General features: G+C 71.5%; 48 protein-coding genes and 6 pseudogenes (2 of these 54 running past the window's edge). 24 read left to right on the top strand and 30 right to left on the bottom strand.

What is annotated here, in order from left to right:
* The 4 genes in view from sbnB to ACFY3J_RS13905 are tightly spaced (at most 53 nt apart) and all read right to left on the bottom strand, a layout consistent with a single transcriptional unit that may run on beyond the window.
* Positions 1–566, bottom strand: the 5' portion of a protein-coding gene (gene sbnB, locus ACFY3J_RS13920; RefSeq protein ID WP_384179710.1) for a 2,3-diaminopropionate biosynthesis protein SbnB. It extends 514 nt beyond the left edge of the window; the window shows 566 of its 1,080 coding nt (coding positions 1–566); it begins with the start codon at positions 564–566; the stop codon falls past the left edge of the window.
* Entirely contained in the window at positions 563–1,567 is a 1,005-nt protein-coding gene (locus tag ACFY3J_RS13915) for a TauD/TfdA family dioxygenase (protein ID WP_384179712.1), read from the bottom strand. The genes sbnB and ACFY3J_RS13915 overlap by 4 nt, the downstream gene beginning before the upstream one ends.
* A 53-nt stretch (positions 1,568–1,620) precedes the next feature.
* A complete protein-coding gene (locus ACFY3J_RS13910; protein ID WP_390840909.1) occupies positions 1,621–4,890 on the bottom strand; it encodes an amino acid adenylation domain-containing protein in 3,270 nt (1,089 codons plus the stop codon).
* A 14-nt stretch (positions 4,891–4,904) separates the two neighbouring features.
* Entirely contained in the window at positions 4,905–7,433 is a 2,529-nt protein-coding gene (locus ACFY3J_RS13905; protein ID WP_384179716.1) for a Pls/PosA family non-ribosomal peptide synthetase, read from the bottom strand.
* Between the two features lie 537 nt (positions 7,434–7,970).
* On the opposite strand from ACFY3J_RS13905, the gene ACFY3J_RS13900 reads away from it, so the two are divergent.
* The gene (locus ACFY3J_RS13900; RefSeq protein ID WP_384179718.1) at positions 7,971–8,915 is read left to right on the top strand and encodes an MIP/aquaporin family protein; all 945 of its coding nucleotides are present in this window, start codon (positions 7,971–7,973) and stop codon (positions 8,913–8,915) included.
* A gap of 62 nt (positions 8,916–8,977) precedes the next feature.
* Here ACFY3J_RS13900 and ACFY3J_RS13895 read toward each other — a convergent pair.
* Both ACFY3J_RS13895 and ACFY3J_RS13890 read right to left on the bottom strand, forming a co-directional pair.
* Positions 8,978–9,426 (bottom strand): annotated as a pseudogene (locus ACFY3J_RS13895) (hypothetical protein).
* A gap of 116 nt (positions 9,427–9,542) precedes the next feature.
* Positions 9,543–10,037, bottom strand: a complete 495-nt coding sequence (locus ACFY3J_RS13890; protein WP_384179722.1) for a lamin tail domain-containing protein — start codon at positions 10,035–10,037, stop codon at positions 9,543–9,545.
* 195 nt (positions 10,038–10,232) lie between these two features.
* Here ACFY3J_RS13890 and ACFY3J_RS13885 point away from each other — a divergent pair, with 195 nt between their 5' ends.
* Positions 10,233–10,457 carry a hypothetical protein gene (locus ACFY3J_RS13885; protein ID WP_390840908.1) on the top strand — a complete coding sequence of 75 codons (225 nt, stop codon included), beginning with the start codon at positions 10,233–10,235 and terminating at the stop codon, positions 10,455–10,457.
* An 86-nt stretch (positions 10,458–10,543) separates the two neighbouring features.
* On the opposite strand, the gene ACFY3J_RS13880 is transcribed toward ACFY3J_RS13885, so the two are convergent.
* Both ACFY3J_RS13880 and ACFY3J_RS13875 read right to left on the bottom strand, forming a co-directional pair.
* On the bottom strand, positions 10,544–11,569 hold the full coding sequence (locus tag ACFY3J_RS13880; RefSeq protein WP_384179726.1) for an alcohol dehydrogenase: 1,026 nt from the start codon (positions 11,567–11,569) through the stop codon (positions 10,544–10,546).
* Positions 11,570–11,682: 113 nt separating this feature from the next.
* Positions 11,683–12,489, bottom strand: a complete 807-nt coding sequence (locus tag ACFY3J_RS13875) for a thioesterase family protein (protein ID WP_384179728.1) — start codon at positions 12,487–12,489, stop codon at positions 11,683–11,685.
* A 131-nt stretch (positions 12,490–12,620) separates the two neighbouring features.
* On the opposite strand from ACFY3J_RS13875, the gene ACFY3J_RS13870 reads away from it, so the two are divergent.
* Positions 12,621–13,136, top strand: a complete 516-nt coding sequence (locus tag ACFY3J_RS13870; RefSeq protein ID WP_390840907.1) for a GNAT family N-acetyltransferase — start codon at positions 12,621–12,623, stop codon at positions 13,134–13,136.
* An 11-nt stretch (positions 13,137–13,147) separates the two neighbouring features.
* Here the strand turns inward: ACFY3J_RS13870 and ACFY3J_RS13865 are convergent, their stop codons facing one another.
* A complete protein-coding gene (locus tag ACFY3J_RS13865) occupies positions 13,148–14,302 on the bottom strand; it encodes a Gfo/Idh/MocA family protein (RefSeq protein WP_384179732.1) in 1,155 nt (384 codons plus the stop codon).
* A 182-nt stretch (positions 14,303–14,484) separates the two neighbouring features.
* Here ACFY3J_RS13865 and ACFY3J_RS13860 point away from each other — a divergent pair, with 182 nt between their 5' ends.
* The 3 genes from ACFY3J_RS13860 (at position 14,485) to ACFY3J_RS13850 (ending at position 17,550) form a co-directional block, all read left to right on the top strand.
* On the top strand, positions 14,485–15,492 hold the full coding sequence (locus ACFY3J_RS13860) for a LacI family DNA-binding transcriptional regulator (protein WP_384179734.1): 1,008 nt from the start codon (positions 14,485–14,487) through the stop codon (positions 15,490–15,492).
* 448 nt (positions 15,493–15,940) lie between these two features.
* Positions 15,941–16,954, top strand: coding sequence for a PP2C family protein-serine/threonine phosphatase (locus tag ACFY3J_RS13855; RefSeq protein ID WP_390840906.1), 1,014 nt, complete (start codon positions 15,941–15,943; stop codon positions 16,952–16,954).
* A gap of 188 nt (positions 16,955–17,142) precedes the next feature.
* On the top strand, positions 17,143–17,550 hold the full coding sequence (locus ACFY3J_RS13850) for an SseB family protein (protein ID WP_141364137.1): 408 nt from the start codon (positions 17,143–17,145) through the stop codon (positions 17,548–17,550).
* A 57-nt stretch (positions 17,551–17,607) separates the two neighbouring features.
* On the opposite strand, the gene ACFY3J_RS13845 is transcribed toward ACFY3J_RS13850, so the two are convergent.
* Positions 17,608–17,952, bottom strand: coding sequence for a VOC family protein (locus tag ACFY3J_RS13845; protein WP_225077712.1), 345 nt, complete (start codon positions 17,950–17,952; stop codon positions 17,608–17,610).
* 348 nt (positions 17,953–18,300) lie between these two features.
* Here ACFY3J_RS13845 and crcB (ACFY3J_RS13840) point away from each other — a divergent pair, with 348 nt between their 5' ends.
* The 5 genes from crcB (ACFY3J_RS13840) to ACFY3J_RS13820 all read left to right on the top strand — a co-directional run bounded on the left by crcB (ACFY3J_RS13840) (position 18,301) and on the right by ACFY3J_RS13820 (position 21,442).
* Positions 18,301–18,762 (top strand): fluoride efflux transporter CrcB, encoded by a 462-nt coding sequence (gene crcB, locus ACFY3J_RS13840; protein ID WP_384179736.1) that lies wholly within the window; start codon positions 18,301–18,303, stop codon positions 18,760–18,762.
* On the top strand, positions 18,759–19,139 hold the full coding sequence (locus ACFY3J_RS13835) for a DUF190 domain-containing protein (protein ID WP_384179738.1): 381 nt from the start codon (positions 18,759–18,761) through the stop codon (positions 19,137–19,139). Before crcB (ACFY3J_RS13840) ends, ACFY3J_RS13835 begins: the two co-directional genes overlap by 4 nt.
* Positions 19,136–19,504: a fluoride efflux transporter CrcB gene (gene crcB, locus ACFY3J_RS13830; RefSeq protein ID WP_384179740.1), complete on the top strand. Its 369-nt coding sequence runs from the start codon at positions 19,136–19,138 to the stop codon at positions 19,502–19,504. Before ACFY3J_RS13835 ends, crcB (ACFY3J_RS13830) begins: the two co-directional genes overlap by 4 nt.
* Before the next feature lie 98 nt (positions 19,505–19,602).
* Positions 19,603–20,439, top strand: a complete 837-nt coding sequence (locus tag ACFY3J_RS13825) for an undecaprenyl-diphosphate phosphatase (RefSeq protein ID WP_384179742.1) — start codon at positions 19,603–19,605, stop codon at positions 20,437–20,439.
* Positions 20,440–20,509: 70 nt separating this feature from the next.
* Positions 20,510–21,442 (top strand): glutaminase, encoded by a 933-nt coding sequence (locus tag ACFY3J_RS13820; protein WP_141364147.1) that lies wholly within the window; start codon positions 20,510–20,512, stop codon positions 21,440–21,442.
* Positions 21,443–21,490: 48 nt separating this feature from the next.
* Here ACFY3J_RS13820 and ACFY3J_RS13815 read toward each other — a convergent pair whose 3' ends face one another.
* The 3 genes and pseudogenes from ACFY3J_RS13815 to ACFY3J_RS13805 form a co-directional block, all read right to left on the bottom strand.
* The gene (locus ACFY3J_RS13815) at positions 21,491–22,693 is read right to left on the bottom strand and encodes a D-alanyl-D-alanine carboxypeptidase family protein (RefSeq protein WP_384179744.1); all 1,203 of its coding nucleotides are present in this window, start codon (positions 22,691–22,693) and stop codon (positions 21,491–21,493) included.
* 200 nt (positions 22,694–22,893) lie between these two features.
* On the bottom strand, positions 22,894–24,042 hold the full coding sequence (gene rho, locus ACFY3J_RS13810; RefSeq protein WP_390840905.1) for a transcription termination factor Rho: 1,149 nt from the start codon (positions 24,040–24,042) through the stop codon (positions 22,894–22,896).
* Between the two features lie 707 nt (positions 24,043–24,749).
* Positions 24,750–24,932 (bottom strand): annotated as a pseudogene (locus tag ACFY3J_RS13805) (hypothetical protein); the annotation flags it as partial.
* 38 nt (positions 24,933–24,970) lie between these two features.
* Between ACFY3J_RS13805 and ACFY3J_RS13800 the strand changes: the two are divergent.
* A complete protein-coding gene (locus ACFY3J_RS13800; protein ID WP_384180059.1) occupies positions 24,971–26,665 on the top strand; it encodes a peptidoglycan recognition protein in 1,695 nt (564 codons plus the stop codon).
* Positions 26,666–26,762: 97 nt separating this feature from the next.
* Here ACFY3J_RS13800 and ACFY3J_RS13795 read toward each other — a convergent pair whose 3' ends face one another.
* Both ACFY3J_RS13795 and ACFY3J_RS13790 read right to left on the bottom strand, forming a co-directional pair.
* Positions 26,763–27,731 (bottom strand): acetylxylan esterase, encoded by a 969-nt coding sequence (locus ACFY3J_RS13795; protein ID WP_390840904.1) that lies wholly within the window; start codon positions 27,729–27,731, stop codon positions 26,763–26,765.
* Between the two features lie 116 nt (positions 27,732–27,847).
* Positions 27,848–28,336: a MarR family winged helix-turn-helix transcriptional regulator gene (locus tag ACFY3J_RS13790; protein ID WP_384179750.1), complete on the bottom strand. Its 489-nt coding sequence runs from the start codon at positions 28,334–28,336 to the stop codon at positions 27,848–27,850.
* A 268-nt stretch (positions 28,337–28,604) separates the two neighbouring features.
* On the opposite strand from ACFY3J_RS13790, the gene ACFY3J_RS13785 reads away from it, so the two are divergent.
* On the top strand, positions 28,605–29,441 hold the full coding sequence (locus ACFY3J_RS13785; RefSeq protein ID WP_390840903.1) for a putative protein N(5)-glutamine methyltransferase: 837 nt from the start codon (positions 28,605–28,607) through the stop codon (positions 29,439–29,441).
* A 754-nt stretch (positions 29,442–30,195) separates the two neighbouring features.
* Here ACFY3J_RS13785 and ACFY3J_RS13780 read toward each other — a convergent pair.
* Positions 30,196–32,274: a SpoIIE family protein phosphatase gene (locus ACFY3J_RS13780; protein WP_390840902.1), complete on the bottom strand. Its 2,079-nt coding sequence runs from the start codon at positions 32,272–32,274 to the stop codon at positions 30,196–30,198.
* Positions 32,275–32,584: 310 nt separating this feature from the next.
* Here ACFY3J_RS13780 and ACFY3J_RS13775 point away from each other — a divergent pair, with 310 nt between their 5' ends.
* From ACFY3J_RS13775 to ACFY3J_RS13765, 3 genes are all read left to right on the top strand, one after another.
* Positions 32,585–32,956, top strand: coding sequence for a hypothetical protein (locus tag ACFY3J_RS13775; protein ID WP_384179754.1), 372 nt, complete (start codon positions 32,585–32,587; stop codon positions 32,954–32,956).
* Positions 32,957–33,034: 78 nt separating this feature from the next.
* Complete coding sequence (locus ACFY3J_RS13770) at positions 33,035–35,050, top strand: FAD-dependent oxidoreductase (RefSeq protein WP_390840901.1); 2,016 nt, start codon at positions 33,035–33,037, stop codon at positions 35,048–35,050.
* Between the two features lie 64 nt (positions 35,051–35,114).
* Positions 35,115–35,666, top strand: a complete 552-nt coding sequence (locus tag ACFY3J_RS13765; RefSeq protein ID WP_384179758.1) for a PadR family transcriptional regulator — start codon at positions 35,115–35,117, stop codon at positions 35,664–35,666.
* Positions 35,667–35,717: 51 nt separating this feature from the next.
* Here ACFY3J_RS13765 and ACFY3J_RS13760 read toward each other — a convergent pair whose 3' ends face one another.
* Together ACFY3J_RS13760 and ACFY3J_RS13755 are read right to left on the bottom strand one after the other, a co-directional pair.
* Positions 35,718–36,338, bottom strand: a complete 621-nt coding sequence (locus ACFY3J_RS13760) for a hypothetical protein (protein WP_390840900.1) — start codon at positions 36,336–36,338, stop codon at positions 35,718–35,720.
* A gap of 345 nt (positions 36,339–36,683) precedes the next feature.
* Positions 36,684–37,694: a fibronectin type III domain-containing protein gene (locus tag ACFY3J_RS13755; protein WP_390840899.1), complete on the bottom strand. Its 1,011-nt coding sequence runs from the start codon at positions 37,692–37,694 to the stop codon at positions 36,684–36,686.
* A gap of 401 nt (positions 37,695–38,095) precedes the next feature.
* Between ACFY3J_RS13755 and ACFY3J_RS13750 the strand changes: the two genes are divergently transcribed.
* Positions 38,096–38,911 (top strand): glycoside hydrolase family 75 protein, encoded by an 816-nt coding sequence (locus ACFY3J_RS13750; RefSeq protein WP_390840928.1) that lies wholly within the window; start codon positions 38,096–38,098, stop codon positions 38,909–38,911.
* On the opposite strand, the gene ACFY3J_RS13745 is transcribed toward ACFY3J_RS13750, so the two are convergent.
* Genes ACFY3J_RS13745 through dhaK form a run of 3 tightly spaced genes read right to left on the bottom strand, consistent with a single transcriptional unit; the run spans position 38,896 to position 40,950 of the window.
* A complete protein-coding gene (locus tag ACFY3J_RS13745) occupies positions 38,896–39,306 on the bottom strand; it encodes a PTS-dependent dihydroxyacetone kinase phosphotransferase subunit DhaM (RefSeq protein ID WP_225077551.1) in 411 nt (136 codons plus the stop codon). The genes ACFY3J_RS13750 and ACFY3J_RS13745 overlap by 16 nt on opposite strands.
* Position 39,307: 1 nt before the next feature.
* The gene (dhaL, locus tag ACFY3J_RS13740; RefSeq protein ID WP_384179766.1) at positions 39,308–39,913 is read right to left on the bottom strand and encodes a dihydroxyacetone kinase subunit DhaL; all 606 of its coding nucleotides are present in this window, start codon (positions 39,911–39,913) and stop codon (positions 39,308–39,310) included.
* A gap of 44 nt (positions 39,914–39,957) precedes the next feature.
* Positions 39,958–40,950, bottom strand: coding sequence for a dihydroxyacetone kinase subunit DhaK (dhaK, locus tag ACFY3J_RS13735; RefSeq protein WP_384179768.1), 993 nt, complete (start codon positions 40,948–40,950; stop codon positions 39,958–39,960).
* Positions 40,951–41,389: 439 nt separating this feature from the next.
* Here dhaK and ACFY3J_RS13730 point away from each other — a divergent pair.
* The 3 genes and pseudogenes from ACFY3J_RS13730 to ACFY3J_RS13720 all read left to right on the top strand — a co-directional run.
* A pseudogene (locus ACFY3J_RS13730) lies at positions 41,390–41,580 on the top strand (peptide synthetase); the annotation flags it as partial.
* 103 nt (positions 41,581–41,683) lie between these two features.
* Positions 41,684–42,232 carry a GNAT family N-acetyltransferase gene (locus tag ACFY3J_RS13725; protein ID WP_384179770.1) on the top strand — a complete coding sequence of 183 codons (549 nt, stop codon included), beginning with the start codon at positions 41,684–41,686 and terminating at the stop codon, positions 42,230–42,232.
* Between the two features lie 247 nt (positions 42,233–42,479).
* A pseudogene (locus ACFY3J_RS13720) lies at positions 42,480–42,761 on the top strand (DUF664 domain-containing protein); the annotation flags it as partial.
* A gap of 52 nt (positions 42,762–42,813) precedes the next feature.
* On the opposite strand, the gene ACFY3J_RS13715 reads toward ACFY3J_RS13720, so the two are convergent.
* The 7 genes and pseudogenes from ACFY3J_RS13715 to ACFY3J_RS13685 form a co-directional block, all read right to left on the bottom strand.
* Entirely contained in the window at positions 42,814–43,116 is a 303-nt protein-coding gene (locus tag ACFY3J_RS13715) for a hypothetical protein (RefSeq protein ID WP_384180088.1), read from the bottom strand.
* Positions 43,040–43,294 (bottom strand): annotated as a pseudogene (locus ACFY3J_RS13710) (IS701 family transposase); the annotation flags it as partial. The pseudogene ACFY3J_RS13710 and the gene ACFY3J_RS13715, both read right to left, overlap by 77 nt.
* 66 nt (positions 43,295–43,360) lie before the next feature.
* Complete coding sequence (locus tag ACFY3J_RS13705) at positions 43,361–43,588, bottom strand: hypothetical protein (RefSeq protein WP_384179772.1); 228 nt, start codon at positions 43,586–43,588, stop codon at positions 43,361–43,363.
* Between the two features lie 494 nt (positions 43,589–44,082).
* Entirely contained in the window at positions 44,083–46,425 is a 2,343-nt protein-coding gene (locus ACFY3J_RS13700) for a SpoIIE family protein phosphatase (RefSeq protein WP_384179774.1), read from the bottom strand.
* A 284-nt stretch (positions 46,426–46,709) separates the two neighbouring features.
* Complete coding sequence (locus ACFY3J_RS13695; protein WP_384179776.1) at positions 46,710–48,005, bottom strand: mercuric reductase; 1,296 nt, start codon at positions 48,003–48,005, stop codon at positions 46,710–46,712.
* 303 nt (positions 48,006–48,308) lie between these two features.
* The gene (locus tag ACFY3J_RS13690) at positions 48,309–48,713 is read right to left on the bottom strand and encodes a hypothetical protein (protein WP_390840898.1); all 405 of its coding nucleotides are present in this window, start codon (positions 48,711–48,713) and stop codon (positions 48,309–48,311) included.
* 301 nt (positions 48,714–49,014) lie between these two features.
* Complete coding sequence (locus ACFY3J_RS13685; protein ID WP_384179778.1) at positions 49,015–49,167, bottom strand: hypothetical protein; 153 nt, start codon at positions 49,165–49,167, stop codon at positions 49,015–49,017.
* 77 nt (positions 49,168–49,244) lie between these two features.
* On the opposite strand from ACFY3J_RS13685, the pseudogene ACFY3J_RS13680 reads away from it, so the two are divergent.
* A pseudogene (locus tag ACFY3J_RS13680) lies at positions 49,245–50,117 on the top strand (IS5 family transposase).
* 9 nt (positions 50,118–50,126) lie between these two features.
* Here the strand turns inward: ACFY3J_RS13680 and ACFY3J_RS13675 are convergent.
* Positions 50,127–50,588, bottom strand: a complete 462-nt coding sequence (locus tag ACFY3J_RS13675; RefSeq protein WP_384180061.1) for a GNAT family N-acetyltransferase — start codon at positions 50,586–50,588, stop codon at positions 50,127–50,129.
* Positions 50,589–51,073: 485 nt separating this feature from the next.
* Between ACFY3J_RS13675 and ACFY3J_RS13670 the strand changes: the two genes are divergently transcribed.
* On the top strand, positions 51,074–52,732 hold the full coding sequence (locus tag ACFY3J_RS13670; RefSeq protein ID WP_390840897.1) for a penicillin-binding transpeptidase domain-containing protein: 1,659 nt from the start codon (positions 51,074–51,076) through the stop codon (positions 52,730–52,732).
* A 348-nt stretch (positions 52,733–53,080) separates the two neighbouring features.
* Positions 53,081–53,872, top strand: coding sequence for an SAM-dependent methyltransferase (locus tag ACFY3J_RS13665; protein WP_384179782.1), 792 nt, complete (start codon positions 53,081–53,083; stop codon positions 53,870–53,872).
* 407 nt (positions 53,873–54,279) lie between these two features.
* Here ACFY3J_RS13665 and ACFY3J_RS13660 read toward each other — a convergent pair whose 3' ends face one another.
* Entirely contained in the window at positions 54,280–54,534 is a 255-nt protein-coding gene (locus ACFY3J_RS13660; protein WP_390840927.1) for a hypothetical protein, read from the bottom strand.
* A gap of 283 nt (positions 54,535–54,817) precedes the next feature.
* Here ACFY3J_RS13660 and ACFY3J_RS13655 point away from each other — a divergent pair, with 283 nt between their 5' ends.
* Positions 54,818–56,505 carry the 5' portion of an ABC transporter ATP-binding protein gene (locus tag ACFY3J_RS13655; protein ID WP_390840896.1) on the top strand. Its footprint extends 232 nt past the window's final position, so the window shows 1,688 of its 1,920 coding nt (coding positions 1–1,688); it begins with the start codon at positions 54,818–54,820; the stop codon falls past the right edge of the window.

The following is a 56,505-nucleotide window of genomic DNA, read 5'->3' as shown; positions in this document are numbered from 1 at the left end:
GACAGGTCGTACACGCCGACGCTGTCGAAGCTGAAGCCGGTGCCGGTCAGGAAGGTGTGGATGTAGCGCGCGATCAGGCCGGTGCCGAAGAAGCCGACCCGGGTGGGGCGAGGCCGGTTGCGGGTGAGCCAGTCGGCGGCCAGCGCCGCGGACGCGGCGGTCCTGGTGGCGCTGATGATGGAGCTTTCCAGACAGGCGAACGGGTAGCCGGTGTCGTGGTCGTTGAGGACCAGGACCGCCGAGGCCCGGGGCAGGCCGGCGCCGACGTTGGCCGGGAAGCTGGAGATCCACTTCAGTCCGTCCACGCGCGCCGACCCGCCGACGGAGGCCGGCAGCGCGATGATCCGCGCCGTGGGACGGTCGGAGAAGCGCAGGAAGTACGACGGCGGGTTCACCGTGCTGCCGGAGCCGTGCAGCCGGTACGTCGCCTCGACCAGCTCCGTGAGCTGCTTCTCGCGCCCTTCGAGCGATTGCCGGACCTGGGCGCCGGAGATCACGGCGAAGGTCGGCACCGGGGCGGGCCGGGAGGTGGTCGGATCGGTGGCGGGAGAGGTCACGGGGGTCATCGCCGGCTTCCCTTCGGGGTCGGGCCGTACTCGGCCAGGCGCTGGGGCTCGGCCATGGCGACGAGCACCTGCCGGTCACCGGTGAAGGCCTCCCTGCTGTGCGCGGTGCGGATGTTGTCGACCAGCATCAGGTCGCCGGACTGCCAGGGCTCGCGTCGGGTGTGCGCCTCGTAGGTCTCGTTGAGCAGCTGCACGACCTCCTCGCCGATCGGTGCGCCGTCGCCGAAGCGGGTGTTGAACGGCAGCCCGTCCGCTCCGTACTCGTCCACCAGGTACTCGCGCACCTCCGGGGCCAGCGTCCATTCGTTGAGGAAGGCGATCTGGTTGAACCAGCAGCGCCGGCCGGTGACCGGGTGCCGGACCACGGCGCAGCGCCGCTGCCGGGTGCGCAGGCCGCCGTCCGGCTGCCAGGCGAACTCGATGGCGTGGGCGCGGCAGTAGTTCTCGACGGTCTCGCGGTCGTCGCTGCCGAACGACTCCGCCAGGGACGCCCCGATCTCGTCGTTGTAGCTGCGGGTGAGCAGCCAGCCCTCGCGCTCGAAGCGCTCGGTCAGCTCCGCGGGCAGCGCGTTCAGCACCGCCTCCGCGTCGGCCACCGCGGTCGCCCCGCCCTCGGCGGGCGCGGTCGGGCACGCGAACAGCATCAGTCCGGGCACCTTCAGCGCGTAACTCAGCTCGTGGTGCATGCACATGGGCTGGTTGGCGGGCCAGGCGGTGGAGGAGTACAGACCGGGGCCGTGGGACTCGCGGGGGGCGAAGGCCTCCCGTTCCGGCATCAGCGGGCCGGCCAGTTCCGTGAAGACGGCGGAGATCTGCTCGGGCTCCCGCAGTCCCAGGCCGCGTACGAGCACGGCTCCGTGCTCGGCGACCCGGGCCCGCAGTGCGTCGCGGTGCTCGGCCGCCCATCCGGTCGCGTCCGCAGAGGTCTCGACACGAAGGACGGGCGGTCTGCTCGGTCGCAGCTCCACCTCCAGTACCGAAGCCGGGGACGGGAACGACATCTCGGTTTCCTTTCGTTGGTCACCAACGAGGCCGGGGCAGGCCTCAGCGGTGTTCAGGAGGAGGCCAGCAGCTCGGCGGCGTCCAGTACGGCCGCCGCCACCGCGGCCGGGCGGGTGCGTGGGAAGTAATGGCCACCGTCGGTGAGTTCACGCAGTTCCACCTGTTCGGCCAGGAATTCCCAGTCCCGCCAGTGGTCGCGGAAGCCCGCGGTGCTCGGGTCGTCGGCGGCGACGACCACGGTGACCGGCGCGGCCAGTCTCACCGCCGGCGGGCTGTCCAGGGCGTCGGCGAAGCAGCGGTGCGCCGACACGCAGTCGTGCCGGTAGGCGGCCCCGACGCGTTCGGCGTGCTCCGCGTTCAGCTCGCCGAGCTCCAGGTGGCCGCCGTGCGCACCGAGCCGGGCGGCGATGTCGGCGTCGCCGCGCACAGTCAACTCGGCGGCGGCGGCGCTTCGTTCGGCGGCCGTGCCGAGCAACTGCGCGCCGAGGAACACCCGTGTCACTTCCACTCCGAGCGCGGAGAGCTTCCGGGCGGTCAGCAGGGCGGGCGCGGTGCCGGAGGAGTGGCCCCAGAGCATGACCCGCTTCAGGCCGCGCCCGGCGATCTCGGCGGCGACCCGCTCCACCACCTGTTCCAAGGGCGCGAACGGCTCCTCGCCGGCCGCCAGGTCGTGGCCGGGCAGGTCCACCGCGTGGACGGCGACGCCGCTGCCGGCCAGAGCGCTCGCCAGCGGCTGGAAGTTGACCGCGTTGCCGCCCGCGTGGGGGAAGCACACCAGCGCGCACTCGGAGGAATCCTCGCCCGCCGACAGCGGCTGGAGCAGTTCCGGCCGCTGCCGGGCCGTGCCGTCGAGGCACGCCGCGAGGTCGGCGAGCACCGGGTGCCGGGTGATGTCCTTGAGGGACACCGCGCGGTTCAGGGCGATGGTGAGCTTCACCGCCGACAGGGAGGTCCCGCCGAGGTCGAAGAAGTGGTCCCGCCGGCCGATCGTCTGCCCGGGCAGGCTCAGCAGTTCCGCCCAGGCGGCCGCCAGCCTCCGCTCGGTCGGGGTGCGCGGGGCGTCGTCGGACTCGCTGGAACCGGCTTCCTCCGCCGCCTGCGCGCCGCGTTCGGCCAGCGAGGTCAGCGCCTTGCGGTCGATCTTGCCGTTGGCGGTCAGCGGCAGTCCGTCCTGCCAGTGGAAGGCCGACGGGACCATGTACGCGGGGAGCACGGCACCGAGCGCGTCGCGCAACTCCTCCGGCTCGAGTCGCCGGCCGCTGTAGAAGGCGATCAGATGAGTGCTGCGGCCCGCGAGTTCGGCGACGACCACCGCGCCGTCCCGAACCCCGGGGATGCGCAGCAGGGTGTTCTCGATCTCCCCGATCTCGATGCGGAACCCGCGGATCTTGACCTGGCTGTCCCGGCGGCCGAGGAACTCCAGCTTCCCGCCGGGGTGCCAGCGGCCCCAGTCGCCCGCAAGATACAGCCGCTCGCCCGGCCGGTACGGGTCCTCGCGGTAGGCCTCACGGGTCCGCTCGGGGTCGTTGACGTATCCGCGTCCCACGCACACGCCGGAGAAGGCGATCAGCCCGGGGGCGCCGAGCGGCACGGGCGAGAGGTGCTCGTCGACCACGTAGACGCGCACGTTGCCGACCGGGCGTCCCAGCAGCACCCGTTCCGGAACCGCGTCCATGACCTCGTGGTTGGTGTCGTCCGAGGTCTCGGTCAGCCCGTAGGCGTTGACCAGCTTGACGCCGGGCTGGAGGGCGAACCATCGCTGGACGAGTTCCCGCTTCAGCGCCTCGCCGGTCACCGACACGCAGGCCAGGTCGGGCAGTTCGCGGGGGTGCCGCTCCAGGTACGAGGCGACCACCTCCAGATAGGAGGGTACGACCTGCGCCACGGCGACCCGGCCGCGCACCAGTGTGTCGACGAACCGCTCCACATCCACGACGGCGTCCTGCTCGACCAGCAGGGTTCGCCCGCCCACCAGCAGCGCGGCCAGCAGCTGCCACAAGGAGATGTCGAAGCACTGCGGAGCCGTCTGCGCCACCACCCGCCCGGGCCCGATCCCCAGATCGTCGATCTTGGCGTACAGGTGGTTGAGCATGCCGGCGTGCTCGCACATCGCTCCCTTGGGCTCGCCGGTGGAGCCGGAGGTGAAGTAGATGTACGCCAACTGGCCCGGGGAGACCTCCACCCGGAGGTCGTCGTCCGCGTGCTCCTCCGCGTACGCCGTTTCGATCAGCAGCTTCTCGGTCCCCGGCGGCAGCGCGGCCAGCGCCTCGTCCAGGGTGCCGGTGCTGCCCGGCTCGGTCAGCACCAGCCGGCAGCCGGCGCGGGCGAGCGTCGCCTCGATGCGCCCGGCCGGGAAGTGCGGCTCGATCGGCAGATAGGCACCGCCGGCCTTGAACACCGCCAGTACCGCCGCCAGCCAGTCGAGGTTGCGTTCGGTGACCACGGCCACCACGTCCTCCCGGCCCAGACCGCGCTCCAGCAGCGCGCGGGCCAGCCGGTTGGCCCGCGCGTTCAGCTCCCCGTACGTCCACGAGCGCTCGCCGTGCACCGCGGCCACCGCCTCGGGGTGGGCCCGTACCCGCTCCTCGAAGAGCTCGTGCGCCCGCGCGGACGGCAGCTCCCGGTGGGGTCCGGCCAGCCCCTCCAACTGGTAGCGCGTCTCCTCGGGCGACAGCAGGCTCTGCCGGGTGTGCTCGGCGTCCGCGTCGGCGGTCATCAGGCGCAGCGCGGTCAGGTGGTAGCCGCAGACCCGGGCCGCGGCCTCGGCGTCCAGCGCGTCCGTGCGGTACCGCAACCGTGCCGTCAGCAGCCCGTCCCGCTCGCCGAAGGCCATCCGCAGCACCGCCTCGGCGGGCAGGGCGCCGCCCCCGGTGTCCGCCGGGTCGAAGACGGCCTCGAACGACGGTCCCGAGAGTCCCAGCTCCCGGCGCAACTCGTCCACGGGGAAGTCCCGGTGCGCGAGCAGGTCCGCCGCGACACGGTGGGTGTCGAGCACCAGCCGGCGCCAGGACCCCGGCGCGACGGCCGGCCGGCAGGGCAGCGGGCCGACGTCGGGGCCCGTGACACAGCCCGTCACCACGTCCTGCTCGCCGGACAGCGCGGCCAGCACCTTGGCGTGCGCGGCCAGCAGGACCGCGCTGGACGGCACCCCCAGCTCCGCCGCGAGGGCGCGCACCGCCCGCGCCGTCCCGGCCGGCACGGTCTCCTCGTGCTCGGCGTCACCGGCCACCGGCTCGCGTGCCCACCGCGGAACGGCGGTGAAGCCGCCGGCGGTGAGCACCTCGCTCCAGAACTCCCTGTCCGCTGCCACGAGCGCTCCCATTGAATGGCCCTTCCTCACTTCGCCTTCGGCGCGGCGGGGTTTCCGCCCCATTCCGCCTTCGCGGGGACTTCCTCGCCCTTCATGAGGAAGGAATCGGGCGCCAGTACGGCCCCGTCGCCCACCGTCACGCCGTAGTGCACGTGCGCGCCGACCCCGAGGGTGCAGTCGGAGCCGAGCCTGGTGTGGTCCGACTTGAAGGTGCCGTCCTCCTGCGAGTGGCACTGGATCTTGCTGCCCACGTTCAGCGTGCAGTCGTCCCCGATGACGGTGAGCGTCCGCTCCGTGATGTAGCAGCCGTCGTCGAAGACCCTGCGACCGACGCGCACGCCCATCAGGCGCCAGACCAGGCTCTTGAAAGGAGTCCCGTTGAACAGCTCGAGCCACTCGTCCGGCACCTTCCACAGCCGCTCGTGCCACCAGAAGTACGGGTCGTAGATGGAGCACAGGCGGGGGCGCAGGTGGCGGAAGGCGGCGATGGCCCGCTCCACCAGGATGAAGTAGCCGGCCGTGATGGCGACGGTGAGGGCCAGATAGCCGGCGATCACCACGTGGCCCAGCGTGCCGTACAGGTCGACGCAGGCCAGACCGATTCCCGTGAGCACGGCGGCGAGCCCCCAGCGCAGCAGCAGGAAGAGTGCGATGGAGCGGAGGTTGTAACGGTTCTTGGCGGCGAGGTTGCGGCGCAGGGCATCGCCCGTCCTGAGGTGGTCGAAGCGGGTGTCGCGCTCCACCGAGCGGGGGATCTCGAAGCTCGGTGAGCCGAGCAGCCCGACCCCTTCGCGCAGTTCGCCGTCGAGGGGGACCATCACCTTCGTCGCGAGCAGGCAGTTGTCACCCGTTCGGGCTCCTGCCGGATAGGCGATGTTGTTGCCGAGGAAGTTGTGCGCGCCGATCGTCGCCCGGCTCACCTTGAAGGAGGTGCTGGAGTAGTCGGCGTTGATGACGGAGAGTCCGTCGGCCACCATCGTCCCTCTGCCGACGGACACCAGGAACGGCGTCTCGTGCTGCACCTCGGTGCCGAAGTTCGAGCCGGTCTGCTCCACCTGGGACAGGTCGTATCCGAGCCGGCGCAGATAGGGGACGATGTAGGAGCTGTCGCCGAAGAGCCAGGGGAAGAACTTGATGTTCGTCAGGCCGGCCACCGCCCGGTGCATCGCGTACTGGAAGCCGTAGAGCGGGTAGACCCGGTCGGGCTTGACGGCCAGGCTCAGCAGCCGGGGCACCGCGAACATCAGGGCCAGGCCCACGACGACCCCGCCGAAGAACAGCACGGCGGACACGACCAGGGTGTCGGTGAGGAACTCCGGCACCGTGGACAGGGTCGTCCCCGCGTCCAGCCGGCCGCGCAGCGCCGGCACCTCCGCGAACAGAATGTAGACGCCGCCGATGCCGATCGGCAGGTACAGCAGGAACAGCTGGAGCAGGGAGGACACCCCGAAGACGGCCCGTCGCAGCGTGCCGCACCGGGTCGGCTCGACCCTGATGTGGTCGACCGACGTGGGCTGTGCCGGGGAGCCGTGCCGGCGTTCGCCGGCCGGTACGTGCTGGCCCCGGTACAGGGCGGAGGCGTGGCCGAGCTGTGAGCCGTCGCCCATCGAGGTGTCGATGTCGAGCACCGACTTCTCGCCGACGAAGGCGTCCCGGCCGATGTCGATCCTGCCGGTCTGGATGCGCCCGGCGTGCGCCCGGTAGCACATGAAGAACGCGTCCTTGCGGATCACCGTGCCCGCGCCGATGGTGAGCAGGTCGGTGCAGACCGGCACGGAGTGGGAGAGGATCGTGACGTCCTTGCCGATCCGCGCGCCCAGGGCCCGCAGGTACATCACGTACACCGGATTTCCGATGAAGAGGATCATCGGATTCGCGTGCAGGAGCACCTTGACGATCCAGAAGCGGAGATAGGCCGCACCCCACACGGGGAACTCGCCCGGCTTCCAGCGGCCGACGAGAATCCACTTCGCCGCGATCGGGAAGACGCACAGGAGAAGAAAACCGCCGGTCCCGAACAACAGGGACCGGAGATAGATGTCGACGAGGCCCGATGCCGAGCCGACCCACTCGTAGGCCCGGGCGGTGGCCATTCCGGCGACGAACGAATATCCGAGGAAAATGAGCAACTGAGCCGTGCCGCACAGCACGTAGCGAGCCGTGCTCGGTGCCGTCGCGGCCGGTGCCGGCGTCCCGTCCGCGGGTGCCGCCGGGGCCGTCGGCGCGGGTGCGTCGACGGGGGGTGGAGCGAGGTCCGCTAGGGCTTCCGCCAGGCTGCGGACCGTGGGGTTGCGGTAGATGTCCTTCATGGACACCGGCGGCAGATCCGATCTCTTCCGGACCCGCGCGCAGAACTGCGCCATGACCAGGGAGTTGGCGCCCAGGTCGTCGAAGAAATGACTTTCGGGCGGAACGTGTTCGGCGTGCACGACATCCGCCAGGATTCCGGCGAGCTCCCTCTCGGTATCCGCCGTCGCCGGGCGGGCGCGTGCCTGCCCGGCGATCACGGGTTCGTCCGGTCCGGGCATCAAGATGTCGGCAGACTTCTCCACCATGCCAGCTCCCTGAAGGAAAGGTCGAAAACCATCGGCCAACGGTGCCCGGTCTCCGGGACCGTGCGTTTTCGCCTGATCACGAAACCACTGATCAGTCTTGTTCGGTCGTCGCTCGGATGCCACTCGGATTCACTCGCGCCGAGGCAACCGGAGTGTTCGACGCGCCTCTATTCTTCGGTTCTCCGTGCTGACGGCATGAGTAATCTCACCCGTATGGGGGTTCACCCTCCGGAGGAACCCGGCACGCCGCGGGGGCGTATCGGCGACGCGGCCGGCTGGTCCTGGAACGCGCGTTCGGCGCAATGCCGGCTCCATGGGTACGGGGGGACGCGCGGCACCGCGTGGCGGTGGGCCCGCGCCCTCCCGGTCTCCCACGGGGCGTGCGCGGGGTGCCGGGGACGTCGCAGCCGGCCCGGCGGTGTCCCGGGCCGGACCGAGTGGCCTCGGTCCGGCCCGGCGCGCAGACTGGGCAGTGAGGCGGGGCCGTCCGCGGCTGGGCGGTAACGCGAGGCCGTCCTGTTCGTCGAGGGGGCCGATATGGCCGTGGTAATCCCGCCCCTGCTGAGACCCTCACGGCTCAGGCGCCGTGGCGGGCTCTGGGGCGAATGCATGGCAGAGTTCCTGGGGACACTGGTCCTCATCGCCTTCGGATGCGGCTCGGTGGCCATGGCGGTCGCGGCGCTGCCCGGCTCGGGACGCACCGAGGGGCCCACGACGTTCTTCATCGGCGCCGGTGACTGGCTGCTGGTCGGCTGGGGCTGGGCCTTCGCGGTGGCCTTCGGCGTGTACGTCGCCGGAGGGGTCAGCGGGGCGCACATCAACCCGGCGGTGACGCTGGCGTTCGCGGTGCGCCGCAAGTTCCCCTGGGCGAAGGTGATTCCGTACTGGATCTCGCAGGTGGCGGGCGCCTTCGTCGGCGCCGCGCTGGTCTACGCGGTCTATCACGACGCGATCAACACCTTCGACCAGGCGGTGAAGGGACCGAAGACGCACGGGCACACCGTCGCCTCGTTCTCGATCTTCGCCACCTTCCCGGCGCCCTACTTCCACGGCGGTTACTGGGGGCCGCTCGTGGACCAGATCGTCGGCACCGCGTTCCTGGTCATGCTGATCGTGGCGGTCATCGACCTGCGCAACACCGCCGTGAAGGCCAACCTCGGGCCGCTGGTCATCGGCTTCGTGGTGGCCGCCATCGGCATCTCCTACGGAGCGAACGCCGGGTACGCCATCAACCCGGCCCGTGACTTCGGCCCGCGCCTGTTCACGTTCTTCGCCGGGTGGGGAGACCTGGCTCTGCCCGGCAGCCTGGCCGGGTCGTTCAGCCACTACTGGTGGATCCCGATCGTCGGACCGCTCATCGGCGGGGTCGTCGGTGTTCTGGTGTACGACCTGTTCATCGGCGACGTACTGCACATCCGTGCCCAGGACAACAAGCTCCCGGAGCCCGGACGTACCCGTCCGACCGAAGAGAGCGACACGTAGCCGCCCCGTCGCCGGGCGGGTGCGCGCAGGACGCCCGGGGCGGCCTTGTCACCGACGCTCCGTCAGGAGTACGTCCAACGCCACGAGTTGGAGCGGAAGGAGCACGTGATCGGCGTGATGTTCGCGGTGGTGGTCCGGGCTCCGTGGTCGCTGTTGCGGCAGAACTGCCCCGCCTGGTAGCAGTGCCCGCGTTGGAGACGATCGAGCATGTGCCGCTCGCGCTGTTGCCGCCCGCGCTGCCACTGCTGCGGCTGGTGCTGGTTCCGGCGGCGGCCGCCTTGGTGACGGTGACCGTCGGACCGGGCGTCCTGACGGTTTCCGTGGTGGTGACCGTCGCGGTGGGCTCGGGTGTGACGGTCTCGGTCGCCGTGACCGTGGCCGTGGCCGTGACGGTCACGCTGGGCTGCGGCTTCGCGGCGCCGTCTGCGGACTGGCCGCAGCCGAAGGCTCCCATCGCGAGCAGGGCGATGCCCGCGGCCCGCACGACTCCGCGCCGGTGCGACGGCCGCATGCCGGATCTGCCGCGCGGTCGTCGCGGCTGGTGGTGCTGGTTCAAGGTCCCCCCTGGGTCCGATCCGAGGGCCGGCCGCCGTGAGTTTCCCGGCGGCCGGCCGGATCGGCGCGGGCTCAGCCGTGGTAGCGGATGTAGCCGTCGCCGTCGCGGTCGTCGCGGGCCTTGGTGTAGGAGTGGACGTCGGCGCGGGCACCGGAGGGCTTGAGCAGGTAAATGGTGTCCTTGTCGTTGTTCCAGATGAAGTTGCAGTTCTGGCGGTAGACGACGTTCTTGGCGTCGGAGTCCGTGCCCTTGCCCCCGCGCAGCTTCACGTAGTCGCCGGGCTCGAGTTTGTGGTCGGCGCGGAACGTGAACCGGTTGCCGGAGGCGTCCTTGACCACGTAGCCCTTGAGATTGACGGTCGCGGTGCGCGAGTAGTTCTTGATCGTCAGGTACTCGTTCTTGGTGTTGCCGGTACGGCAGTTGTTGGAGTCCCGTCCGGGTGCGTCGTACTGGACGCCCTTGACCTTCAGCGCGGACGAGTATTCGGCGGCCTGCGCCGGTGCGGCGGCGACGACGGCGACCGTCCCGGCGGTGGCGGCCACGGCCAGCGCGGAGCGTATACGCATGAGGTTCCCCCCTCAATGGTGCCAATGGAGCCTCAGGAGCATACACAAGAAGTAAGAATGGGATGGCGGGGAGATGGAGAGAATGTGAAGGTCGCCGTGTCTCCTGGACGCGCGAGCCCAGCCCCGTGTCGCGGGTGACGTGCTCCGCGGCGCTCCGGGCCCGGGCGGCCGGCCCTTTCGCCAGCATCTGCCCGTGTGACCGAACCCACCGGCCTCACGGTCACTGCGATCCGCCAGTCGTGCGACACCGTCCCCGCCGCCTACGCCGAAGAAGTCCCGAAAACAGGCGAGTTGGACGCCCGGAGTTCGATGACCGCGCTGAGCCCGGCCGACGACGTGCTCGGCGGCATCCTCGCCCAGTACTCCACTCCACTCTGGTCGTCACGGCCCGGTTGGTGCAGGAGCCCGCCGGGCGGCTGACGCGGCAGCATGCCTGCCCGCCTGCCCGGAAGGCCTGAGCGCTTCACCCGGTGCGTGACAACCGGCCGTGGTCCCGCACCGGTTGGTCATCCGGTCGTGAGCACCATGCGGAACCGAGCGGTGCCCGCGAGCATCTTCCGGTACGCCTCGCCGGCCTGGCCCAGCGGCACCGTCTCGGTCATCGGACGGATCCCGTGCAGGGCGCTGAACGCCATGGTGTCCTGCACGTCCTGCGCGGTGCCCGACGGGTGGCCGCGGATGATCCGGGCGCCAGTGATCAGCTGGAGCGGGCTGATCCCCAGCGGCGCGGGCGCCGCCCCGATCACCACCAGCTCACCGCGGTGCGACAGCCCGTCGACGGTCGCCGCGATCGCCTCGGAGCTGCCGGCCGTGGCCAGCACGACCTTGGCACCGCCCAGCGATCGCAGCGCGTCGGCGACGGGGGTGTCCGTCGTGCTGTCGACGTAGTGGTGCGCGCCGAGCTGCTTGGCGAAGTCGGCCTTGTCGGCCCCGCGTGCGATCGCCACCGTCTCGAAGCCCATGGCCACCGCGTACTGCACCCCCAGGTGACCCAGGCCTCCGATGCCGAGCACGGCCACCAGGTCACCCGGCTGCGCGGAGCTGCGCCGCAGTCCGTTGAACGTGGTCACGCCCGCGCACGCCATCGGCCCGGCGTCGGCCGCCGCCAGTGCGTCGGGGATCCGGGCCAGGGCGTCGACCGGTGCGATCACCCGCTCGGCGAAGCCGCCGTCGTAGGACCAGCCGGGGACCTTCAGATTCGGGCACACGATGAAGTCGCCCTGCCGGCACGGGGTGCAGTGGTGGCAGCTGCCGCCGAACCAGCCCACCGTCACCCGGTCGCCCACCTGCCAGCCCTGGTCCCGCGTCCCCTCGCCGAGCTGCTCGATCCGCCCGGCGATCTCGTGTCCGGCAACCACCGGGAAAGTGACCCCGGGCATCACGGCGTCCACGAAGAAGCTGTCGCTGTGGCAGACTCCGCACGCCTCCACGGTGATCGCGACCTGGCCACGGCCCGGCTCCGCCGCCTCACGTTCGACGATCTCGAACGGACCGCCGGCGGTGGTCACCTGCGCCACTGTGTAGGTACTCATCTGTCTCTCCCGGAAGCGGGTACGACGGCCCCCGCAACCAGGACATCAGCTCCCTGCCGATCGCGCGCGCCGTACGGGACCGGGCGGCGAACCCGCGAAGGGCCCGGCCGCCGTCAGCCGCCCGGCATGGGGCGCACGGTCAGGATCTGCTGGGCGTGGCCGACCGGGCCGTGCAGGTCGTGCAGGACCGTGCTGGTCAGGCCCACGCCGGTCGGGCCGAAGGACACGGTGGTGTCCAGACCGGTCCAGGGGCCCTCCGGGCGGCGGTGCAGGTGCACGGTCAGGTCGACGTTCGGGAACATCCACGCGGTGGGCGACTGGCGTACGGCGATGCCGTTCGCCGTGTCGACGAGGGAGAGGTAGGAGGCGAGCGGACTGCTGGGTTCGCCGGCGACCAGGGTGAGCGGGGTGGAGACCCAGGCGGTGGTGCGGCCGGGGCTCGGCGGGGCGACCGGACGCACGTCCAGGGACGCGATGTAACCGCCCGGCCAGAACTCGCTCATCGCCCACGGTTCGAGCCGGTCGGGCGGGGTGAGCCGGTCGCCGGCACCCCCGGCGACGGCCGTGGTGTCCTGGGCCGACAGCAGCCAGACGCGGGCCCGGACCACCGGGCGGCCGGCGATGCGCACGACGGCTTCCAGGAGTTCGATGGTGCGGCCGGGGCGGAGGGTCTCCACCTCGATCTCGCACTCGTCCAGGGCCGGGCGGCCCAGGATGTCGTAGCTGATCCGTGCCGGTATGAGCGCGCTGCCCCCACGCGCGGCCAGATGGTCCTCGACCGCGTGGACGACCAGTCCGCCCAGCGGGCTGAAGTGCTGCTCGCGCACGTCCCAGGCGCCACCGGCGTGTGCGGTGGGCTTGAAACGGTGCTCGTCGATGCGCTCGTAGTAGCTGTCGGGAACCGGGGCGCCGGTGTTCAACGGGTGCTTCTCCTCGGGCTGTTCACAGGGAAGCCGAACAGGCACGGGTCTCTCGCGCCGCATCGGCCGGGCAGCCCATCATGACCCAGCCCATACTTGGCACCTACACCCACCTGCCGTCAGGAGGCCCCGTGTTCTTGCGTGACGTCACCCCCGACGACGTGGACGCGTACGTCCGGATGCGCTGCGACCCGGTCATGATGGCCGAGCTCGGCGGGCCCCTGCCGGTCGCCGGCATGGCGGACAAGGTGCGCCGGGACGCCCGGCAGGCGGCGGCCGGCGTCGCCTGGATCAAGATGATCGTCCCTGACCCGGGCACCCCCGAGGAGGTGGCCGGGACGGTGACCATCTGGACCCACGACGGTGGCGACGGCCCGATGTCGGAGATCGGCTGGATGGTGCTGCCGCGGTACCAGGGCCGCGGCCTCGGCGGGCGTGCGGCCCGCGCGCTGCTGGAACGGGCGCGGGACGAGGAGCGCTGGGAAGTGGTGCACGCCTTCCCGGCCACCACCAACGCGGCCTCGAACGGCATCTGCCGCTCGCTCGGCTTCCGGTTCGTCGCCGAACGCGAGGTGGCGTTCGCCGGCCGGCTGCTGCGCACCAACCACTGGGCGATCACCCCGCGCACGGACCTGACGCCGGGATGAGGCGGCACGGGTCAGCCGAGGCTCACCCACCCGTGCTCCTCGGCGGAGCGGGTCATCGCGTCCAGGGCCACCGCGGCGGACACGGCGTCGTCGAGGGTGGCGCCGTGGACCCCGCCCTCCGTGACCGAGCGCAGGAAGTGGTACGCCTCGATGACCTTGAGGTCGTCGTAGCCCATGGCGTTGGCCGCACCCGGCTGGAAGGCCCCGTACTCGCCCTGGCCGGGGCCCACGTAGACCGTGCTGACGGGCTGGTCCTGGTACGCGGTGCCGCGGCTGACGCCGAGTTCGCCCATGCGCCGGAAGTCCCACCAGAGCGCGCCCCTGGTGCCGTGGATCTCGAAGCCGTAGTTGTTCTGCTCGCCCACCGAGACCCGGCACGCCTCCAGGACGCCGCGCGCGCCGGAGGTGAAACGCAGCAGGCAGCTGACGTAGTCGTCGTTCTCGACCGGACCGAGTTCGCCGCCCGCCGCCCTGGTGTGACCCGCGGTGGCGCCGGCCGGCCGGGCCCGTTCGGGCACGAAGACCGCGGTGTCGGCGGCCAGCGACTCGATCTCGCCGAGCAGATGGCGGGCCAGGTCGACCCCGTGCGAGGCCAGGTCGCCCAGTACCCCGCTGCCGCCGCGTTCACGCTCGTAGCGCCAGGTCAGGGCACCCTCCGGGTGGGCCGCGTAGTCGCTGAACAGCCGGATGCGGACATGGGTGACCCTGCCGATCTCACCGGCCGCGATCATCTCGCGGGCGGCGGCGACGGCGGGGGCGTTGCGGTAGTTGAAGCCGACCGTTCCCCGCACACCGGTCCTGGCGGCCGCGTCGGCGACCGCGCGGGCGTCGTCGGCGCTCAGACCCACCGGCTTCTCGATCCAGATGTGCTTGCCCGCCTCGGCCATGGCGAGACCGATCTCGCGGTGCAGGAAGTTCGGGGCGGTGATGCTGACCGCCCGCACCCGGGGGTCGGCGGCGATCTCCCGCCAGTCGCGAGTGGCGGAGTCGAAGCCGTACCGCCCGGCCGCCTCCTCGGCCCGGCCGGGCACCTCGTCGGCGACGGCGACCAGGTGCGGCCGTACCGCGAGCCCGGGGAAGTGGTGGGGCACGCGGGCGTACGCCTGGGTGTGCACTCGTCCCATCCAGCCGAATCCGACGACGGCGACTCCGAGCGTAGGCACCATGAAAGCCCCTCGTTTGGACCGATCCAAAACCTGGTGGCTCACGATGAGGCCGCCTCCCGCCAGGTGTCAAGCCATCGTATGAAGCACCCTGCGAGCGCTTCCGGACCGCCTTCCGGCCTCATTGCCCGGACTGCCTTCCGGCCTCTTTACAAGGGGCCTGCCCTCATGGAACGGTCCACAACGTGCGACCGCCCACCATCCGAGACGTCGCCGCGCGCGCCGGTGTGTCCAAGTCCCTGGTCTCGCTGGTGCTGCGCGGCTCCGCCGGCGTGCGCCCCGAGAAGCGGCAGGCGGTGCTCGCCGCCGTCGAGGAACTCGGCTACCGGCCCAACGCCGCCGCCCGCAGCCTCAGCGAGCGCCGCACCCGCACCGTCGGCGTGCTGCTGAACGACATGCGCAACCCCTGGTTCGTGGAACTCCTCGACGGTCTGAACTCCCGCCTGTACGAATCCGGTCTGCACATGCTGCTCGCCGACGGCCACCTCAACCGGCGCCTGGGGGAGGACCTCACCCGCACCTTCACCGAACTGCGCGTCGACGGCCTGGTCGCCGTCGGCACCCTGCGGGATCCGGGGGCGCTGCGCGTCGCGGCCGGCCGGGTGCCCACGGTCGTCGCGGGTGCCCGCGAACCCGAACTGCCGGGGGTGGACGTCGTCGCGGGCGACGACGAGCAGGGCGCCCGGCTGGCCACCGAGCACCTCATCGCCCTCGGCCACCGGCACATCGCCCACATCGCCGGCCGGGGCGCGGTCGGCGACCTGCGCCGCCGCGGCTTCGAGGCCACCATGCGCGCACACGGGCTGGCCGGCACGGCGGTCGTCGAGCAGGGCGACCTCACCGAGGAGGGCGGCTACCGGGCCACCGTACGGCTGCTCAGCCGTACCCGGCGGCCCACCGCCGTGTTCGCGGTCAACGACATGGCCTGCGTCGGCGCGCTGTCCGCCGCCGAGGAGAGCGGCCTCCGGGTCCCGCAGGACCTCTCCCTGGCCGGCTACGACAACACCTACCTGTCGCGCCTGCGTCACGTGTGGCTGACCAGCGTGGACAACGCCAGCCACGACGTGGGCCGACGTGCCGCCCAGCGGTTGCTCGACCGCATCGACGACCCGGACCTGCCTCGCACGGTCGACCTGACCAGCCCGGTCCTGGAGGTGCGCGGCACGACCGCACCGCCCGCCGGGACAGGCTGACGAGCACCCTCCGGGACGCCCAGTGGGACGGGCCGGCATCGGTCGGGTGGTTCCGTGGGGCCTGGCACTGGCGTCGGTCGGGTGGTTCCGTGGGACCCGGGCCGGCGCCGGCCGGGTGGATCCGGCAGCCCGGGTGGCGCGGCGGCCGAGCGGGTTCCACGGGCGGGGCGGACCCGGCGAATCACCCCCGGGCCGCTGGTTACCCGGACACCGGGGTTCGGAAGTGAGCGCCCCGGGGTCCTCCGCGCCTTGCGCGTCGCGGAGGGCCCGCCCCGGCGCCGTCCACCGCGGCCACCGTCCTGAGCCCCCGGCCTGCGGAGACCAACGCCCTCGCCGGTCCGTGCCAGGGGTGAGAACATGGCGTGTGTCGCTAATGGACCTACGGCGCTCACCATCGGGACGGGTACTGGTCGTCATCCCCCTGGTACTGATCGCTGTGGTCGGCGTCGTGGACTCCCTGACCCCGCCGGACGTGCACCTCGGCCCGCTGCTGGTCGCGGCTCCCGCGTTCACCGCCGCGTTCTCCGGGCCCTGGCTCACCGCCCTGATCGGTGCGCTGGCCGCCGGGACCGAACTCCTCATCGGGGGCCTCCAGCGAACGCTGGGCACCCAGAACCTCCAGGCCCAAGTCGCGTCGCTGTTCATCGTCTCGAGTCTGATCGTGGTGTTCTGCCTGTTCCGGGACCGGCGCGAGCACCAGCTGACGCAGAGCCGGGTCGTGGCACAGGCCGTCCAGGACGTGCTCTTCCCACCCCTGCCCGAGCGCAGCGGCCCCCTGCGGATCGCCTGCCTGTACCTCGCCGCCCAGGACGAGGCGACCATGGGCGGGGACCTCTACGCCGCCGCCCGCACCGGACACAGCACCCGGCTGCTCATCGCCGACGTGCGGGGCAAGGGACTGCCCGCGATCAGTCATGCCGCACTGCTGCTCGGCGCCTTCCGCGCGGCGGCACACCGCCGGCCCTCGCTGCCGCGTCTGGCCGTGCACCTGGACGGCGCCATGCGCTGGGAGTTCCGGCAGTGGCAGACCGCGCAGATGCTCGACATCGACGAGTCCTTCGCCACCGCCCTGCTCGTGGACATCCCCGACAGCGAGCCCGTGCTGCACCTCCTCAACTGCGGCCATCCGTCCCCGCTGCTCATCGGCGCGGAAACCGCCGCCCCCCTGACCGCGCAGGTCGTCGCGCCACCGCTGGGCCTGGGTGAACTGTCCGAAGCCTTGGACTACGTGGTCGCCTCGTTCCCCTTCCTGCCCGGCGACACCCTGCTCCTGCACACCGACGGCGTCCTGGAGGCGCGCAACGCGCGGGGCGACTTCTACCCCCTCGTCGACCGGGCCGGCGCCTGGGTCAAAGAACCGCCGGGGCTGGTCCTGCGCCGACTGCACGACGACCTCGTCGCCTACACCCACGGCCACCTGGGCGACGACGCCGCGGCCGTCGCGATCCGCCGCGGCCCTTAGGCCCTGTCGTCCGGTGACACCGTGCGGTGCGTCGTCGGCCATCGGTCGCGGCGATCGGCCGGACAGCTCGTGGAATCTCCGGGCGCCTCGCGATTGCGCCGTGTGCGATCGGGTACGCGTGCAGGACCCGTGCCCGGCCGGTCACCTCCCGGGCGGGCCGCTCGACTGCCGCGACCAGGGAAACCGCCATGCAGACACCAGCGAACGACAACACCCCGACGCCCGCCCAGCAAGCGCTGGACGTGCTTGCCGAGAACGCCGAGGACACGGTGGCGCTGGACACGCTCGCGAGCAGCGACGTGCTGGTCCCCGTGCCCGACGACGCGAGCGAGGAGGACGCCACCAACCCCACGGCGGTGGCCCTGCCCGTCCTCGAACAACCGGGCGGGGAGCCGGTGGTGCCCGTGTTCACCTCCGAACTGGAGATGTCCGACCTGCTGCCCTTCGTCTCCCGCTACCGCCTCGTGCCGCTCGGCGCGCTGGCCTCCCAGTGGCCGGCCGACGACCTGTCGCTGACCATAGACGCCAGCTCGCCGCACGGTCTGACGCTCACCTCGGAGGGGGTGCGCAACCTGCTGGCCCGGCCGCAGGGCTGAGCGGCGCCGCGAGGAACAGCCGGGCCGGTCGGCGGCGGCACCACGGTGGTGGCCGGCTCAGGCGTCCTGGAGGAGGCCGATGAGGTTGCCGTCCGCGTCCTTCGCCGAGGCGATCAGCCGGCCGCCGCCGACGTCCTGCACGTCCTGAAGCACCTCGGCGCCCGCGGCCACCAGCGCCGCCAGCCGGGCCCTGATGTCGTCGACGTGCCAGTACGGCACCGGTCCGGTCATGCCCTTGGCGTGCCCGTTCGGGTCGAGCCCGACGTCCTGCCCGGCGGCCTTGAAACCGACGTAGTAGGGCGCGTCGGCGTACGGCTCGACCTCCAGCAGTGCGCTGAACAGGGCCTTCGCCCGGTCGAGGTCCTTGACGGGGTAGATGATCGTCTGCAGGCCGGCAGTCATGGCCATGGCGTACTCCTAGGTATTCGGCGGTATTCGGCTTCGTGTTCCGCAGCGGGAAGGGCCGACGTGTGCGTCGGTGGTTCCACGCTAGGGCGAGGATGCGCCGTGTGGCTTCTCCGATCCTGACCGGTTGCCGGGAAGCGTCACCCGCCTCGCCGTACACACCCCCGTCGGCGCGTGCGGTGCGGATCCGGCGGGGTTAGCCTGTAGCCCGGCCGCGACGGGTTCGCGGCGCGGCGGTGGGGCCCGCCGTACCTAACCGTGGCAGTGCTGCCGCCAACGGTCCCTACTCGCATCACAGGAGCGCTCCGGCATGTCCGGGCGCGGGCGAGCAGGAGACGTACGAGCATGACAGTCCCGGAAACCGACAGCCTTCGGGCGCGGAGCAGTCCCGCACGGCGGCGTGCCTGGCGGACGCAGGCGCCGGTGGTCGCGGTGGTGGCACTCGGCGGAGCGCTCGGGGCCACCGCCCGGTACGCCGTCTCGCAGTGGCTGCCGACGCCGGCCGGGGGCTTTCCCTGGGCGATCTTCTGGGTCAACGCCTTCGGCTGCGCGGTGATCGGCGTCTTCATGGTGGTCATCACCGACGTGTGGGGCGCCCACCGCCTGGTCCGCCCGTTCTTCGGCACCGGCGTGCTCGGTGGCTTCACCACCTTCTCCACCTACGCCGTCGACATCCAGCGGCTGGTGGACTCCGGCCACGCCCGCATCGGGCTGGCGTACCTCGCCGCGACCCCGTGCGCGGCCCTCGCGGCGGTGTGGCTGGCCATGACGGCGGCCCGCCGCGTTCTGAAGTGGAGGCAGCGATGACCAGGCTCACCGGCAGCGCGCTGCGTGTGACCGTCTTCATCGGAGAGAACGACACCTGGCACCACCGGCCCCTGTACTCCGAGATCGTCCACCGGGCCCACGCGGCGGGCCTCGCCGGCGCCAGCGTCTTCCGCGGTATCGAGGGGTTCGGCGCGACCTCCCTGATCCACACCTCGCGGCTGCTGTCGCTGAGCGAGGACCTGCCGGTGGCGGTGGTGATCGTGGACACCGAGGAGCGGGTGCGGGCGTTCCTGCCGCGGCTGGACGAACTGGTCGCCGAGGGGCTGGTGATACTCGACGACTGCGAGGTCATCCGGTACGTCGGCCGCGCGGCCGGCTCCGGCGACGCGGGCGCGAAGGGCAGGAAGCCGACGTGAACTGGCTGCTGGTGGTCCTCGGGGCCGCGGTCGGGGCGCCCCTGCGCTACCTCACCGACCGCGCGGTGCAGTCCCGGCACGACTCGGTGTTCCCCTGGGGCACCTTCGTGGTGAACGTCACCGGTTGCCTGATCCTCGGCCTGCTGGCCGGCGCGGCGGCCGCGGGCGTCGCCGGACCGCACCTGCAACTGCTCCTGGGCACCGGTCTGTGCGGGGCCCTGACCACGTACTCGACCTTCTCCTACGAGACGCTGCGGCTCACCGAGACCGGTGCGGGCTCCTACGCCCTCGCCAACGTCGTCGCCAGCGTCGCGGCGGGCCTCGGCGCGGCTTTCGCCGGGGTGTGGATCGCCGGAAGCCTCTGACGGTCGCCGCGGATTCCGCCGCCGGTCACCCGGCCGTCACCTCGGCACCGTAAGAGTGTCTACACCACTGTCGACCAACAGCCCCAGAACTGGATCCCATGAGCGCCATCTCCGTCGGTCAGGCCGTCGTTCTCGGAGTCGTCGAGGGGGTGACCGAGTTCCTTCCCGTGTCCTCCACCGGCCATCTGAAGATCACCGAGGGGCTCATGGGGATCCCCGTCGACGACAAGTCGGTCGTCGCGTTCTCCGCCGTCATCCAGGTCGGTGCCATCGCCGCCGTGCTGGTGTACTTCTTCAAGGACATCGTGCGGATCATGTCCGCCTGGTTCCGCGGGCTGGCCAACCGGGAGGAGCGCTACCACCACGACTACAAGTTCGCCTGGTGGGTCATCTTCGCGACCATCCCGATCGTCGTGGTGGGCCTGGCCGCCAAGCCCTTCATCGAAGGGCCGCTCGGCTCCCTGTGGGTGGTCGCCGGCTCGCTGATCGCGGGCAGTGCCGTGATGTGGTGTGCGGACCAGATGGGCCGGCACAAGCGCGGTGAGGACGACACCTCCTTCAAGGACGCGATGCTGGTCGGCAGCTCGCAGATCCTCGCCCTGCTCTTCCCCGGCTTCTCCCGCTCCGGCGCCACCATGTCCACCGCGCTCATCCTGGACCTGGACCGCGTCGCCGCCACCCGCCTGTCCTTCTTCCTCGGCCTCCCGGCCCTGACCGGCGCCGGCATCTACGAGCTCAAGGACGCCCTCGGCGCGAGCGTGGGCGCCGTCCCGCTGGCCGTCGGCACCGTCGTGTCCTTCGTGGTCGCCTACGCCTCCATCGCCTGGCTGCTGAAGTTCGTCGCCAAGCACTCCTTCAACGCGTTCGTCGTCTACCGGATCCTGATCGGCCTGCTGCTGTTCGGCCTGCTCGGCACTGGTGTCCTCAGCAGCTGAGCACCGGGTGGCGGCCGAGGCCCGCCGCCCGGCCCACCGACGCGGCGCGTCGGGACCGGCGGGAGGCAGAATGGCGATCATGACGTCGTCCCCGACCTACCTGCCGGTCCTGGAGCGCATCGCCGAGGAGATCGAGCACACGCCCGGCCGCGGGCGCCCCGCCGACTACATCCCGGCGCTCGCGGCCCGTGACGCCCGCGCCTTCGGTATGGCCGTCGCCGAGCTGGACGGCACGGTGTACGGGGTGGGGGACTGGCGGGAGCCGTTCTCCGCGCAGTCCATCAGCAAGGTGTTCACCCTCGCCCTCGACCTGGCGCGTGAGGGCGACGAACTGTGGGAGCACGTGGGCCGAGAGCCCTCCGGCAACCCCTTCAACTCCCTGGTGCAGCTGGAGTACGAGAACGGCATCCCGCGCAACCCGTTCATCAACGCCGGCGCCCTGGTGGTCACCGACCGGCTCCAGACCCGTACCGGCGACGCGGCGGGCGAGCTGCTGAGCTTCCTGCGCGCCGAGAGCGGCAACCCCGAGCTGGACTTCGACGAGGAGGTCGCCGCGTCCGAGACCGCGCACGGTGACCGCAACGCCGCCCTCGCCCACTTCATGGCGTCCTACGGCAACGTGGACAACCCGGTGCCGGTCCTGCTGGACCAGTACTTCCGCCAGTGCTCGATCGCGGCATCCTGCGCCGACCTGGCGTTGGCCACCACGTTCCTCGCCCGGCACGGCATAAGGGCGGACGGCACCCGGCTGCTCGCCAGCAGCCAGGCCAAGCAGGTCAACGCGGTCATGCTGACCTGCGGGACGTACGACGCGGCCGGCGACTTCGCCTACCGCGTGGGCCTGCCCGGCAAGAGCGGTGTGGGCGGCGGCATCATCGCCGTCGTACCGGGCCGGTGCGCGCTGTGCGTGTGGAGCCCCGGACTGGACGAGCGGGGCAACTCGGTGGCCGGCGTGGCGGCCCTGGACCGCTTCACGACCCTCACCGGCCTGTCGGTGTTCTGAGGGGCGCCTACGGCGACGTCGTGCGGAACGTGCCCGGGTCGTCGGCCGTCAGATGCGCGAGGCCCGCTTGTGCCTGAACCGCAGGCCGAGCAGAAGGACCCCCGCGCCCAGACCGACGGCGCCCGCGATGGTCCCCGTTTCCGGCCAGTCGGACTCGGCCGGCCGGGGCGCCCCCGCGGATGCCACGACGGCCGCTCCCGGCTTCGTCCCGGGCTTCGCTCCGGCCGACGTGTCGTGCGAGACGGGCCGCAGGGCGTCGAGCGAGCCCACCGGATCGACGTGCCCGGCGGCGCCGAATCCCCAGTCCAGCAGCGCGCGCGCCTCCTCGTAGATGGCGTGGCTCACACCCTCCTGCGGGTTCATCACCGTCACCACGAGGGTGCGCCCGCCCCGGTGGGCCGCGGCGACGAGCGTGTTGCCCGCGTTGGTGGTGTAGCCGTTCTTGATGCCGATCAGACCCGGATACGGCGCCACACCGTCGGCACCGGTCAGCAGGCGGTTGGTGTTCGCGATCTGGAACGTGCCGCCGTTGCCGGGGAAGGTGGCGTGCGCGGTGGCGCAGTACCGTGCGAAGTCGGGGTTGCGCAGCCCGGCCCGCCCGAACACGGCCAGGTCGTACGCCGAGGAGTTCTGCCCGGGGGCGTCGTATCCGTCCGGGGAGACGACCGTGGTGTCCAGGGCGCCCAGGGAGCGGGCCTTGGCCTCCATCTGCCGGGCCGTTTGCTCCCAGCCGCCGTTGAGCGCGGCGAGCACGTGCACGGCGTCGTTGCCGGAGTTGAGGAACACCCCGCGCCACAGATCGGCCACCTGGTACGTGTGGCCCTCGACGACCCCCACCAGACTGCTGCCCTCGCCGATGCCCGTCAGCTCCCTGGCGCTGACGGTGTGCCGGATGCCTCCGGGGAAGGACGGCAGCACGGTCAGGGCGAACAGTGTCTTCAGCGTGCTCGCGGGCGGAAGCCTGCGGTGCGCGTCGTGCGCGGCCATCACCTCGCCGGATTCGGCGTCGGCCACCACCCAGGACAGCGCGGAGACGTCCGGAACCGCGGGCGCCCCGCTGCGGAGCCGGACCTGTGTGCCCTCGTCGTCCAGCACGGCCGGCTGCGGCACCGTCGCCTTCGGCTGCACTATCGCGCCCGGAGCCCCGCCGGACGGGCCGACGGCCGCGACCGGAGAGGTCAGCGCCAGGACGGTCGCGGCGCAGAGTGCGCAGCTCGATACCGTGGTGCGCGTAGAAAATCTGATCTTCATATCGCAAACCTAGGGACAAATCGGTGCAGGCGCGGCGCTGCCCAGAGCCGAACGAGGTTCGCGAGCACCCGGATGTCCTAGCGCGTGCCCTGACGGACGCACAGCGGGTGCGGTGATGAGGGAGCGCAGAGCGCTCGGCCGGGCCGGCGGGCCCAGGGTCTTCCGTTTGGATCATGCCGGGCTGATCCAAACGGAAGACCCTAGCCGGTGGGCAGGGTCGGCTGGACGCGGCGCAGGAACGTGGTGTTGTCGGGTGTGTCGCGCAGCCGCTCCAGCAGTGCCTCCAGACCGGCCTTGCCCTCGCGGCCGCGCAGGGCGCGTCGCAGACCGCGAACCGCCGTCAACTCGGTGGGGCTGTACAGGAGTTCCTCACGGCGGGTGCCCGAGGGGTCGATGTCGACGGCTGGGAAGACGCGGCGGGCGGCGAGTTCGCGGCTGAGCCGCAGCTCCATGTTGCCCGTGCCCTTCAGCTCCTCGAAGAAGAAGTCGTCGGCGCGGGATCCGGTCTCCACCAGCGCGGTGGCCAGGATGGTGAGCGAGCCGCCCTCCTCGGCCAGCCGCGCGGCACCGAAGAGCCGCTTGGGCCTCTGGAGCGCGCCCGCGTCGACACCGCCGCTGAGGGTGCGGCCGCCCGCCGCGGCCGCGTTGTTGTGGGCCCGGCACAGTCGGGTGAGCGAGTCGAGGAGGATGACGACGTCCTCGCCGGCCTCGACGAGCCGTTTGGCCCGCTCGACGACGAGTTCGGCGAGCGCGATGTGCTGCCTCGGGGACCGGTCGAAGGTGGAGGCGTACACCTCGCCGCGCACGCGGCGCCGCATGTCGGTGACCTCCTCGGGGCGTTCGTCGAGCAGCACCACCATCAGCCGGCACTCGGGATGGTTGCCTGCGACGGCGGCGGCGATCTGCTGGATCAGCACGGTCTTCCCGGTCTTCGGCGGCGCCACGACGAGCCCGCGCTGCCCCCTGCCGACGGGCGCGATCAGGTCGGCGACGCGGCCGGTGAGCCCGGCGGCGGGGTGTTCGAGGCGCAGGCGCTCGCGCGGGTGCAGCGGAGTGAGGTCGTGGAAGCGGCGCCGGGTCCGGGCCTCGTCCGGCGAGCTGCCGCCCACGCTCGTGATCTCGGTGACGGCATGCTGCTGCCCGAGTACGCCGGCGACGGCGTCGCCCTTGCGCAGGCCGTGGCGGCGGATCAGCGCGGGGGAGAGCCGGGGGTCGGCCGGGGTGGGCAGGAAGTCCTCGCCGCGCAGATGCCCCTTTCCGGTCGCGTCGATGTCCAGGACACCGGTGACGGAGCGGGGGGCCGCGGACGGCTGCCGCGGTGCGGCGGGGCGTTCGAGCGTGATGGTCATCGGTGAAGGTCCTTTCGCGGACGGACGGCACGGGGTGTGCGAGGGGAAGCCGCGACAGGGAGGCGTGGAGCACGGCCTCCGGCGGAAGACACCACCTCGGTTGCGGTGCGCTGCCCGGCAGGGCGAAGAGCGCCGCTCGCGGAGAGGGCGGGAGAACCGCGCCGACCGCGACAGGTACGGCGACACGGCGAACTGATGAAGAACCGCACCGGCGCCCACAGCGGGGCGTACACAAGTGCTGACCGAAGGATACCACCCGGCTCGCGCGCGGTGGCGGTTCCGCCGACGGAAGATCACTGCCGCCGCGCTCCGGCGGCAGTGATCTGTGCCACTCCTGGCCGCCTGCCCGTGACGTTCGCCGACCGCGGCGCGCTGAAAGGACCGGCCACCCCAGTGACGGGTGTGCCTCCCGACTTTCTTCTCTGGGCCGTTTCGGGCCCGTGGGGGTGGATTCGCCGTGAGCCGTCGTACGTCGCATGCGTACCGACCGCTGAGCATGAAGAGACGGGCGTGGCTGACGCTCGGTGCCGTCGTCCTCGGGGGCGGGGGCATCGTGACGTATGCCGTCGCCAGCCCTTCGGGCGACCACGGCGCCGCGGGCCGGGCCAAGCGTCCGGTGAAGGTCTACGACCTCACGCTGAAGGGCGACACGGACGCCAGGCGTGAGCTGCCTCGTACCGACACCCAGGAGTTCTCGCTGCTCGGCGTCACCTGGACGGGTGCCACCAAGCGGCTGCACGGCACGGCGCAGGTGCGCACCCGGAGCACGGCGAGCGGCGAGTGGAGCGCCTGGCGCGACCTCGAACTGGAGGCCGACCCGCTGGAGAAGCCCGGCCGCGGAGTGCGCGGCGCGTCCGAGCCGCTGTGGGTCGGGCCCTCCGACGGTGTTCAGGTGCAGATCGTCCGCAAGAACGGCACCACCGCCGCGATGCCCAAGGGGCTCAAGGTCAACCTGGTCGATCCGGGCGTGGTGACCGACGCCGAGACCAAGGCTCCCACCGGGAGCGAGCCGGCCGCCTTCGTCGCCGGGGCCACTCCCGACCCGACGAGTACCGACACCACGTCGCCGCCCGTCACCCCGACGGCTCCGCCGTCCACCGTCCCCGAGCCGCCGATCGTCTCGCGCGCCGGCTGGGGCGCCGACGAGTCGCTCAGCCCCGACCCGTCGGAGTACAACGCCGACGTGAAGGCCGTGTTCGTCCACCACACGGACGGCGCCGCCTACACGTGCGACCAGTCGGCGTCGATCGTGCGCGGCATCTACGCGTTCCACACGCACGCCGAGCCGAGCGGCAACGGCTGGAACGACATCGGCTACAACTTCCTGGTCGACAAGTGCGGCACCGTCTTCGAGGGCCGCAAGGGCGGTGTCGGCCTGCCGGTCCTCGGCGCCCACACCTACGGCTGGAACCGGGAGTCCACGGGCATCGCGGTGCTCGGCGACTACACCTCCACCAGCGCCTCGAGTGCCGCGCTGGCCTCCGTCGCCCGCGTGGCGGCCTGGAAGCTCGGCCAGTACGGCGCCGACCCCGCGGGTACCGTCCAGCTCACCACGGCCGCCACCCAGAAGAACCTCTCCGGCGCCAGCTTCACCGCGGGCGGCACGTACACCTTCAACCGGATCTCCGGCCACCGCGACGGCTACGCCACCGTGTGCCCCGGCAATTCCCTGTACGCCCAGCTGCCCACCATCCGCTCCTGGGCGGCCGGTCCGGTGCAGGGCCTGAAGGTCGCCTCGGTCACCGGCGCGACCCTGTCGGGCTCGACGTACTACACCAAGGGCGCCGTCACCGTGAAGTGGACGGCGACCACGCCGGGCTCGCTCATCAAGAACTTCCAGCTGCTGGTGGACGGCAAGACGGTCGCCACCACCTCGGGCACCGCCACCTCCGCCACCGCCACCCTGGCCGCGGGCAAGCACACCGTCGCCGTACGGGCCGTGCACCAGTCCGGGAAGACCACGACCACCGCCGCGCTGAACGTCACGGCGGAGACGACCGCCCCGACCTTCACCACCACGCCGAAGCTCGCCCTGCGCAGCGGCACCGTCAACACCACCGCCGTCCCGGTCACCCTCAGCTGGAAGGCGGTGGACGAAACGGCCCTGCGCTCCGTGGAGCTGCTGTCCCCGACCACGGCCACCTTCGGCCCGACCACCACCAGCTCCAGCCGCACCGCCAAGTCCGGCACCGCCTCCACCTGGTCGATGCGCGCCAACGACTACGCCGGCAACTCCCGTACGTCGTCCCCGTCGTACACGCCCGTGATCCTCCAGGAGAGCTCCGCCACCAAGTCCGGCAGCTGGACCACCCGCTCGTCGAGCAGCTACCTCGGCGGCAAGTCGTACTCCAGCGGCTCCAAGAGCGCCAGTCTCACCTGGACCTTCACCGGCCGCTCCGCCGCCTGGGTGGTCTCCCGCGCCTCGACCTCCGGCCAGGCCTACGTCTACGTCGACGGCACCAAGGTCGCCACGGTGGACCTGAAGTCCTCCGCGACGCAGTACCGGCAGGCCATCTGGACCAAGACCTGGTCCAGCAGTGCCAAGCACACCGTCAAGATCGTCGTGGTCGGTACCTCCGGCCGCCCCACCATCACGACGGACGGCCTCGTCTACATCAAGTAGCCGTCCCGCCCCCACCCACCCGGTGCGGGCAACACCCGAGCCCGGCAGCCGCCCACCAGCGGCTGCCGGGCTCGGCGTTTCGGGGATGCCCGGTGCGTCAGGCGTACGACCGCAGCCAGCGGAGCTTGGCCGCCTCCTGGTAGGGGCCGCCGCCCTCGTGGTCGTTGAAGTCGTACACCTCGATCCGCTTGTCCTCGTGCGCCCAGGCGTTGAACGCGGCGAACACCGTGGACGGTGGGCAGGTCTGGTCCTCCAGGGCGGCCGAGAAGAACGCGGGCGCGCGGCCGCGGGCGGCGAAGTGCACGCCGTCGAAGTACGACAGTGTGCGCAGGGCGTCCTCGGTGCGGCCCCGGTGGGTCTTGAGGTAGAGGCCGACCTCCCGGTACGGGTGGCGGTCGGTCAGCGTCGTCCCGCGCGGGTAGTCGCACAGGAACGGCACGTCCGGCGCGATCGCGACCAGGTCCGGCACCAGACCGCCCACCGCGATCGTGATGCCGCCGCCCTGGCTCTCGCCGATCGCCACGGTCCGCCCCGCGTCGGTCAGCGGGTGCGAGCGCGCCGCCTCGATCGCCCGCACCGCGTCGGTGAACACCCGGCGGTAGTAGTAGTTCTCCGGCGCGTCCAGACCGCGGGTCATGAAGCCGGGGTACGCCGGGGCGCCGCCGACCGGGTCGGGGGTGCCGCCCCCGCCGCCCCAGGCGCTGCCCTGCCCGCGCGTGTCCATCACGAAGTGCGCGCGGCCCGTCGACGCCCACAGCAGGTGTTCGTGCGGCAGGCCGCGCCCGCCGCCGTAGCCGACGAACTCCACGACCAGCGGCAGCGGCGTGTCGACCCGCGCGGGCAGCGTCAGCCAGCCCTTGACCGGGTGCCCGCCGAAGCCGGCGAAGGTCACGTCGTACACCTTCACCGTCGTCAGTCCCGCGTCCACCAGGTCGAACCGGGCGTCCAGGTCGTACTCGCGGGCCTCCTGGAGCGTCTTGGACCAGAAGGCGTCGAAGTCCTCGGGCTCGACGGACGAACTGTGGTACTCGCGGAGCTCGTCGGGGGGAAGGTCGAACAGGGCCATCAACAACCGCCTTCGCGAAGAGACTGTGGAGGTCACACCGTACGGCCCCGGTACGGCCCGCCGTCAGTCCAGGCGTTCGATCCCGATGCGGTTTCAGGGGGTGGCCCCCGGACGCGTCAGGTGCCGTCCTCGTCCCGGCCGTGCCAGGCGTTGTAACGGGTCAGATAGCCCGCGAACCGTTCGAGGTCGTCCTCGGGCCAGCCGGCCAGACGCTCGCGGAAGGCCGCACGGCGGCTCTCGGTGACCCGGGCGAGGATCCGCCGGCCGGCGGCCGTCAGGTGGAGCACCTGGACGCGGTGGTCGCCGGGGTCGGTGCGGCGCTCGACGAGGCCGGCACGCTCCAGGGCGGACACCTGCCGGCTGACGGTGGACTTGTCCAGCGCGTAGTGGGCGGCCAGGTCGGTGGCCCGGCAGCCGCCGCTCTCCTCCAGATGCCCGAGCAGCGTGTACGACACCAGCGACAGTTCGGGGTGCATGCGTCCGGCCGAAGCCCGGGCCCGGCGGGCGAAGACCGTCATCTCGCGGTGGATGGTCTCGACGGCCGTCTCCCCGGCGGGCGTCCGCCGCGTGACGGCGCTCTCGTCCGGTTCTGTCGCTGCGGTCACCGAATGCCTCCCCTGCTCTTCCGGTTGCATAGTACAACTGGCCTGGGGGGATGCGGCACCACCGGAGGGGGTGAAGAGGGGGTCGGCGTCCCAGCGTTGGGGTAGGGTGACCTGCGGCCGTGGAGGGTCCCGGTCGCAGGAAACCGAGGAGGTGAGACCCATTACCGCTGTGTCAGGTCGGGTGCTCTCCCCTCGCGACGGCGCGGATCACCGTCGGTAGGTGACCGCGGGAGCGCCCTCTTCGGCTCCCGAAAGGCCCCGGCATTCCATGCCTGTACTCCCTCCCTTCTCCGGCTCGTCCCCTTCGTCCCCCTCTTCCGCTTCCCCGGCTGCCGGTTCCCCGCGTGCCGGGGTGGTCGCCGCGCTGCGTGCCGCCGGCTGCGTGTTCGCCGAGGAGGAGGCGGAACTGATCCTCACCGGCGCGCGCACACCACGGGAACTCGCCGCCCTGGTGGAGCGGCGCGTCGCCGGGTTCCCCCTTGAACAGGTCCTCGGCTGGGCCGGGTTCCGCGGTCTGCGGATCGCCGTGGAACCGGGCGTCTTCGTGCCGCGGCGCCGTACCGAGTTCCTGGTCGACCAGGCGGTGGCCCGGTCCCCGGAGGCGTCCGTCGTCGTGGACCTGTGCTGCGGCTCGGGCGCGGTGGGCGCGGCACTGGCCGCCGCGCTCGGCCCGGTGGAACTGCACGCCGCCGACATCGACCCGGCCGCGGTGCGCTGCGCCCGGCGCAATGTCGTTCCCAGGGGCGGTACGGTCCACGAGGGGGATCTGTTCGACGCGCTCCCCGGCAGTCTGCGGGGCCGTGTCGACATCCTCGCCGCCAACGTGCCCTACGTCCCCACGGGTGAGGTCGGCCTTCTGCCGCCCGAGGCCCGCGACCACGAACCGCTGGTCGCCCTGGACGGCGGCGCCGACGGCCTCGACGTCCTGCGTCGTGTCACCGCCGAGGCCCCCGACTGGCTCGCCCCCGGCGGCTGCCTCCTCGTCGAGACCAGCGAACGCCAGGCCCCGCAAGCCCTGGCCACCTTCACCCGAGCCGGCCTGACCACCCACCTGGCCGTGTCGGAAGACCTCAGCGCGAACGTGGTGACAGGAACCAAGGACTGACCACGCCACGCGGCGGTCGCGTCGCCCGGCCCGGCGGGCCGCCCGACGGTCGCGTCGCCCGGCGGTCGTGTCGGTTGGTGCCTCGTTGCCCGGTCCGATGGGTCGCTGGGTCTGGTGGGCCGCCCGGCCCCGGCGTTGCCCGGTCACGGTGTTGCCAGGTCACTGTGTTGCTGGGTCTGGTGGGTCGCCCGGCCGTAGGGTCTTTCGGTCACCGTGCCAGGCGGCCGTCGCGTCGTCCGACCTCCGCGCCCCCTGGTCCGGTGGGTTGCCCGGCCGTCGTGTCGTCCAGCCTCCGCGCCCCCTGGTCCGGTGGGTTGCCCGGCCGTCGTGTCGTCCAGCCTCCGCGCCCCCTGGTCCGGTGGGTTGCCCGGCCGTCGTGTCGTCCAGCCTCCGCGCCACGCGGCCACAGCGTCGCTCGGCCGTTGCGTTGCTGGGTCTGGTGGGTCGCCCGGCCGTAGGGTCTTTCGGTCACCGTGCCAGGCGGCCGTCGCGTCGTCCGACCTCCGCGCCCCCTGGTCCGGTGGGTTGCCCGGCCGTCGTGTCGTCCGGTCACCGCGTTGCTCGGTCCGGTGGGCCGTCCGGCCGTGGGGGCGCGTCGCCTGGTTGTCGCGCTGCCGCGGGGGCCGGTCTGGTGGGCTGGGCTGTCGCCGGTGGCCTGTCGGGCTTCCGAAGCCATCGGCCGACCGGTTCCGGGTGCCCAGTGCCGTCGCGGCCACGTGCGTTGCCCGCCCGGGGCCGGTGGCGGGGTTGGGGGCTACGGCAGTGCCTGGGCGCGGGCGACGAGCAGGGCCACGTCGTCGTGGTTGTCGGGCTGGTGGAGTGTGCGCAGCAGGAGGTCGCAGAGTTCCTCCAGGGGCCGCGCCGGGCCGCCGAGCAGCGTCAGCAGCATCGCCAGGCGTTCGTCCAGGGACTCCCGGCGCGTCTCGACGAGCCCATCGGTGTAGAACACCAGCTGGTCGCCCGGCTCCAGGTGCACCGTCGTGGTGGAGAACGGGATGCCGCCGACACCCAGCGGAACCCCGGTGGGCAGTTCGAGCAGCTCCGGGGGACGGCCCACCGGGATCCGGGCCGGGGGCAGGTGCCCGGCGTTGGCGATCCGGCACCGCCGCATGCGCGGGTCGTGGACGGCGTAGAGGCAGGTCGCGATGGATTGGTCCAGGCCCTCGGTGATCCGGTCGAGGTGTTCCAGCAGCCGCGCGGGATCGAGGTCGAGCGAGGCCAGCGCCTTCGTAGCGGTGCGCGACCGCCCCATCGTGGCCGCCGCCGTGATGCCGCTGCCCATGACGTCGCCGACGACGAGGGCGGTCCTGTCGCGTTCCAGCGGGATCACGTCGAACCAGTCGCCGCCCACCTCGACGGTGGCGCCCGCCGGCTGGTAGCGGGAGGCGACCTCCAGCCCGCCGGTGACCGACGGGTGCCGGGGCAGCAGGCTGCGCTGGAGGGTGAGGGCGGCGTCGCGGGCGTTCTGGTACCAGCGGGCGTTGTCGATCTGCACGGCCGCGCGGGAGGCCAGCTCACCGGCCAGCAGCACGTCGTCCGCGCTGAACGGCTCCGGATTGCGGGTGCGCTTGAGGTCCAGCGCACCCAGCACCTCGCCCCGCGCGATCAGCGGCACGGCCAGATACGAGTGCACACCCGCGAGACCCAGCAGCACCGCCGCCTCCGGGGACCGGGCGATCCTGGGCAGGTCCTCGTTCCTGACACGCGGGACCAGGACCGGGCGCCCGGTACGCACACACAATGTGACCAGGCGTTCGGGGGCGTAACGGGCGATCTGCCCGGGCGGATCGGCTGCCTCCAGGGCGTCCGCGGCGCGGTCCGCCCGTACGGCCAGGGCCCGGATCACCGCCGGTTCGGCCGGTCCGAGGCTGCTGCGGCGCCCCTCGACCACGGCCTCCAGCAGGTCCACCGCGGCCACGTCGGCCAGCTCGGGCACGGCGACCTCGGCCAGTTCCCGGGCCGTGCGCTCCAGCTCCAGGGTGGTGCCGATGCGGGCCGAGGCGTCGGCGATGAGGGCCAGGCGGCGGCGCGCGGCCTCCGCCTCGACGCCCGCCCGGTACTGCTCGGTGATGTCGACGACCGACACGGCCACGCCCAGCACGGTGCCGGCGGCGTCCTCCAGCCGGTACAGCGAGAACGACCAGGCGTGGTCCTCGTCCGGATCGGCCGGGGTCCGGCCGACCGTGGACAGGTCGACGAGCGGCTGTCCGGTCTCCAGTACCCGGCGCGCCGCGGACTCCAGGGCTTCCGCGTCCAACTCGGGCAGCAGCTCCCGCACAGCGCGGCCCACGTGGTCCTCGGCGGGCAGGCCGTTGATCCGCTCCAGGGCCGGGTTGACGGAGACGTACCGCAGCCGGTTGTCCAGCACGGCCAGGCCGATCGGGGACTGCGCCACGATCCGCTCCGACAGCACCACGTCCCGCTCCAGCCGCCGTACGATCGACTGGTCGGCGGCGAGCCCGAGCGCGTAGGGCTCCCCGCGGTCGTCCAGCAGCCGCATGTTGCGGAACTCCACCAGGCGGGTGCTGCCGTCCTTGTGCCGGACGGGAAACGCGCCCGCCCAGCCCCGGCCGGTCCGCAGCACGTCCGAGAACAGCCCGATCACCAGGTCGAGGTGCTGCTCGTGGACCATGAGCCGGGCCGCGTGCCGCCCCAGCGCCTCCTGCGCCGAGTAGCCGAAGAGCTCCGCGGCCTGCGGGCTCCACAACACGATGCGTCCCTGGGCGTCGAGGACCACCGAGGCGACGCCCAGCACGTCGAGCAGTCCGCTCGGCCGTGCCGGACGGCCCGCCGGCTTCTCGCCCTCGGCCGAGGGAGCCCCGGAAGCAGTCATCCCACGCACCGCCTTCGCCCGTCCGCGCGGCCCGCCGTCCCGGTGCCGGTGCCTCTGCCGTACCGCGCCCGCGCCCGTCGCCGAGGCGGCCCGTCGCTTTCCTCCACCATCCCCCACCGCAAGGGCTCCTTCGCGCCGAATCGGCAGGAAGGGCCGATGCCCGGCAGGCGGGCAGGCGGGCAGGCGGGCAGGCAGCCCGCGGCGGTGGTGTTCTGCCGGGAAAGGGTGCTTTGCTGGTTTTTGCGAGGGGGCGGCCGCATGGAGGAACGGACATTCGTGCGGTACCCCGGCCACGAGAGGAGTGATCGCGATGGTGAGCGAGCCGGTGCACCCCGAATCCGTCTCGGTGGAGCTGAGCGGATGCAGCAAGGAAGACGCCCGGACCGTGTTCGACGTACTGTGTGCCTGCTTCTCCTCCGATCGGTGCGCGGACGACGTGCCCCGCGACTACCACGAGGTGCGCCCGACCGTATGGCTCGGCACGTTCGACGTGGCCGAGGAGCACGGGGCGGACCGCGGGCCCACCCGGCTCGGTGCGTCCGTCACGGCCGACGTGCAGGGCGGCTACTGGGCGATCGACCGTTTCCGCACCACCCTGGACTCCCTGTTCACCGTCCAGGACCTGTGTATGGCCTCCGGTGACCAGGAGCGCGAACTCCACGTCCGTCTGGAAAGCCGCTGACGCAGGCCGCCGAGGAGACCCCGAGGGGTTTATGCAACTAGTTGCATAAACCCCTCGGGGTCCTCTACAACTACGGACATGAGCCGTTACCCCCATCTGCTGCGCCCGCTCGACCTGGGCTTCACCACGCTGCCGAACCGCGTTCTCATGGGCTCGATGCACGTCGGCCTCGAGGAGGCCGACCGTGGATTCGAGCGGATGGCGGAGTTCTACGCCGCCCGGGCCCGCGGCGGAGTGGGACTCATCGTCACCGGCGGCATCGCCCCCAACGAGGAAGGGCGGCCGTACGAGGGCGGCGCGAAGCTCACCACCGAGCAGGAGGCCGAGCGGCACGCGACCGTCACCGCCGCCGTGCACCGCGAGGGCGGCCGGATCGCTCTGCAGATCCTGCACTTCGGCCGCTACGCCTACCACCGCGACCTGGTCGCCCCCAGCCCCCTCAAGGCTCCCATCAGCCCGTTCGTGCCCCGCGAGCTCACCGACGCCGACGTCGAGCGGACCATCGACGACTACACCCGCACCGCCCGCCTCGCCCGCCGGGCCGGCTACGACGGCGTCGAGATCATGGGCTCCGAGGGCTACCTCGTCAACGAGTTCATCGCCGCGCGGACCAACCACCGCACCGACCGCTGGGGCGGCTCCTACGAGAACCGGATGCGCTTCCCGGTGGAGATCGTGCGCCGGGTGCGCGAGGCCGTCGGCGAGGACTTCGTCATCATCTACCGGCTGTCCATGCTGGACCTCGTGCCCGACGGCTCGACCCTGGACGAGGTCGTCACGCTCGCCGGGGCCGTCGAGGCCGCCGGGGCGACCCTCATCAACACCGGCATCGGCTGGCACGAGGCCCGCATCCCCACCATCGCCACCTCCGTACCGCGCGGCGCCTACGCGTTCGCCACCAAGAAGCTGATGGGCCGGGTCTCCGTCCCCCTCGTCACCACCAACCGCATCAACACCCCGGAAGTCGCCGAGCAGTTGCTCGCCGACGGGTACGCCGACATGGTCTCCGTGGCCCGTCCGATGCTCGCCGACCCCGACTTCGTCGCCAAGGCCGCCGCCGGCCGCCCCGAGGCCATCAACACCTGCATCGGCTGCAACCAGGCCTGCCTCGACCACACCTTCAGCGGGCAGATCACCTCCTGTCTGGTCAACCCGCGCGCCTGTCACGAGACCGAGCTGGTGCTGTCCCCGACCCGGCGGCGCAAGCGGGTCGCCGTGGTCGGCGCCGGACCCGCCGGGCTCGCCTGCGCCGTCTCGGCCGCCGAACGCGGCCACCTGGTCACCCTGTTCGACGCGGCGGGCGAAATCGGCGGACAGCTCAACGTGGCCCGCAAGATCCCCGGCAAGCAGGAGTTCGGCGAGACGCTGCGCTACTTCCGCCACCAGCTCGACGCACACGGCGTGGATGTACGGCTGAACACCTGGGTGAGCGCCGGCGACCTGGCGGACTACGACGAGACCGTCGTCGCCACCGGCGTCACCCCGCGCACCCCCGACATCCCCGGCATCGGCCACCCGCGCGTCCTCGGCTACCTCGACGTGCTGCGCGACGGCGCACCCGTCGGCGACCGGGTCGCGATCCTCGGCGCCGGCGGCATCGGCTTCGACGTGGCCGAGTACCTCACCGACGGCGGTGACAAGGCGAGCGAGGACCCGGCGGCGTACTTCCGGCTCTGGGGAGTCGACATGGACCAGCGCGCGCCCGGCGGGCTCACCGTGCCGCAGCGGCCCGCGCCGCCGCGCACGGTGCACCTGCTCCAGCGCAAGACCACCAAGGTCGGCGCCGGACTGGGCAGGACGACCGGCTGGATCCACCGCACCGAACTCAGGCACCGCGGGGTCACGATGGTGCCCGGCGTGCGCTACGACCGGATCGACGACCGGGGCCTGCACATCACGGTCGACGGCACGAGCACGGTCCTGGAGGTCGACACGATCGTGCTGTGCACCGGGCAGGAGCCGCGACGCGACCTGTACGAGGAACTGGCCGCCGCCGGGCGCCGCGTGCACCTGATCGGCGGCGCGGACGAGGCCGTCGAACTCGACGCCAAGCGCGCCGTCAAACAGGGCACGGAACTGGCGGCGGCCCTGTAGAGACAACCGGCGACGGCCCCGCGGGCCCGGGGCGGGTGTGCCTCCTGTTCCTAGGATGATCCCCATGTCACTTCCGCACGCGATCCTCACCGCCCTGCTCGAAAAGCCGTCGTCGGGGCTCGAGCTGACGCGCCGCTTCGACAAGTCGATCGGCTACTTCTGGTCGGCGACGCATCAGCAGATCTATCGCGAGCTGGGAAGACTGGAGGCCGACGGCCTCATCCGCAGCCTGCCGGCGAAGGAGCCGGTCCGCGGGCAGAAGAAGGACTACGAGGTGCTGCCCGCGGGCCGCGCGGAACTGGCCCGCTGGACCGCCGCCTCCCAGGAGCCGAAGCGGCACCGCGACGCCCTGCTGCTGCGGCTGCGCGCAGCGGCCGTGGTGGGCACCGCGGGCCTTCGGGCCGACCTCGGGCGCCATCTGGAGCTGCACGAGCGGCAGTTGGCGGAGTACCGGGAGATCGAGGAGCGCGACTTCCCGCCCGGCAATGACAGCCCCGAGGACCGGTTGCGGCACCTGGTCCTGCGGGCCGGTATCGACCTGGAGACCTTCTGGACGCAGTGGTTCAGGCACGCGCTGGAGGAGTTCACCGAGCTGCCGGGCCAGGACCCGGAGTGAGGGCGGTCGGCCCCGGGGTGCGGTCGGAACCGGTGCGGCTGCGAGGCGCGGTCAGAACCGGGACGGTTTCGAACGGCGGCGCAGCACCCACCCGGTGGCGACCACCGCCGCCCCGACCAGGGTCCCGCCGACCGCGAGCGTGAGGGGACCGTAGTCCTTGACACCCCCGCCCACGCCGCCCAGCACACCCCGGGTCGGCACGACCGTGGGCGCGATGTTCGGCGCGTACGGTGCGACATTCGGGGCGTACGGTATGACATTCGGCGCGTACGTCTGCCGGGGCGGGGGAGCGGCCGTCGCGGTGGCGCGGCCGCCGGTGACGGCGATGGTCTGCGTGCCCGCCATGATGTTGTTCGCGCAGACGACGGCCACGGTGTAGGTGCCCGGGCTCACGCTCTGCCAGGCGGCGGACTGGCCGCCGGTCATCCCGGTGAGCGCCACCTGGCGTCCCTGGGTGAAGTTGGTCTGGCCGGCGGCGAGCAGCGAGGCCGTGCCCCAACGGCCGTTGACCTGGCTGCACACGCTGGTCGTCACGGACACTGTCGAGCCGTTGGCGGAGACGGATATCCCGGTACCGGCGGCGTCGGCTGGGCCGGCGGCGAGACCGAGTGCGAGTACGGCGGCCGTCGCGGTGACGGCTGCGGAGGGGGAGGGTGGCTGAGTGTGGCGCATGGGACTGTCCTCCGGCGGCACGGTCGGCGGACCATCCCATGTGCCGCCGGAGATAGGGGGATCGCCCGTGCTGCCTCGGGGCCAGCCAACGTCCCGCGGAGGCCGCCCGCATGCGGGGCGCGTCCGTACGGGTGGGCACCGCCCGGCCGGTCGGCGCCCGGTCGGGTGGTCCGGGCTGCCCGGTCGTTAGTCCGCGGTCCGGTGCTCGGGGCTGCCGGTCGTCACCGCGTGGACGGGTGTTCGGGGCTGCCGGTCGTCACTGCGCGGTCCGGTGCTCGGGACTGCCCGTTCGTCGCCGCCCGGACGGGTGTTCGGGCTGTTGTTCGTCACCGTCCTGTCGGGTGCTCAGGGCTTCCCGGTCGTCACCGAGCGCTCGGGTGAGAAGCCACCCCAGGTGCCGTCCGGGAGCATCGCCCGGATCCGCACCCGGTGGCCGACCCCGGCCTCGCGCCCCAGGTAGAAGCTGTACGAGGCCTTCTCGCGCGGTGCCGTGCCGCCCCAGACCAGGGAGGTGGCCGGCTGTCCGTCCAGCTGGATCTGGTACTGCGTCACCACACCGTCCGTGCGCGGCGGCACCCAGCTCAGATCGAGGTAGTACGCCCCGTCCGCCCGGTGAGTCGTGGCGCGGAAGGAGGACGGCGCGGTGGCCCGGCCGTCGTCGGAGCCCGGCGCGGTGGTGAGCCGGACGGTGGCGCCGGCGGGGGAGAGGTTGTCGGCCGCGTCGCGGGCCCGCACGGTGAACGCGTACGAGGTGCCCGGCCGCACGCCGGTGACCACCGCGGCGGTCTGGCTGCCGCCGACACTGTGGATCTTCGTTCCGCCCTGGTAGACGTCGTAGGACACCACGCCCCGGTCGTCCGTCGAGCGGGACCAGGACAGTTGGACGGCCCGGCTGCCCACCGCCCGGCCGCGCACGTCGAGCGGGCGGCTGGGAGCCGAGTGGTCGGCCGCGGCGGCGGCCGGTGTCGTCGCCCGCACCGGCCGGCTGCGCGGGCCGAGCCGGCCGTCGGTGCCCCGCGCCCGGACGGTGAAGACATACGTGGTCGACGGGCTGAGCCGGGTGACGTCCACCATGTGCTCCCGGGCTGGTACGGCCTTCACCTTTGTGGTGCCGCGGTACACCTCGTACCCGCCGATGTCCGAGGCCGCGGGCAGCCCGTTCCACATCACGTGCACGCTGGTGGCGCTCCCCGCGGCGGCGGTGACGCCGGTCGGCGCGCCGGGCAGCCGGCCGCCCTCCCCGTCGTCCGCGACGCTCCGGCCGCAGGCGGCGAGCAGCGCCAGCACGCCGCACAGCGCCACGACACGCCCGGGCGCGCGGGAAGGAGGGGAAGCGGGGGAGGGAACACGTCGCACGGGTCTGCCTCCCCGGAAACGGCGGCGTGGACGGCCCGGACGCCGCGCGAACAATGGTCCGGACCAATATAGGCGCGTTGGCGGGAGCGCATCAAGGGGGCCGGGGTTGGTGGGAGTTGCGGGGCGTTACGTATGCTGAAGTTCCTTCCGGGCTGAACCACCCTGCACAGCAGGGGAGTTCATGCTGTGGCGCGGGCAGCTGTCGTCGCTGTCTCCCGCGTCGTCACGGGCGGCCCGGGGGCCGGGTCGGCATGGACTCAGGTCCCCGGCCGTTCGATGGGTGGTGCGGGTCATGCGTCGTCCGGTCCCTTAACGTGGGCACCGCGCGACCGATTTCTTCGCAATTCACCTCCTGTGGGGTGAATACCTGTCAATGTCCCCGAGGAGAGGTGCCCCCCATCGTGCGTGCCCAGTCGCTGACGCTCGTCGCGGCGAGTGCCGCCCTGCTCGCTCCCACGACGCTCCCGACCCCGACCGTGCCGTACGCGTACCGCACCCGGGGGGAGCCCGCGGCGCGGTACGCGTACCGCACCCGGGCTGAGCCCGCGGCGCACGGCGAGGGAGATGTCCAGGCCGCCGACCTGCTGGCCAGGGTGCGTGACTGCACACGGGTCTCCCGCGGCCGCTACCGCCTCGACGCCGGGCGGCCCGCCACCGTCACGGTGTGCGGGCTGCCCGGCGCCGTCTTCTGGAAGGCCGACATGGACATCGACTGCGACGGACGGCCCACCGTCCGCTGCAACCGCAGCACCGACCCGCAGTTCTCCCCGACCGCGGCCTACGAGCAGTCCAACGGCCTCCGCCTGGACGCCGCGCGGCTGCCGTTCGTCGTCTTACCCGCCCCGAGCCGCATCTGGGACCACCGCGCCCACGGCGTGGGCGGGGGATCGGTGGCGGCCGTCGTCTACCGGGACCGCGTGCAGTACGCGGTCGTCGGCGACATCGGGCCGAGCGAGGTCATCGGCGAGGCCTCCTACGCCACCGCCCGGCGCCTCGGCATCCCCGCCGACCCGAACGGCGGCGGGGTCCGCTCCGGCGTGACCTACATCGTCTTCGAGCACTCCCGGATCAGCGCCATCGAGAACCACGCGGCCGCCGTGGCCACGGGCGAGCGGCTGGCACGCCGACTGGTGAACGGCGGGACGGCGACGGCACGGGCGGACGACCCGCGCCTTCCGCCCCGCGCCGCCCCGGACGCTCCTCACACCTTCCGGTAGCCGTACGCCTCCGAGGCCGCCGCCTCCACGGCGTCCAGGTCGGCTCCCGCCGCCGCCGTGACCACCGCGGCGACCGCGCCCTCGACGAACGGGGCGTCCAGCAGCCGTGTGTTCCCGGGCAGTTCGTCACCCTCGGCGAGCAGCGCCTTCACGGTGAGCACCGCGCTGCCGAGGTCGGTCAGTACGGCGACCCCGGCACCCCGGTCCACGGACGCGGCCGCGGCGGAGACCAGTTCCGCACTGGTGCCCATCCCGCCGTCCTCCCGGCCGCCGGCCGCGGCCACCGGCACGCCCGCCGCCCCGCCCGCCAGTCCTCTCGCCAGCTCGACCACCGAGGACGCCACCTCGGCGCTGTGCGACACCAGCACGATCCCGACCACCTTCTCGCCGCTCACGTCACGCCTCCGTCGAGGCCGCGTCGGCCAGTGCCGCGATCAGCAGGGCGGACGAGGTGGCCCCCGGGTCCTGGTGCCCGATGCTGCGCTCACCCAGATAGCTCGCCCGGCCCTTGCGGGCCAGCAGTGGTGTGGTCGCCTCGGCACCCGCCTCGGCGGCGGCGCGGGCCGCCCCGAAACCGTCACCGAGCGCGTCCACCGCCGGGACCAGCGCGTCGATCATGGTCTTGTCGCCCGGTGCGGCCCCGCCCAGCGTCATGACCCCGTCCACCCCGGCCCGCAGCGCCTCGGCGAGCTGCTTCTCGCTCACCTCGGCGGCGTCCCCGAGCGCCTTGCCGGTACGCCGCAGCAGCGTCCCGTACAGCGGCCCCGACGCGCCGCCGACCGTCGAGATCAGCTGCCGCCCGGCGAGGACCAGGATCGCGCCGGGCGTCTGTGGAGCCTCCTTGTCCAGCGCGGCCCGCACGGCCGTGAACCCGCGCTGAAGATTGCTGCCGTGGTCGGCGTCCCCGATCGGCGAGTCGAGGGCGGTGAGCCATTCCGCCTCGCGGGCCACGGACGCGGCGGTCGCCGTCATCCAGCGGCGGAAGAAGTCGGCGTCGAGCACTGGATCTCCCTTGCGTGGTAGGTACGGTCGATGGGCTCGCCGACTCACCGGCCCCAGCGCAGGCCCGGTGTGCTCACCGGCGCGTCCCACAGCCGCAATAGTTCCTCGTCGATCTGGCACAGGGTGACCGAGGCGCCCGCCATGTCCAGGGAAGTGACGTAGTTGCCCACCAGAGTGCGGGCGACGGCCACACCTCGCTCGGCGAGCACCCGGTGCACCTCCGCGTTGAAGCCGTACAGCTCCAGCAGCGGGGTCGCGCCCATACCGTTGACCAGAAGCAGTACGGGGTTGCGCGGGCTCATGTCCTCCAGGATGGCGTGCACCGCGAAGTCGGCGATCTCACCCGAGGTCATCATCGGCCGCCGCTCCCGGCCCGGCTCGCCGTGGATGCCGATGCCGAGTTCCAGCTCGCCGGCCGGCAGGTCGAAGGTGGGGCTGCCCTTGGCCGGGGTGGTGCAGGCGCTCAGCGCGACGCCGAAGCTGCGGGAGTTCTCGTTGACCTGCCGGCCGATCGACTCCACCCGCTCCAGCGGCTGCCCCTCGTCGGCGGCGGCGCCCGCGATCTTCTCCACGAACAGGGTCGCGCCGGTGCCGCGCCGCCCGGCCGTGTACAGGCTGTCGGTCACCGCCACGTCATCGTTGACCAGCACTTTCGCGATCTGGATGCCCTCGTCCTCGGCGAGTTCGGCCGCCATGTCGAAGTTGAGTACGTCGCCGGTGTAGTTCTTCACGATGAACAGCACGCCCGCCCCGCTGTCCACGGCCGCCGCCGCCCGCAGCATCTGGTCCGGCACCGGCGAGGTGAAGACCTCCCCCGGGCAGGCCGCCGAGAGCATGCCGGGCCCGACGAACCCGCCGTGCAGCGGCTCGTGCCCCGACCCGCCGCCGGAGACCAGGGCGACCTTCCCCGCCACGGGCGCGTCCCGCCGCACGATCACCCGGTTCTCCACGTCGACCGTCAGCTCAGGGTGAGCCGCCGCCATACCGCGCAGCGCGTCCGCCACCACGGTCTCGGCGACGTTGATGAGCATCCTCATGGGTACCTCCCAGTGATCTTAGCGAGTCTGGCCCTGACCTGTGACTTTGCTGGTCAGGGCACATAGCGGCGGCTGTTGTTGATCTTGGCGGTCCGTGACGATCTGAAGCGGTGCCCGGCTTTACTGACGGGGCATACGAGAACTCGGGTGGGCGGACATGGGGAAGCCGGAGCGCTCCTACCGGCAGTATCGGCCTTGCGGCAGCCAAGGTCACCTGTGGCGACCAGTCAGGCGAACGAGGGACGGGTGCCTACGGGCTTACCGGCCGTTTCTCAGGGCCGGCCTGCACCTGTGAGCCGGGGCGGGGGGAGTCTGGTCGAGTGGTGAACCTCTGTGCAGCGGAGGGGCTCTTCCCCCAGGTGGCGTCCGAGTCGTGGCCTGTCGCCTGCCGGGGGTGGACTGGTCTGCGAGGTGCCTTTCCTTCCAAGCGTGCGCTGATGGACCGACGCGTAGGTTCTTCGGCGGCACAGACGCCGGCCCGCCCGAAGCCCGCCCCCATCGGACCGGTGACCTCGTGCGCCGGCGGCCTGGCGGACGGCTCGAGTCCCTCGGCCGAGTGGACGACCAGTCATGATCCGCGGCCATCGCGTCGAACCCGGCGAGGTGGAGGCCGCGTTGCGCGCGCATCCAAGGGGTCAGTGTGACCGCCTGGCCCGATCGACGCGGAGGTGTCGAGGACGTCCGCGCGTGGATCGCCGGCCTTGAGTCCTCTGTGATCGATTAGGGTCGCTCAATGCTTGAAGGAAAGTTGGTAAGGCTGCGCGCGCTGCGCTCCGAAGACGCTGAGCACCATCTCCGGTGGCGCAATGACCCGGAGGTGGTGCGCTGGGCCGCAGGTGGTGACCCGTGTTTCGGCCCGGTCACGGCAGAGGCGATCGGGCTCGGCTTCGACACCATGCTGCGACTGAGCCCGAGGGAGTCGGCCGTGTTCACGGTCGAGGATCTGGCGGGCGGGAGGGTGATAGGCATGGCCGACTACCGGGATCTGGACCCGCACGCCGGAGTGGCCACGCTGGGAGTGACCATCGGCGAGCGGGAGTTCTGGGGCTGCGGCCATGGCAGTGACGCGTTGCGGCTGCTCGTGGGCCACCTGTTCGGTGCGTACTGCCTGAGCCGACTGGAGCTGGACACCTGGAGCGGCAACGAGCGCGCCGTGCGCGCCTTCACCAGGTTGGGCTTCCGTGAGGAAGGCCGCCGTCGGTCGGCTGTGTTGGTGGAGGGGGAGCGCTACGACCGCGTGCTCTTCGGGATGCTTCGCGAGGAGTGGGCGAACCCCGCGTGACGCCTTGGATGATCTTCCGGGGGCGTTTGCGGAGGTTCACCTCCGAGGCCGGGTGGCTCCGGCACACCCGGGCTCACCTGCGGCACCTGCCGAGCAGCACGGGGACGTTCGCCTGGACGGGAAGTGGAGAAGCGTGCGAACAGCAGGTGCCCGGCGCCGACCGGACACGACGGGCGGCGGCTTCACCATGAGGTACGCGACCGTGGCAGTCACGGCCGCGCGAGCCGGCGCGAACTGAAGGGCGGACTTGAGCGATCCCACCAGAAGAGCCGAACTGTTCGGCGGCGCCGACAGCGCTCGCCGGTTCACCGGCCCGACGACCGGCGACGAACGGCGGATGCTCATCGATGCCCTGAGCGCCCAGCGCGCCACGCTGCAGTTGAAATGCTCCGGCCTGGGCCCGGAGTTGTCCCTGCGGTCCGTGGAGCCGTCCACGCTCTCGCTGCTCGGCTTGGTCCGACACCTCGCCGATGTGGAACGCCGCTGGCTCCGGCGGGTCCTGGCCGGGCAGGACCCGCCAGCGACCTTCGACGTCAACGATCGCGTTGTGCAGGGCTGCGAGGGGCGAGAAGGGCGGTCTCTCAGGAGGCAACCGGTGCGGCACGCGGGACTTCGGGTTTGTGTCGCGCTACCGTGCCTGTGTGGCCCCGCGGCATCCCCCGTCCGCGGGGCCACACAGGCATGTCCTCCCCGTGGAGGTACACGCTCGTGCCGCTGTCGAGGTAGGCGCCGACGGCGACGGTGGTGTGGCTGTCGTCGGCGTGGGCGTGGATCGGGAGACGCCCGTGCCGGATGTCGTCGTAGATCGTCGTCGACGACCAGCACCGCCGCTTCGTCGTGGAGATGCTCAACGATGCATTCGCGTACGTCGTCTCGGACGGCATCGGCATTCCACACGGCCCGGTAAAACAGGTGCTGCGTGCCGTGCGGGGTTGTCTCCCCGGCCCACTCGACGATCGTCCAGCAGTTCTTACGCGGCAGGTCAGCAAGCAGCCGGAGCACGAACCGCCCGGCCGGCAGGCGGGGTTCGACCCGGGTGAACCGGCCCGCAATCCGGCCCATGGCCACCTCGAACGCCTCCGCCACCGGGCGGGATCCATGCTGTGGCCTGTGGCCACCGTCTCATCGTCAGTCCACACAACTCGCGATGATCAACGGTGGCCGCACCCGTTTCCACTGGTCCTGCCCGAGCAGGCCCCTTCTCGTGAGCGGCGGATCCTGGACGTGCTGCTGACCTACGAGGACGGGCAACGGCAGATCCTGGAGGTCGACGAGAAGCAGCACTTCACCGCGGCCCGTGCCCTGACCCTGGAGCACTATCCGGCAGATGTGGAGCTCGGCTTCGATGCTTCTCAATGGCTGGCCCGCTCACGACTCCTTACCGGTCGCGAACAGGCGGTGGCTTCGGAAAGCCGAAGCCACCGCTGTTCCCCGGTGAGGGAGGCCGCCATCGCCAGCGTGCCTTCAGGGATGCGCTGGCCGATCTGCTGCCGCCCGTGCACGGTTGGCTCCCGACCATCCGGATCAGTGATACGGAGGTCACCGCCATCATCGCCGCACCGGACGCGGTCTCGTCACTCAGGACACTGCTCCATGAACGTGGCGTACCAGCCACGCATCTCGGCTCCGAGTGAACCCGGCGGTCGGCCGTTACCCACCACGGCCGAACGCCGGCGCGCGCATCCGGCCGACGGCCAGGCCCATGTCCGTCCCGCATATGGAAGGTGCGGTCCGGCCTCGTCGCCCTGCCAGTCGCGCAGCGGCAGGGGTGGTGGGTGCCCGCAGGTGGTCGGGCAGAGTCGCCTGGCGGTGTGCGGCCTCTCTGAGGGATTGGCCCCTTCCCCGGCGTGTCAGCCCGTGGGCAGCGGCTGCTCGGTCCAGATGGTCTTGCCGTGTTGGGTGTAGCGGCTTCCCCAGCGTTGCGACAGCTGAGCGATCAGGAACAGTCCGCGGCCGCCTTCGTCGGTCAGCCGGGCCCTGCGCAGCCTTGGCTGGGTCTGGCTCGGGTCGGAGACCTCGCAGATCAGCACCCGGTCCTTGATCAGCCTCAGGCCCACGGGGCCGCCCGCGTACCGGATGGAGTTGGTCACCAGCTCACTGGCGATCAGCTCCGTGGTGAACGCCAGGTCCGGCAGCTGCCAAGCGCTCAGCTGCGCCGTCACCATCTCCCGGGCCCGGCCCACCGCCTCCGGGTCGGCCGGGAGCTCCCAGGTGGCGGTGGACTCCGAGGGCAGGACATGCAGCCGGGCCATCAGCAGCGCCACGTCATGGTCGGGCGCCTCGGGCAGCAGATGCCGGAGCACGGTGCGTCCGGTCTCCGCCGGCGACCGGTCCTCCTCCACGGCGGCGTCCACCTGCTCGCGGAGCTGCCGCAGCCGGCTTTTGGTGCCGTCCTCACCGTGCGTCAGCAGCTTGCCGGTGCAGAAGGCGAGCATCGCCCCCGGTTCCATCGCCAACTCCCGCGGTTCGAAGGGCAGACCGCCCACCCCGAGCGGCGGCCCCGGCCTGACCGCCGCGAAGCCGGCCCCCGGCCGTCCGGGAACGGACAGTACCGGCGGCGGATGGCCCGCACTGGCGATGGTGCACACCGCGGTGACCGGGTCGTACACCGCGTACACACATGTGGAGCCCAGGACGGTGCCCTGCCCGCGGCTCGACCCCGGAACCGCGGCCTCCGCCGCCGATAGCCGGATGACCAGGTCGTCGAGGTGGGTCAGCAGCTCCTCCGGTGGCAGGTCCATGTCGGAGAGGGTCTGCACCGCCGTCCGCAGCCGTCCCATGGCTGCGGCCGCCTCCACGCCGTGCCCCGCCACGTCGCCCACGACGAAGGCGACTCGGCAGGAGGACAGCGGGATCACGTCGAACCAGGTCCCGCCGATCCCCGTCGTGGATCCGGCCGGTACGTAGGAGCCGGCCGTGTCCGCCGCGCTCACCCGGACGACCGCCTGAGGCAGCAGACTGCGCTGCAGAGCCTCCGCAGTGCGGTGCTCGCGGGCATATCGCCGTGCGTTGTCCAGGCTGATGGCGGCCCGGGAGCCGATCTGCGCGCTCAGCTCCGCGTCGCTTTGATCGAAACGGGGCCGGTCATCGCCGCGCCACAACACCACTGCCCCCAGCAGCAGCCCGCGTGCCCGCAATGGCATCAGCAGCAGGGACTTCGCGGCGTCGGGCAGCACCTGGCGGCGTCCCTCGATCTCGTCCGCCAGCGCGACACGCAGCTCGGAGAGGTCCGGCACGGCCAGGGCGGTTCGGCGGTAGACGAACTCCCTCTCCGGTTCCCGGGCCCGTAGCGAGGCCCCGACCGGGAGCAGCTCGGCCGGCCAGACGCCGCTCTTGGCGGCCACCGCGACCCGCCGCAGCGGAGCTCCGAGGGAGTAGTCAGCGGGCTCCTCGCCCACCAGTGCCGCCTCCGCGAGATCCACCGCCGCCAGATCGGCGTACTCGGGCACCAGCACCCCCGCCAGTCCCTCGGCGGTACGGACGATGTCCAGCGAACCCAGCAGCAGCTTCTCCGCCCCGCGAAGGAGAGTCAGTCCGCGCTCCGCCTGCTCCCGGTCCGTGATGTCACTGAAGACGACCGCGACCCCGGTGCCGCGGCCCTCCAGGTCCTCCAAGCGCAGTGCCGACAGGGAGACGACGCGCTCCTGCTCGGGCGCCCTTCGGTGGTGCGTCCGGAACACCTCGTTGGTCACCGGCTTCCCGGTCTCCGCGACCTGGCGCAGACGCTGCCTGACCGCCTCGGCGTCCGCCGCCACAAGCACCTCGTCGAGGGCCACACCGCCCGGCCCGGTCCCGGTACCGGCGACCAGGCCGACGACGTCCGGCGGCTGATTGGTCCGCACGATCCGCAGATCGGCGTCATGCAGCACCAACCCGATCTCGGTCTGCCGGAACAGCGCTCGTAGCAGCGCGTCGTCCTGCTCCCGATCCGCGGCCGTCGTTGCCGGTACCGCCCGTACCAGGCACTGGGCCTCGGAACCGCCATTCAGCGGCAGCACCTCCAACCGGACCGCCACGGCCTGGCCGCCACGGTGGAGCAGCAGTGCAGTGCCGCCGGAGGGGAGCAGCCCCTCGCCGGGCTCGGCGAGCAGATCGGCGAACGGCCTGCCGATCAGCTCCCCGACCCCTACGCCGAGCAACTCCTCGACAGCGGGAGTGCACGCCAGCACCGTCCCGCGGTTGTTCAGCACCATTCCCGCTGCGTCGCTCCTCGGTCGCCCGGCGACGTCGGCTACAGGATTCGCACTCGTCTACCTCACCCCCGAGCACAGTGGCGGCTTGCCTTCCATTCAACCCGTCCACATGTCCCACTGGCATCCCGAAGCAGGCTGTTCCGATGCCGGCCGCCGGGTCGCAGACCGCGTGGACCAGGCGCGAAGGGCCGGGCGGGAAGCGCTCGGAAGAATGTACGGTCCCGGCTCGCGTGGCCGATCTTCTCGCCGGCCGGCAGTCACGGCAAGCACCGTTGCGGTACTGGCTAGGCGTCGAGCGTCATGAAGAGGTTGTTGAGGCCCTCCGCCAGCAACGGGTGCGTGAAGATGGCGTCGGCCATCGCGGTGTGCGGGAGCTTGCCCAGCATGGCGACCTGGATGATCGTCATGATCTCGCCGCCTTCCGCGCCGAGCACGGCGGCGCCGAGGATCTGCTGTGTGCGCGCGTCGATGACGGCCTTCATGAAGCCGCTTGTCTCCCCGGTCTCCAGAGCACGGATGACGGCGTTCATCGGCAGCTTCGCGACGCGGACCTCGCGGTTCTGCTCCCTGGCCTGCCGTTCGGTCATGCCGACGCGGCCGAGCTGCGGATCGATGAACACGGTGTACGGAACGATCCTGTCCCGGGTGCTCGCCTTCTCGGGGCCCAGCAAGTTGGCGTGGAGGATCCGGTAATCGTCGTAGGAAAGGTGGGTGAAGGCCGGGCCGCCCTTGACGTCGCCCATGGCGTAGATGCCGGGGACGGAGGTTTCCAGATACTCATCGACCTCGATGAAGCCGTTGTCGCGCAGCCGGATGCCGGCCGCCGCCGGCGCGAGCGCCTCCGTGTTGGGGACGCGGCCGGTAGCCGACAGCAGGTGGGAGCCCTCGATCTGCTGTTCGCCGTCCGGCGTGCGAACAGTCAGCCGCACTCCGCCGCCGGCCTCCTCGATCCGTTCCGGCGTCGTCGAAGTCAGGACCGTGATCCCGTCATCGCGCAAGATGGCGGCGACCTCGTCGGAGACGTCATCGTCCTCTCTCACCATCAGGCGCGGGCGGGTCTGGACGATCGTGACCTCGCTGCCGAACCTGCGGAACATCTGCCCGAACTCCAGCCCGATGCAGCCGCCGCCGAGGATGATCAGGTGCTCAGGGAGTGCGCCCAGCTCCATGATCGATGTTGAGTCCAGGACAGGGACGTTCTGGGCGCCACTGATCGCCAGCGGCCTGGGTCTGGTGCCCGTGTCGATGACGATCAGCGGTGCGCTGATCCGGTGTGTCCGGCCGTCCCTCATGGCGATCTCGATCGTCTTGGGCTCCGTGAAACGGGCCTCGCCTTCGATGAGGTGGAGCCCGTCCTGCGCCAGGCGGCTCGCGTAGTTCTCCCGCGCGCCCGCGACCATCGCCCGCTTTCGCTCCCGCACGGCGGCGAGGTCGACCGACACCGGACCGGTCCGCACGCCGAACTCCGCGCCGCGTCGTGCCTGGTGGGCGAGGTGCGCGCTGGCGACCATCGTCTTCGTCGGGGTGCACCCGGTGTTCACGCAGACGCCGCCGAGGTGGTCGCGCTCGACAAGCGCCACCTTCTTGCTGCCTTCGCCAGGTCGACGGGGAGGAACCGGCCGCCCTGGCTGGTCCCGATCACAATCACGTCATAGCTTTCGTCTGCCACAGCGGGATCGTAACCCTGTGCTTCCATGCGTGCGCGCAGAGTGTTCGGTGGCTCCCGTGGTTCCGAATTGCGCGGAACGCGGGGACGAGCGTGGGTGGCTATGTGGCCGGTGGGGCCGGCGGGCTGTGATCAGGAGCCGCGAAAAGCTCGGACCGAATGACCCGGTGGGGATCGGGCTTGGCCGGATGCCACCGGGCCACACACGTAAGCCGCCTCACCGGCATGTACGCCGGTGAGGGGGCTGTCGTGAGCGGTCGGAAGAAGCGTCCGGGACCAGGTCGCGATCCACGATCACCGCCACCTTGCCCACGACGCCATGGCCCGCTTTCAGCGACTGCAGTCCCGCACTGATTGCCTCGATGGTCCGGCCGATGTGCGGGACCACAAGTCCCTGCGTCGCCCACTCCATGGCCAGAGCCATCCCGCGTTGGAGAAAGGCGCGCGCCTCGCCGTCGAGCGTGGCGGGTTCGGAGAAGTAGCCCCGGGAGCCGTCGTCCCCAGCTGCCGGGGTCAGGGTCCAGACGTCCTTCCGTTCCGTCTCGCTCGGCAGCCCCCACAGATGGAGCACCGCGCGCCGCCGAGACTCCACCCGCCCGAACCGGCCCGCGAACGTCGCCACGAAGTCATCCGACCCACTTGACGGCCCGCCGGCTACCTGTCTCACCACGGAGTGGTCAACGACGGGGCGATTTACGCGTCACGCAGTGTCGTTGCGGTGCTGGTAATCCAGCCGGACTTGGTGGCGCCGCCATCGGGACCAGTTCGCCGCCCGGTCGCGGCGTGCAGATGGCGCCGGGGGGTCAGCTGCCGGCAGACGACGGATTTCGGCTGGCGTGAGGTCCACGAGGTCGGGTGTGTCGGTCGCCGACCTGGTCAGCGCCCCAACCCCACTGACGAATCGAGGTCAACGCCCATGGCGGTCACACTTGGTCCGGGCCGCGAGCGCCATACCGCTCGATCAACTGGTCGGCGATCGCATCAAGGTCCTGCCCGACGTGGTTGGGCTGCGGGCCGACGTCGAGTGGCGCGTTGCCCTCCCGAAGGATGAGCGCGGCCTGCCAGCCGGCCGCCACAGCGCCGATCGTGTCCCAGACGTGGCATGCGATCAGGCAGATGTCGCCAGGCTCGACGTTGGGAGTGATCTCGGTTCGTGACGCGTGGAGATCTGACGAACGCGCAATGGGCGGTGTTGGAACCGCTGTTCCCGAAGGGGGAAGAAGCCCGGACGGCCACCGACGTGGGCCAGGCGGCAGCTGATCAACGGCATACGGTTCCGGGTTCGCACCGGCATCCCATGGCGGGACCTGCCCGCCGAGTATGGGCCGTGGGGCCGGATATACGACCTGTTCGCCGGTGGCAACGGCACGGCACCTGGCATCGGATCTTCACCGAGCCCCAGGCCCGGGCCGACGCGAAAGGACTGATCACCTGAGACATCAACGTCGACTCCACCGTGTGCCGGGCCCACCAGCACGCCGCCGGGGAGAGGAAAAAGGGGAGCTGCAGAAGGAGCCGCCTGGCGGCGTCACCGTCGAGCCGGACGACCACGGACTCGGGCGCTCGCGCGGCGGCCTGACCACCAAGTTGCACCTGGCTGTCGAACAGGGCCAGAAGCCCATGTCCATCGTGATCACGGCCGGGCAGCGGGGCCATTCCCCGCAGTTCGAGCCGGTCCTGAACAAGATCCGTGTCCCGCGTCTTGGGTCGGGCAGGCCGCGCACCCGGCCCAATCGCGTGCGGGCCGACAAGACATGCGCTTCCCGGAAGAACCGCGCCTACCTGCGGCGGCGGGATCCGCTGCACCATCCCGGACAAGGCCGACCAGGCCCGCAACCGCAAGAAACGCGGTTCGCACGGCGGCCGGCCGCCGAAGTTCGACCCACAGGACTACAAAGCTCGACACGCAGTCGAATGCGGCATCAATCGCCTCAAAAGCCACCGGGCTGTGGCCGCGAGGTATGACAAGCTCGCGGTCCGCTACGAGGCGGCCGTCCTCGTCGCGGCCATCAACGAGTGGCTGTGAATGGCCACGTCACGATGGCGCTGCGTAACAGCGGACGGTCACCGTCTGGTGCGGACTCCACTGCTGCACGACTGTGGCCATCAGCTTCCAGCCCAGCCGCTCATACAGGGCCGCCGCCGCGGTATCGGATGCGACGACGTCGAGCACCGGATGCAGGCCACGACGCCGCGCTTCCTCCACTGCTCGGCCGATCAGCAGCGCACCGATCCGATGTCCCCTCGCCTGCGGGGCAACGAACAACCTGCTGACCACGGCGGTCATACCCCGCGTCGACCCGTTCCGCTCGCTCCACAACGTCGGGGCCAGATCGCCTTCGCCGCCTTGCGACAAACTGACATGCCCAACCAGGCCGCCTTCGAGTTCGGCAACCCAGGAGCCCAGCAGGGGACCGCGTGACAGCCACTCGTCAGGCTGATCCGGCCAGTTCACCGGATAGCCGTCGCGCGCATGGACCTCCGCGAGGACCCGCACGCACTCCTCAACGTCACCATCAGCCCTCTGCCGGATCCAGCGGCTCGGCCTCTCATCAGGCACCCCGGAGCTTTCGATGTTCACTCCGCCATAGAAACACAGGCCACAGAGTCACAACCAGCCACTTTCGATACACGCCCCTTGTCCGGGCGGTCATGTTCGGAGCCGGACGGCGAGGGCTGCTGCGGTTGCGGTACCGACGTGGCCGCGCTTGTCGTAGCGAGCCGTCCGCGTATTCCACGGCAGTACCTCTCGCGGCCTCTCCAGGTCCTGTGAAGTGCGCAGGAGGAGTAGGGCGCTGCCCCGGTCGAGGTGGAACCCGATCCGCTTCCCTCCCTGGGCGATCTCGGCGTTCCCGCAGCCCCACTCGGCATGGTCCTTCAGGCGGTGGCCGCTGAGGTCGCCAAGGGACAACTTGACGGTCCGATAACGATCTATCGAAAGCCGGTGCCTGCACAGCGCGAAGCAAACATACGATCCGTCGCATGAACAGAGCTGTGAAGATCGGCATTGCCGGTACCTGCACGGCGCTGCTCGTCACCGGGGGAATCGGCGCGTACAACATCGTGCACGGGCTGACCTCCGGAGCTGCGGGCGGCGGTCGGGCCGAGGCCGGGCACTCCGTCGACGCAGCGGCCGTATCAAGCTCACCGCCGTCGGACGCCAAGGCCGTGAAGCTGACCCGGGCGTTCCTGGACAGCTGGTCCAAGCAGCACCTCGACGGCGCGGCGAGCGACACCGACGCGCCGGACGCGGCCGCGCGGGCGTTGCGGGAGTACACCGACGGGCTGGACCTGAAAAAGCTGACCTTCGGTCAGGTCACCGCGGTGGGTCGGTCGATGGTGACGCCAGGCGCCACCAAGGTCACCTTCCTCGTCACGGCCCAGGTGGCGGGCGGAACCTGGATCTACCCGAGCGCAGTGGCGGTGGTGCAGAGCACGGGCGGCCAGATGGCCGTGCACTGGAACAACTCGGTGCTCTACCCCGGACTGGGCGAGGACCAGTCGTTGACCGCAGGCGCGCTTCCCGCCGACGCGAGCACCGCCAGGGTCGTCGCCAGCGATGGGAAGACGGACCTGGTCACGTTCCCCTCGCTACGGGACATTACGGAGACCATCCGCAAGAACGCCACGCCCACCGGTGGCAGCACCGGCACTGGTGTGGCCGTGGTCGACGCCGGTGGAGCAGGCGTCGAGACGCTGCAGGTCTTCTCCAAGGGGAAGGCCCCGGTGATCGAGACGACCATCGACGCGCGCCTCCAGGCCGTGGCCGAGGGTGCCGTGAAGGACGAACACCTGGGTGAGAAGGCGGCCGGCGCGGTGGCGCTCGACTGGAGGAACGGCCACATCCTCGCGATCGCCCACACGGGCGCGGACGGTGACATCGCCATCAACGGCATCAAGTCGCCGGGCTCCACCATGAAGATCATCACCTCTGCCGCCCTGTTCGACCAGGCGGGCCTCACTCCGAGCAGTCCTGCCCCGTGCACGGAGTCTCTGATCGCCAACAGCCAGTCGTTCCACAACGACTCGGGCGTGAGGGCCGACGCCGACGCCACGATCGCCCAGGCGTTCACCGTGTCGTGCAACACCTCCTTCATCAAGGACGGCTTCCGCTACCTGGTGCACGACGGGGACGCCTCCGCTCTGCACGACGAGGCTGTGAACGTGTTCGGCATGGGCAGTTGGTCGATCGGCGGCGGGGTCGCCACCACCGACCCGAGCATTCCGCCGGACGTTGAGCGCGGCGACCAGGCAGCCCAGTTCATCGGCCAGGGCAAGGTCGCGGCCACGCCACTCTTCATGGCGTCCGTGGCGGCCACTGTGCGCAACGCCGGCTTCAAGCAGCCGATCATCCTGCCGGGCCAGTACCAGGACACCGCGCCGCGGCCCATCTCCGCCCGTACAGCCGGATACCTGCAATCCATGATGCGCAGCGTGGCCACCAGCGGTACCGCGGCACCGCGCCTGGGCGGGCTGGCGGGCGTCGGCGCCAAGACGGGCACCGCTGAGGAAGGCGACAGCACCAACGGCTGGCTGACCGCGTACAACTCCCGTATCGCCGCTGCCGCGCTGGTCGAAGGCGGCCGCTCCGGCGTCGACTCCGCCGGCTACGTCGTCCGTCCACTGCTGACCGCGAACTGACTCATCCTCAGCAGGTGGTTCCCCTCGGCGCCGCGTCCGCCTTCGGTGAGGAACGGATGCGCTCCTGCTGGGACAGCGGTGAGCGGGTACCGCCTCCTGCCGGGTTCGCGCCGACAGGGGGATCACCTCACCTTCGCCCGACACATCCTCAACGACCCGTGCCGACAGCCGCGAAAGTCCAGCGGGGCTGTCAGCTGTCGGGAAGAAGCGCCGGCCCACGCGCGCAGTGCGGTCCCGGCCTTTGAACGGCACGCCGTCGCCGGCCAGTTCGGCATATGGCCCGGAACGCGACCGAGTACGGTGATCAAAAGGCGGCGGCGCTTCACCTCCCGGACGACGGAGTCTGCTATGACGACGGACCATTCGCAGCCTCATCGCATCGACTCCAGCCGGGCTCACCCCGCGCGGGTCTACGACTGGCTGCTGGGCGGTAAGGACAACTACCCTGTGGACGAGGCGGTCGGCGAGACGCTGCCGCCCGAAGCGCGGGACGCGGCACGGCAGAACCGCGCGTTCATGCACCGGGCGGCGGCCTACCTCGCCGCCCAGGGTGTCGACCAGTTCCTGGACATCGGCACCGGCATCCCGACCGAGCCGAACCTTCACCAGGTCGTGCAACGGACTGTGCCCACCGCCCGGGTCGTCTACGCCGACAACGACCCGATCGTGCTGCGGCACGCGGAGGCCCTGCTGGCCAGCTGTCCCGAGGGGGCCACGGACTACATCCAGGCCGATGTGCGCGAGCCGGACGAGATAGTGCGGCACGCCCGACAAGTGCTGGACTTCGACCGGCCGATCGCCCTGTCGCTGATCGCCCTGATGCACTTCATCGGCGACGACCAGAACGCCCACGGCATCGTCAAGGGCCTGGTCGACGTCCTCCCGTCCGGCAGCCACCTGGTCCTCTCGCACGCCGCGATCGACCTCTTCCCCGAGCTGGCGGAGCAAGTGATCGCCCAGTACGCCAAGGGCGGCATCCGCCTCAGCTTCCGCACCCGGGAGGAGGTGGCCCGCTTCTTCGACGGACTGGAGCTGGTGCCGCCCGGCCTGGTCACCGCCACCGAGTGGTACGGCGCCGACCAGGAACTGCCCTCACCGGAGGAGAGTGGCATCTACGCGGGCGTGGCCCGCATTCCCTGACCAGACATCGGGCGGGGGCCCGTGCGGCCCGGCAGCGGACCGTGTCCGTGTCCCCGTACGGAAGGCCCGGCGGAGCGCTCCGTCCTGCCGCCGCGGGTCGAGGGGATCGGCGTGGAGGCGCTCGCGCCGGAGTACCAGCAGATCTTGTCGGTCGCCGCGCCGGAAGCTGCTCACCGAATACGAGTGCAGCACACGTTGGGAGCATCGAGGGCTGCTGCCACCCGTGGCTCCGCTGTTTCCACCGTGTTGTGGAACAGCCGGCCGGTCGGGACGCCCGTCCACCCGTCCATCCTGCGGGCCAGTCGCTCTGCGGCCGGCTACGGCACACCCGCCGAGGTCGACGACCGTGTCGGCGGTGCGGATGCCCCAGCGATCACACGCCATGTCCGACGCGGACCCAACCTGGTTCACACGCAGAGAACTTCGGTGTCCTGCGCCACGATTTCCTCGACGAACGACTCAGGGGAGTCCTTGTCCGTCACCAGGATCGACACCGCGTCCAGTGCGCACACCCGGGCGAATGCCCGGCGGCCCAGCTTCGAGGAGTCGGCCACCACGATCACGGTGCGTCCGCGTTCGACGAGCGAGCGGTTGGCGCCGGCCTCCGACTCGTCGTGCGTGGCTGCGCCGAAGTGGGGGTGGACCGCGTCTCGCCACCACAGTCGACGACAGCCAGATGGCCTCCGTCGCCAACCCCGCCGCCATCCCAGCCATCCAGAAGGATGCCTGGCACTGAACGGCCGGTGCCTCCGACCCCGAGCCCAACATGCGCTGGGCCCTGAACTACGACGACGGCTGCACCAACTACCGCAAGCTCACCGCCGGATGCGTCCGCTGCGTACGTTGAACACGGCGGTGTCCGGTTCTCGCCAGTCCGCGGTAAATGCCTGGACTGGGAAACTCTGCAGACGGGAGACTTCCGACTTCCGAACCTCCGGGAGTGTGATGGGGACAACAGATACGCGAGGGCCGACGCCGGGCAGGAGCGCGGTCGTTCTGGCACTACGCCGCTACGGCCGGGAACTGCTGCGACTACGACTGCTGGCCCTGCCCGCGCTGCTGTTGCCGGCCGTGGGCAACATCGGCATCCGCTACGTCGCCCCCCTGCTGATCGCCAAACTGGCAGGACAGGCCGCCCACGACGGCGGCCTCACCCTCAGCTCGGCGCTGCCGTACGTGCTGGGCTTCGGCGTGACGCTGCTGCTCGCCGAGGCCGTGTGGCGGATCGGGCAGCACTGCCTGAACCGCGTGGACGCCCTCGGCATGGAACACCTGTACGTGAGCGGCATGGACGAACTCCTCGCCAAGGACGCGGCGTTCTTCCACGACAACTTCGCCGGCTCCCTGACCAAACGGGTGCTCAGCTTCGGCAAGCGCTTCGAGGACTTCGTCGACACGGTGACGTACCGGATCGTGGGCAGTCTCGTCCCCCTGGTGTTCGGTGCCGTGGTGCTGTGGAGCTACGAACCGATGCTCGTCGTCGGCCTTCTTGTGATGATCGCGCTGACCGTGGTGGCCGCGACGCCTCTGGTCCGTCGCCGGCAGAGGCTCGTCAACGACCGTGAGGCGGCGATCGCCCGGGTCTCCGGCGACGTCGCCGACAGCCTCATGAACATGGAGACCATCCGGGCGTTCGCGGCCGAGCGGCGGGAGGCCGACGAACACCGCAGCCGTGTCGCGGACTCCCGACGCCTGACGCTGAGGTCGTGGGACTACGGCAATCTGCGCGTCGACACCCTGGTCGCCCCCATGTCCGTGCTGACCAACGTGCTGGGTCTGCTGGTCGCCATCGCCTTCGGTGGCTCGGGCCAGGGAGTCGAGGAGATCGTCGTCGCTTTCACCTACTACTCCAACGCCACACAGATCATGTTCGAGTTCAACCAGATCTACCGGCGTCTGGAAAGCTCGATGACCGAGGCCGCGCAGTTCACGGAACTGCTGCTGGATCCGCCCACCGTGCTCGACCCGACGAAACCCGAACCGCTCGCACCGCGGGACACCGGCATCCGCTTCGAGGCGGTGACCTTCGCCCACACGGGTGCGAAGCCGATTTTCCAGGGTCTCGACCTGGACGTGCCGGCAGGCGCACGGATCGGCCTGGTCGGCAGGTCCGGCGGCGGCAAGACCACGCTCACCCGGCTCCTGCTGCGGATGTCGGACATTGACGACGGACGCATCCTGATCGGTGGTCAGGACATCAGCCGGCTGCGCCAGACCGACCTGCGCTCACTGATTGCCTACGTCCCGCAGGAACCCGCCATGTTCCACCGCAGCCTGCGGGACAACATCGCCTTCGCCCGGCCCGGCGCCACCGACGAGGAGATCCACGCGGCGGCCATGGCCGCGCACGTCACGGAGTTCGCCGACCAGCTCCCCGACGGTTTCGCCACTCTGGTGGGGGAGCGGGGAGTCAAACTCTCGGGCGGCCAGCGCCAGCGCGTCGCCCTCGCCAGGGCCATCCTGCGCGACGCCCCGATCCTGCTGCTCGACGAGGCGACCAGCGCGCTGGACTCGGAGAGCGAGCTCCTCGTTCAGGACGCGCTGTGGCGGTTGATGGACGGACGTACGGCCCTCGTGGTCGCCCACCGCCTGAGCACCGTCGCCGGCATGGACCGCCTCGTCGTCCTCGACCG

The sequence above is a fragment of the Streptomyces sp. NPDC001231 genome, from assembly GCF_042896885.1.
GTDB lineage: Bacteria > Actinomycetota > Actinomycetes > Streptomycetales > Streptomycetaceae > Streptomyces.
The sequence above is the reverse complement of the archived record's forward strand: the minus strand, read 5'-3'. Positions and strand labels throughout refer to the sequence as shown.

Coding starts and splice junctions, on each gene's coding strand:
- ACFY3J_RS13915 (WP_384179712.1), bottom strand. CDS start 1,567: ATGTCGTTCCCGTCCCCGGCTTCGGTACTGGAGGTGGAGCTGCGACCG.
- ACFY3J_RS13910 (WP_390840909.1), bottom strand. CDS start 4,890: ATGGGAGCGCTCGTGGCAGCGGACAGGGAGTTCTGGAGCGAGGTGCTC.
- ACFY3J_RS13905 (WP_384179716.1), bottom strand. CDS start 7,433: ATGGTGGAGAAGTCTGCCGACATCTTGATGCCCGGACCGGACGAACCC.
- ACFY3J_RS13900 (WP_384179718.1), top strand. CDS start 7,971: ATGGCCGTGGTAATCCCGCCCCTGCTGAGACCCTCACGGCTCAGGCGC.
- ACFY3J_RS13890 (WP_384179722.1), bottom strand. CDS start 10,037: ATGCGTATACGCTCCGCGCTGGCCGTGGCCGCCACCGCCGGGACGGTC.
- ACFY3J_RS13880 (WP_384179726.1), bottom strand. CDS start 11,569: ATGAGTACCTACACAGTGGCGCAGGTGACCACCGCCGGCGGTCCGTTC.
- ACFY3J_RS13865 (WP_384179732.1), bottom strand. CDS start 14,302: ATGGTGCCTACGCTCGGAGTCGCCGTCGTCGGATTCGGCTGGATGGGA.
- ACFY3J_RS13850 (WP_141364137.1), top strand. CDS start 17,143: ATGCAGACACCAGCGAACGACAACACCCCGACGCCCGCCCAGCAAGCG.
- ACFY3J_RS13845 (WP_225077712.1), bottom strand. CDS start 17,952: ATGACTGCCGGCCTGCAGACGATCATCTACCCCGTCAAGGACCTCGAC.
- crcB (WP_384179736.1), top strand. CDS start 18,301: ATGACAGTCCCGGAAACCGACAGCCTTCGGGCGCGGAGCAGTCCCGCA.
- ACFY3J_RS13835 (WP_384179738.1), top strand. CDS start 18,759: ATGACCAGGCTCACCGGCAGCGCGCTGCGTGTGACCGTCTTCATCGGA.
- ACFY3J_RS13825 (WP_384179742.1), top strand. CDS start 19,603: ATGAGCGCCATCTCCGTCGGTCAGGCCGTCGTTCTCGGAGTCGTCGAG.
- ACFY3J_RS13820 (WP_141364147.1), top strand. CDS start 20,510: ATGGCGATCATGACGTCGTCCCCGACCTACCTGCCGGTCCTGGAGCGC.
- ACFY3J_RS13815 (WP_384179744.1), bottom strand. CDS start 22,693: ATGAAGATCAGATTTTCTACGCGCACCACGGTATCGAGCTGCGCACTC.
- rho (WP_390840905.1), bottom strand. CDS start 24,042: ATGACCATCACGCTCGAACGCCCCGCCGCACCGCGGCAGCCGTCCGCG.
- ACFY3J_RS13800 (WP_384180059.1), top strand. CDS start 24,971: ATGCCCAAGGGGCTCAAGGTCAACCTGGTCGATCCGGGCGTGGTGACC.
- ACFY3J_RS13795 (WP_390840904.1), bottom strand. CDS start 27,731: ATGGCCCTGTTCGACCTTCCCCCCGACGAGCTCCGCGAGTACCACAGT.
- ACFY3J_RS13785 (WP_390840903.1), top strand. CDS start 28,605: ATGCCTGTACTCCCTCCCTTCTCCGGCTCGTCCCCTTCGTCCCCCTCT.
- ACFY3J_RS13780 (WP_390840902.1), bottom strand. CDS start 32,274: ATGACTGCTTCCGGGGCTCCCTCGGCCGAGGGCGAGAAGCCGGCGGGC.
- ACFY3J_RS13775 (WP_384179754.1), top strand. CDS start 32,585: ATGGTGAGCGAGCCGGTGCACCCCGAATCCGTCTCGGTGGAGCTGAGC.
- ACFY3J_RS13770 (WP_390840901.1), top strand. CDS start 33,035: ATGAGCCGTTACCCCCATCTGCTGCGCCCGCTCGACCTGGGCTTCACC.
- ACFY3J_RS13765 (WP_384179758.1), top strand. CDS start 35,115: ATGTCACTTCCGCACGCGATCCTCACCGCCCTGCTCGAAAAGCCGTCG.
- ACFY3J_RS13760 (WP_390840900.1), bottom strand. CDS start 36,338: ATGCGCCACACTCAGCCACCCTCCCCCTCCGCAGCCGTCACCGCGACG.
- dhaK (WP_384179768.1), bottom strand. CDS start 40,950: ATGAGGATGCTCATCAACGTCGCCGAGACCGTGGTGGCGGACGCGCTG.
- ACFY3J_RS13725 (WP_384179770.1), top strand. CDS start 41,684: ATGCTTGAAGGAAAGTTGGTAAGGCTGCGCGCGCTGCGCTCCGAAGAC.
- ACFY3J_RS13715 (WP_384180088.1), bottom strand. CDS start 43,116: ATGCCGTCCGAGACGACGTACGCGAATGCATCGTTGAGCATCTCCACG.
- ACFY3J_RS13700 (WP_384179774.1), bottom strand. CDS start 46,425: ATGGTGCTGAACAACCGCGGGACGGTGCTGGCGTGCACTCCCGCTGTC.
- ACFY3J_RS13670 (WP_390840897.1), top strand. CDS start 51,074: ATGAACAGAGCTGTGAAGATCGGCATTGCCGGTACCTGCACGGCGCTG.
- ACFY3J_RS13665 (WP_384179782.1), top strand. CDS start 53,081: ATGACGACGGACCATTCGCAGCCTCATCGCATCGACTCCAGCCGGGCT.